Annotated in this window: 47 protein-coding genes; 20 read left to right on the forward strand and 27 right to left on the reverse strand. The window is 45.8% G+C overall.

Annotation, left to right across the window (positions count from 1 at the left end; all coding sequences use genetic code 11):
• Nucleotides 1-857: 857 nt before the first annotated feature.
• Nucleotides 858-3,455: a bifunctional aconitate hydratase 2/2-methylisocitrate dehydratase gene (gene acnB / locus Q4Q46_RS16070; protein ID WP_311906460.1), complete on the reverse strand. Its 2,598-nt coding sequence runs from the start codon at nucleotides 3,453-3,455 to the stop codon at nucleotides 858-860.
• A 434-nt stretch (nucleotides 3,456-3,889) separates the two neighbouring features.
• Here acnB and hxpB point away from each other — a divergent pair, with 434 nt between their 5' ends.
• Both hxpB and Q4Q46_RS16080 read left to right on the forward strand, forming a co-directional pair.
• The gene (gene hxpB / locus Q4Q46_RS16075) at nucleotides 3,890-4,549 is read left to right on the forward strand and encodes a hexitol phosphatase HxpB (RefSeq protein ID WP_311906461.1); all 660 of its coding nucleotides are present in this window, start codon (nucleotides 3,890-3,892) and stop codon (nucleotides 4,547-4,549) included.
• A 115-nt stretch (nucleotides 4,550-4,664) separates the two neighbouring features.
• Entirely contained in the window at nucleotides 4,665-5,018 is a 354-nt protein-coding gene (locus tag Q4Q46_RS16080; protein WP_311906462.1) for a DUF2845 domain-containing protein, read from the forward strand.
• An 80-nt stretch (nucleotides 5,019-5,098) separates the two neighbouring features.
• Here Q4Q46_RS16080 and Q4Q46_RS16085 read toward each other — a convergent pair whose 3' ends face one another.
• The 9 genes from Q4Q46_RS16085 to ampD all read right to left on the reverse strand — a co-directional run bounded on the left by Q4Q46_RS16085 (nucleotide 5,099) and on the right by ampD (nucleotide 23,646).
• Nucleotides 5,099-7,141 carry a M13 family metallopeptidase gene (locus Q4Q46_RS16085; protein ID WP_311906463.1) on the reverse strand — a complete coding sequence of 681 codons (2,043 nt, stop codon included), beginning with the start codon at nucleotides 7,139-7,141 and terminating at the stop codon, nucleotides 5,099-5,101.
• A gap of 219 nt (nucleotides 7,142-7,360) precedes the next feature.
• Nucleotides 7,361-9,577, reverse strand: coding sequence for a patatin-like phospholipase family protein (locus Q4Q46_RS16090; RefSeq protein WP_014615289.1), 2,217 nt, complete (start codon nucleotides 9,575-9,577; stop codon nucleotides 7,361-7,363).
• A 297-nt stretch (nucleotides 9,578-9,874) separates the two neighbouring features.
• On the reverse strand, nucleotides 9,875-14,368 hold the full coding sequence (locus Q4Q46_RS16095) for an EAL domain-containing protein (RefSeq protein ID WP_311906464.1): 4,494 nt from the start codon (nucleotides 14,366-14,368) through the stop codon (nucleotides 9,875-9,877).
• Nucleotides 14,369-14,824: 456 nt separating this feature from the next.
• Nucleotides 14,825-16,252 carry a dihydrolipoyl dehydrogenase gene (lpdA, locus tag Q4Q46_RS16100; RefSeq protein WP_006084361.1) on the reverse strand — a complete coding sequence of 476 codons (1,428 nt, stop codon included), beginning with the start codon at nucleotides 16,250-16,252 and terminating at the stop codon, nucleotides 14,825-14,827.
• Nucleotides 16,253-16,399: 147 nt separating this feature from the next.
• The gene (gene aceF / locus Q4Q46_RS16105; RefSeq protein WP_311906465.1) at nucleotides 16,400-18,409 is read right to left on the reverse strand and encodes a dihydrolipoyllysine-residue acetyltransferase; all 2,010 of its coding nucleotides are present in this window, start codon (nucleotides 18,407-18,409) and stop codon (nucleotides 16,400-16,402) included.
• A gap of 12 nt (nucleotides 18,410-18,421) precedes the next feature.
• Nucleotides 18,422-21,088: a pyruvate dehydrogenase (acetyl-transferring), homodimeric type gene (gene aceE, locus Q4Q46_RS16110; protein WP_006083344.1), complete on the reverse strand. Its 2,667-nt coding sequence runs from the start codon at nucleotides 21,086-21,088 to the stop codon at nucleotides 18,422-18,424.
• An 81-nt stretch (nucleotides 21,089-21,169) separates the two neighbouring features.
• Entirely contained in the window at nucleotides 21,170-21,922 is a 753-nt protein-coding gene (gene pdhR, locus Q4Q46_RS16115) for a pyruvate dehydrogenase complex transcriptional repressor PdhR (protein ID WP_006083345.1), read from the reverse strand.
• Nucleotides 21,923-22,161: 239 nt separating this feature from the next.
• Entirely contained in the window at nucleotides 22,162-23,013 is an 852-nt protein-coding gene (gene ampE, locus Q4Q46_RS16120; RefSeq protein WP_311906466.1) for a beta-lactamase regulator AmpE, read from the reverse strand.
• A gap of 69 nt (nucleotides 23,014-23,082) precedes the next feature.
• Nucleotides 23,083-23,646 carry a 1,6-anhydro-N-acetylmuramyl-L-alanine amidase AmpD gene (gene ampD / locus Q4Q46_RS16125; RefSeq protein WP_311906467.1) on the reverse strand — a complete coding sequence of 188 codons (564 nt, stop codon included), beginning with the start codon at nucleotides 23,644-23,646 and terminating at the stop codon, nucleotides 23,083-23,085.
• A 270-nt stretch (nucleotides 23,647-23,916) separates the two neighbouring features.
• Here ampD and nadC point away from each other — a divergent pair, with 270 nt between their 5' ends.
• The 10 genes from nadC to Q4Q46_RS16175 all read left to right on the forward strand — a co-directional run bounded on the left by nadC (nucleotide 23,917) and on the right by Q4Q46_RS16175 (nucleotide 33,157).
• Nucleotides 23,917-24,804, forward strand: a complete 888-nt coding sequence (gene nadC, locus Q4Q46_RS16130; RefSeq protein ID WP_311906468.1) for a carboxylating nicotinate-nucleotide diphosphorylase — start codon at nucleotides 23,917-23,919, stop codon at nucleotides 24,802-24,804.
• 744 nt (nucleotides 24,805-25,548) lie between these two features.
• A complete protein-coding gene (locus Q4Q46_RS16135; RefSeq protein ID WP_311906469.1) occupies nucleotides 25,549-25,998 on the forward strand; it encodes a pilin in 450 nt (149 codons plus the stop codon).
• Nucleotides 25,999-26,073: 75 nt separating this feature from the next.
• On the forward strand, nucleotides 26,074-27,786 hold the full coding sequence (gene pilB / locus Q4Q46_RS16140; RefSeq protein WP_311906470.1) for a type IV-A pilus assembly ATPase PilB: 1,713 nt from the start codon (nucleotides 26,074-26,076) through the stop codon (nucleotides 27,784-27,786).
• 123 nt (nucleotides 27,787-27,909) lie between these two features.
• On the forward strand, nucleotides 27,910-29,175 hold the full coding sequence (locus Q4Q46_RS16145; protein WP_311906471.1) for a type II secretion system F family protein: 1,266 nt from the start codon (nucleotides 27,910-27,912) through the stop codon (nucleotides 29,173-29,175).
• 43 nt (nucleotides 29,176-29,218) lie between these two features.
• Complete coding sequence (locus tag Q4Q46_RS16150) at nucleotides 29,219-30,145, forward strand: prepilin peptidase (RefSeq protein WP_311906472.1); 927 nt, start codon at nucleotides 29,219-29,221, stop codon at nucleotides 30,143-30,145.
• A 148-nt stretch (nucleotides 30,146-30,293) separates the two neighbouring features.
• Nucleotides 30,294-30,911 (forward strand): dephospho-CoA kinase, encoded by a 618-nt coding sequence (gene coaE / locus Q4Q46_RS16155; RefSeq protein WP_311906473.1) that lies wholly within the window; start codon nucleotides 30,294-30,296, stop codon nucleotides 30,909-30,911.
• Nucleotides 30,904-31,638 (forward strand): cell division protein ZapD, encoded by a 735-nt coding sequence (gene zapD, locus Q4Q46_RS16160; protein ID WP_311906474.1) that lies wholly within the window; start codon nucleotides 30,904-30,906, stop codon nucleotides 31,636-31,638. The genes coaE and zapD overlap by 8 nt, the downstream gene beginning before the upstream one ends.
• Before the next feature lie 73 nt (nucleotides 31,639-31,711).
• Nucleotides 31,712-31,921: a DNA gyrase inhibitor YacG gene (gene yacG, locus Q4Q46_RS16165; protein ID WP_006083355.1), complete on the forward strand. Its 210-nt coding sequence runs from the start codon at nucleotides 31,712-31,714 to the stop codon at nucleotides 31,919-31,921.
• Between the two features lie 76 nt (nucleotides 31,922-31,997).
• Nucleotides 31,998-32,390, forward strand: coding sequence for an 8-oxo-dGTP diphosphatase MutT (gene mutT / locus Q4Q46_RS16170; protein WP_107402786.1), 393 nt, complete (start codon nucleotides 31,998-32,000; stop codon nucleotides 32,388-32,390).
• A 230-nt stretch (nucleotides 32,391-32,620) separates the two neighbouring features.
• Nucleotides 32,621-33,157, forward strand: a complete 537-nt coding sequence (locus Q4Q46_RS16175; RefSeq protein ID WP_311906475.1) for a thioredoxin family protein — start codon at nucleotides 32,621-32,623, stop codon at nucleotides 33,155-33,157.
• Nucleotides 33,158-33,221: 64 nt separating this feature from the next.
• On the opposite strand, the gene Q4Q46_RS16180 is transcribed toward Q4Q46_RS16175, so the two are convergent.
• Together Q4Q46_RS16180 and rhlB are read right to left on the reverse strand one after the other, a co-directional pair.
• Nucleotides 33,222-34,148, reverse strand: a complete 927-nt coding sequence (locus Q4Q46_RS16180; protein ID WP_006084375.1) for a Ppx/GppA phosphatase family protein — start codon at nucleotides 34,146-34,148, stop codon at nucleotides 33,222-33,224.
• Nucleotides 34,149-35,465 carry an ATP-dependent RNA helicase RhlB gene (gene rhlB / locus Q4Q46_RS16185; protein ID WP_006083359.1) on the reverse strand — a complete coding sequence of 439 codons (1,317 nt, stop codon included), beginning with the start codon at nucleotides 35,463-35,465 and terminating at the stop codon, nucleotides 34,149-34,151.
• Nucleotides 35,466-35,617: 152 nt separating this feature from the next.
• On the opposite strand from rhlB, the gene trxA reads away from it, so the two are divergent.
• Entirely contained in the window at nucleotides 35,618-35,944 is a 327-nt protein-coding gene (gene trxA, locus Q4Q46_RS16190) for a thioredoxin TrxA (protein ID WP_006083360.1), read from the forward strand.
• Between the two features lie 209 nt (nucleotides 35,945-36,153).
• The gene (gene rho, locus Q4Q46_RS16195) at nucleotides 36,154-37,419 is read left to right on the forward strand and encodes a transcription termination factor Rho (RefSeq protein ID WP_006083361.1); all 1,266 of its coding nucleotides are present in this window, start codon (nucleotides 36,154-36,156) and stop codon (nucleotides 37,417-37,419) included.
• A gap of 47 nt (nucleotides 37,420-37,466) precedes the next feature.
• Here rho and Q4Q46_RS16200 read toward each other — a convergent pair whose 3' ends face one another.
• On the reverse strand, nucleotides 37,467-38,399 hold the full coding sequence (locus tag Q4Q46_RS16200; protein ID WP_311906476.1) for a LysR family transcriptional regulator: 933 nt from the start codon (nucleotides 38,397-38,399) through the stop codon (nucleotides 37,467-37,469).
• A 134-nt stretch (nucleotides 38,400-38,533) separates the two neighbouring features.
• On the opposite strand from Q4Q46_RS16200, the gene Q4Q46_RS16205 reads away from it, so the two are divergent.
• Both Q4Q46_RS16205 and Q4Q46_RS16210 read left to right on the forward strand, forming a co-directional pair.
• On the forward strand, nucleotides 38,534-39,556 hold the full coding sequence (locus Q4Q46_RS16205; protein ID WP_311906477.1) for a zinc-binding alcohol dehydrogenase family protein: 1,023 nt from the start codon (nucleotides 38,534-38,536) through the stop codon (nucleotides 39,554-39,556).
• Nucleotides 39,553-39,837: a putative quinol monooxygenase gene (locus Q4Q46_RS16210; protein ID WP_006084381.1), complete on the forward strand. Its 285-nt coding sequence runs from the start codon at nucleotides 39,553-39,555 to the stop codon at nucleotides 39,835-39,837. The genes Q4Q46_RS16205 and Q4Q46_RS16210 overlap by 4 nt, the downstream gene beginning before the upstream one ends.
• Nucleotides 39,838-39,886: 49 nt before the next feature.
• Here the strand turns inward: Q4Q46_RS16210 and Q4Q46_RS16215 are convergent, their stop codons facing one another.
• The 4 genes from Q4Q46_RS16215 to Q4Q46_RS16230 all read right to left on the reverse strand — a co-directional run bounded on the left by Q4Q46_RS16215 (nucleotide 39,887) and on the right by Q4Q46_RS16230 (nucleotide 44,283).
• A complete protein-coding gene (locus tag Q4Q46_RS16215) occupies nucleotides 39,887-40,618 on the reverse strand; it encodes a fumarate reductase iron-sulfur subunit (protein ID WP_311906478.1) in 732 nt (243 codons plus the stop codon).
• Entirely contained in the window at nucleotides 40,618-42,624 is a 2,007-nt protein-coding gene (locus tag Q4Q46_RS16220; RefSeq protein ID WP_311906479.1) for a fumarate reductase flavoprotein subunit, read from the reverse strand. The genes Q4Q46_RS16215 and Q4Q46_RS16220 overlap by 1 nt, the downstream gene beginning before the upstream one ends.
• A 92-nt stretch (nucleotides 42,625-42,716) precedes the next feature.
• Nucleotides 42,717-43,388, reverse strand: a complete 672-nt coding sequence (locus tag Q4Q46_RS16225) for a fumarate reductase cytochrome b subunit (protein WP_311906480.1) — start codon at nucleotides 43,386-43,388, stop codon at nucleotides 42,717-42,719.
• Between the two features lie 172 nt (nucleotides 43,389-43,560).
• Nucleotides 43,561-44,283, reverse strand: coding sequence for a fumarate reductase cytochrome b subunit (locus tag Q4Q46_RS16230; protein ID WP_311906481.1), 723 nt, complete (start codon nucleotides 44,281-44,283; stop codon nucleotides 43,561-43,563).
• Nucleotides 44,284-44,667: 384 nt separating this feature from the next.
• Between Q4Q46_RS16230 and prmA the strand changes: the two genes are divergently transcribed.
• The 4 genes from prmA (at nucleotide 44,668) to Q4Q46_RS16250 (ending at nucleotide 50,356) form a co-directional block, all read left to right on the forward strand.
• Nucleotides 44,668-45,549, forward strand: a complete 882-nt coding sequence (gene prmA / locus Q4Q46_RS16235) for a 50S ribosomal protein L11 methyltransferase (protein WP_006083369.1) — start codon at nucleotides 44,668-44,670, stop codon at nucleotides 45,547-45,549.
• A 174-nt stretch (nucleotides 45,550-45,723) separates the two neighbouring features.
• Nucleotides 45,724-46,692 carry a tRNA dihydrouridine synthase DusB gene (dusB, locus tag Q4Q46_RS16240; protein ID WP_006083370.1) on the forward strand — a complete coding sequence of 323 codons (969 nt, stop codon included), beginning with the start codon at nucleotides 45,724-45,726 and terminating at the stop codon, nucleotides 46,690-46,692.
• 16 nt (nucleotides 46,693-46,708) lie between these two features.
• Entirely contained in the window at nucleotides 46,709-47,014 is a 306-nt protein-coding gene (fis, locus tag Q4Q46_RS16245; protein ID WP_006083371.1) for a DNA-binding transcriptional regulator Fis, read from the forward strand.
• A gap of 342 nt (nucleotides 47,015-47,356) precedes the next feature.
• On the forward strand, nucleotides 47,357-50,356 hold the full coding sequence (locus tag Q4Q46_RS16250) for a UvrD-helicase domain-containing protein (RefSeq protein ID WP_311906482.1): 3,000 nt from the start codon (nucleotides 47,357-47,359) through the stop codon (nucleotides 50,354-50,356).
• 77 nt (nucleotides 50,357-50,433) lie between these two features.
• Here the strand turns inward: Q4Q46_RS16250 and Q4Q46_RS16255 are convergent, their stop codons facing one another.
• The 10 genes from Q4Q46_RS16255 to fliD are packed head-to-tail and all read right to left on the reverse strand — an operon-like array spanning nucleotide 50,434 to nucleotide 57,445.
• Nucleotides 50,434-50,721: a hypothetical protein gene (locus Q4Q46_RS16255; protein ID WP_311906483.1), complete on the reverse strand. Its 288-nt coding sequence runs from the start codon at nucleotides 50,719-50,721 to the stop codon at nucleotides 50,434-50,436.
• Nucleotides 50,722-50,729: 8 nt separating this feature from the next.
• Nucleotides 50,730-51,164 (reverse strand): PilZ domain-containing protein, encoded by a 435-nt coding sequence (locus tag Q4Q46_RS16260; protein ID WP_311906484.1) that lies wholly within the window; start codon nucleotides 51,162-51,164, stop codon nucleotides 50,730-50,732.
• A 34-nt stretch (nucleotides 51,165-51,198) separates the two neighbouring features.
• Nucleotides 51,199-52,119, reverse strand: coding sequence for a flagellar motor protein MotB (locus tag Q4Q46_RS16265; RefSeq protein ID WP_311906485.1), 921 nt, complete (start codon nucleotides 52,117-52,119; stop codon nucleotides 51,199-51,201).
• Complete coding sequence (motA, locus tag Q4Q46_RS16270) at nucleotides 52,119-52,976, reverse strand: flagellar motor stator protein MotA (protein WP_261272814.1); 858 nt, start codon at nucleotides 52,974-52,976, stop codon at nucleotides 52,119-52,121. The genes Q4Q46_RS16265 and motA overlap by 1 nt, the downstream gene beginning before the upstream one ends.
• A gap of 23 nt (nucleotides 52,977-52,999) precedes the next feature.
• The gene (locus Q4Q46_RS16275; protein ID WP_261272815.1) at nucleotides 53,000-53,716 is read right to left on the reverse strand and encodes an RNA polymerase sigma factor FliA; all 717 of its coding nucleotides are present in this window, start codon (nucleotides 53,714-53,716) and stop codon (nucleotides 53,000-53,002) included.
• Between the two features lie 11 nt (nucleotides 53,717-53,727).
• The gene (locus Q4Q46_RS16280) at nucleotides 53,728-54,195 is read right to left on the reverse strand and encodes a flagellar basal body-associated FliL family protein (protein ID WP_261272816.1); all 468 of its coding nucleotides are present in this window, start codon (nucleotides 54,193-54,195) and stop codon (nucleotides 53,728-53,730) included.
• Between the two features lie 16 nt (nucleotides 54,196-54,211).
• On the reverse strand, nucleotides 54,212-55,420 hold the full coding sequence (locus tag Q4Q46_RS16285; protein WP_311906486.1) for a flagellar hook-length control protein FliK: 1,209 nt from the start codon (nucleotides 55,418-55,420) through the stop codon (nucleotides 54,212-54,214).
• Nucleotides 55,410-55,736: a hypothetical protein gene (locus tag Q4Q46_RS16290; protein WP_261272818.1), complete on the reverse strand. Its 327-nt coding sequence runs from the start codon at nucleotides 55,734-55,736 to the stop codon at nucleotides 55,410-55,412. The genes Q4Q46_RS16285 and Q4Q46_RS16290 overlap by 11 nt, the downstream gene beginning before the upstream one ends.
• The gene (fliS, locus tag Q4Q46_RS16295; protein WP_006083381.1) at nucleotides 55,705-56,085 is read right to left on the reverse strand and encodes a flagellar export chaperone FliS; all 381 of its coding nucleotides are present in this window, start codon (nucleotides 56,083-56,085) and stop codon (nucleotides 55,705-55,707) included. Before fliS ends, Q4Q46_RS16290 begins: the two co-directional genes overlap by 32 nt.
• 13 nt (nucleotides 56,086-56,098) lie before the next feature.
• Nucleotides 56,099-57,445 (reverse strand): flagellar filament capping protein FliD, encoded by a 1,347-nt coding sequence (gene fliD, locus Q4Q46_RS16300; protein ID WP_311906487.1) that lies wholly within the window; start codon nucleotides 57,443-57,445, stop codon nucleotides 56,099-56,101.
• Nucleotides 57,446-57,671: the final 226 nt, after the last annotated feature.

Raw genomic sequence — 57,671 nt, forward strand, 5'->3', positions numbered from 1 at the left:
CTATTTATCCGAAAATAAGTAGTAAGTCTTTGTACATATTGCTATGAACACTCATCACTCTCGTGAAAGAATTGGTTGATTTAAATTTTTGACTGCCAACCCGAAGGTTAAGCAGTTTCGATTAACTCAACACCTGTGAGTGTCCACACAGATTTCTTGTTTTATCTTGTTAAAGAGCAACTCAATATCCGTAAGAGGACTTGAGTACCACACTGAGCGTCGAACGCTTCCAGTTGGCTAGGGCTGCGTATTCTACGCATTTCCCGTTTCGCGTCAAGGAGTTTTTTCAACTTCTTGCTGCGATTGAATTAAGTGCTTAAAAGCGACTCAATTCAACCTAACTCGTCAGCTGGCTTTCGCTGTCTGCCGTGTCAGTGGATGCGCATTATAGGGAGATTGAGAAAGTGCGCAACCCCTATTTCAAGGAAATTTGCAGTTAATTCTAATTATCTAATCTAACCACACCATACCCACCACTTACCCCCAAAGTTATCCACATTTTAGTCAAAACAATGCCTTTACTCTGCATTTTTCATAGCAAAAGCCCATGGAATGATCTGTTGGTAAATATGAAAATAGAAGGTTCAGTCTTTCAAAAACTAGATTCAGTGAGGTGAAGCCGGACACTGATTGGGATAGCGCCTTTAGTTAACAACCTAAAGACAGATGCACTTGGCTATTTATGCTTATTTATTAATGCTTCGTTATTTATGGAATCCTAGCCTGTTATATGGAAGAGACGAAGCATCACTATTTAGATGAGCTATTTGTACATATATATGCGCAGAGAGAAACTTACCCACAAAAAAGCCAGCTCATGCTGGCTTTTGACATCAAGTTACCTTAACGGTAATCGATTATACGGCTGACTGGAAGATCACTTCTGAGGCTTTCTTAGTGTAAGACTCGATTTGATCGAAGTTCAAGTAACGGTAAGTGTCAGCCGCTGTCGCGTCCAACTCTTTGGCGTATTCTTGATATTCTTCAGGTGATGGCAGACGACCCAACAGTGCAGCTACCGCAGCCAGTTCAGCAGAGGCTAAGTATACATTAGCACCTGTACCTAAACGGTTAGGGAAGTTACGAGTCGACGTCGATACCACAGTCGAACCTTCAGCCACACGTGCTTGGTTACCCATACACAGTGAACAACCTGGGATCTCGATACGCGCACCTACACGACCGAAAATCGCGTAGTAGCCTTCTTCAGTCAACTGATCTCTATCCATCTTAGTCGGTGGTGCAATCCACAGACGAGTTGGAAGAGTTTTAGCGAACTTGTCTAGCATCTTACCGGTTGCGCGGAAGTGACCAATGTTGGTCATACAAGAACCGACGAACACTTCGTCAATCTTAGTTTGCGCAACAGATGACAGCAGTACTGCATCATCAGGATCGTTTGGCGCACACAGGATTGGCTCTTTGATGTCGTTTAAATCGATTTCGATCACTGCAGCGTACTCAGCATCTTTATCGGCGCTCATCAGTTCAGGATTCGCTAACCACTCTTCCATGCCTTTGATACGACGTTCAATGGTACGACGATCGCCGTAACCTTCAGCGATCATCCACTTCAGCATGATGATGTTTGAGTTCAGGTATTCGATGATAGGTTCTTTGTCTAACTTGATAGTACAACCGGCCGCTGAGCGCTCAGCTGATGCATCAGACAGTTCGAAAGCTTGTTCAACTTTCAAAGTTTCAAGACCTTCGATTTCCAGTACGCGACCAGAGAAGATGTTAACTTTACCTTTCTTCTCAACAGTCAACAGACCCAGCTCGATAGCTTTTAATGGGATAGCATGGACCAGATCACGCAGTGTGATGCCGGGTTGCATTTTGCCTTTAAAGCGCACTAATACTGATTCAGGCATATCGAGTGGCATAACGCCAGTCGCCGCAGCAAACGCCACTAAGCCAGAACCTGCTGGGAATGAAATACCAATTGGGAAACGCGTATGCGAGTCACCACCGGTACCAACGGTATCAGGCAGCAGCATACGGTTTAACCATGAATGGATAACACCGTCACCTGGACGCAGTGATACACCGCCGCGATTCATAATGAAATCTGGCAGAGTATGATGTGTATTCACATCCACTGGCTTTGGATAAGCCGCAGTGTGACAGAATGACTGCATAGTCAAATCGGCACTGAAACCTAAACAGGCTAAATCTTTCAGCTCGTCACGGGTCATAGGACCTGTGGTGTCTTGTGAACCGACAGACGTCATTTTAGGTTCGCAGTATTGGCCAGGACGCACGCCAGCTACGCCGCATGCTTTACCGACCATTTTCTGGGCAAGGGTATAACCTTTACCCGTATCTGCCACGTCTTGTGAACGTACGAATACGTCAGATACACCTAAGCCTAGTACTTCACGGGCTTTGTCAGTTAAACCACGACCGATGATCAGTGGAATACGACCACCAGCACGCACTTCGTCTAACAGCACGTCAGTTTTTAAGCTGAATTCTGAAATTACTTCGTCGCTATCGTGACGCTTAACCACACCGGCGTATGGGTAGATGTCAATCACATCGCCCATTTCCATTTTGTTTACGTCAAGCTCGATTGGCAGTGCGCCCGCATCTTCCATAGTGTTGAAGAAAATCGGTGCAATTTTACCGCCAAGGCAGAAACCGCCAGCGCGCTTGTTAGGGACAAATGGAATGTCATCGCCCATAAACCACAGTACTGAGTTAGTCGCAGATTTACGTGATGAACCCGTACCGACAACGTCACCCACATACACTAATGGGAAACCTTGTGCTTTTAACGCTTCGATTTTTTCCACTGGGCCAACGGCGCCAGCAACGTCAGGCTCGATACCATCACGGGCGTTTTTCAACATAGCTAACGCGTGCAATGGGATATCAGGACGTGACCATGCATCGGGTGCTGGCGACAAGTCATCGGTGTTGGTTTCACCAGAAACTTTAAATACTGTCAGAGTGACTTTGTCGGCCAGTTTAGGACGGCTTAAATACCAATCTGCATTTGCCCATGCTTCAACTACTTGCTTAGCAAACTCATTGCCCGCTTCCATCTTCTCAACCACATCGTGGAAAGAATCGAACATCAGCAAAGTGTGAGATAAGGCTTTAACAGCTAAAGGTGCTAACGCTGGGTTATCCAGCTGCGCGATCAGAGGTTCGATGTTGTAGCCGCCTTGCATTGTGCCTAACAACTCAGTAGCACGCTCAGCAGATAGAATCGGTGATTTTTCAGTGCCTTTGGCAACCGCATCTAAGAAAGCAGCTTTAACATAAGCGGCTTCATCAACACCTGGGGGAATTCGATTTTCAAGCAGGTCGAGAACGAAAGCCTCTTCACCTGCGGGTGGATTTTGAACTAACTTAACCAGTTCAGCCACTTGATGTGCATCTAATGGCTTAGGGACTACGCCCTCTGCAGCACGTTCTGCGACGTGTTTACGATATGCTTCTAGCACGGCAACATTCCTCTTTGTTTGGCGCTCTAACAACGAAACTGCACGTCTTCTTAATTGAAGCTGACAGTCCGACATGATCGACCCGTATTTCCGGCCTGCAGTATACTACAGCTTTGCAAAAGTATGAATCAGGTCACACTCGGCAAAAAGCGAAATAAGGACTAAATCCGGCGGCGAATGCCAACTTACGGGAATATTAAAACAAGTGAAATTAGACAATAGTTTGAAAACAGACAAAAAACCATACACTACAAATAGTTAACAATGTTTCATTAATTTTAAATCGAACAGGCAATTTTCAGCGCCCTAGATCAAATATGTGTAAATTTTTCTCATCTTGCGCCATTTTGGCTTTTAAGATGCGGTGCGAGAACTTACACTCAGGCTTAATTTACTGCATATCTCAGTTATTTCCCCAGTCCATCGGAGTACCAATGACATCCCTTAGCATTCAAGCCGTTATTTTTGATATGGATGGCGTTTTAATCGATTCAGAACCCCTATGGCAAAGGGTCGAGTATGAAGTGTTATCCGCACTTGGCGTGCCAGTAACGATAGAGACGATTCAACAAACCACAGGTTTACGTATCGATCAGTGCGTCGATTATTGGTACCACAAAGCTCCTTGGCCTCACTACGATAATGCCAAGGTCAGCCAAGCGATTGTCGATAAGGTCGCCAGTGAAATTCTGGTTAGCGGCGAAGCTATGCTGGGCGTTCACGAAGCGATTGATCACTGCCAAGCACTGGGTCTTAAAATCGGCTTAGCCACCTCTTCGTTTTACACTATTATCGAGGCGGTGCTCTCTAAGTTAGGGCTCAGCGATAAATTTATGGCAGTGCAATCGGCCGAGGGCCTCACCTACGGCAAGCCCCACCCTGAAGTGTATTTGAATTGCGCTAAGGCATTAGATGTCGATCCCCGCTATTGTCTTGCGATCGAAGATTCTTTTAACGGCTTAATTGCCGCACGAGCGGCCAATATGCAAACGCTTGCGATCCCCGCACCGGAGCAAAGAGGCGATGTTAAGTGGGTTATCGCCCACCATCAAGCTGAGAACTTATTGGCCTTGCCGACACTCTTAACACAATAACGCCATAACACGCCTAGCCTTAGCTGGGCGGATAAGCTGAATTTTGGCCATATGGATAATGAGTTTTTACCATATGGATGAATAGCAGAATGCTGTATGTACGAGAGGGGAGCCAATGAAGTACCTGTCTTTATTATCACCCGTATTATTACCCATGGGCTTAATACTCATGTCCGTTAGCTTGTCCGCTAATGCGGGGGGTGCTATGCACTGCAAGCAACAAGTGGTCAACACTGGCGATACCTTAACCACTGTGCTGGAGAAGTGCGGCTCACCCAGCGATATTCGCGAATTTAGTTTGCCAGCGACTTATCTCAACTCAGACGGCGACCAAGTGATCGATCCCAGCAAGTTGCCGACTGAGTATCAAGAATGGACCTATGACTTTGGACCGACACGCTTAATGCGCCGGCTTTATGCCACGGACAATAAAGTCACTAAAATCGAATCCTTAGGTTACGGACATTAATCAGCAGCATCCTAGATTATGGTCATCAATAAAAAAGCCAGACATTGTCTGGCTTTTCTTATTTCAATCAACTGAATGTATTACCAAATTTTTACACGTTCATCTGGTGTTAAATACATTTTATCGCCTTCTTTCATCTCGAAAGCTTTATAAAAGGCTTCCACGTTACGCGGCGTCCCCATAGCGCGGTAGTGACTCGGTGAATGCGGATCTGTCAGCAAACGACGGCTCAACTCTTCATCACGATAGTTACGACGCCATACTTGCGACCAACCCACAAAGAAGCGTTGCTCACCCGTTAATCCATCAAGCACTGGCGCGGGTTTGCCGTTAAGGCTCATTAGATACGAGCGTGCCGCTACGGTTAAACCACCTAAGTCGCCGATGTTTTCCCCTAAGGTCAAATCACCGTTAACAAACTTGCCGGGCAGCGCTTCATAACCAGAGTATTGCGCTGACAGTTGTTTACCGCGTTTTTGGAATTCTTCGCGATCTTTATCCGACCACCAATCACGTAGGTTGCCATCACCATCGTACTTAGCGCCTTGGTCATCGAAACCATGGCTGATTTCATGGCCTATCACTGCACCAATACCACCGTAGTTCACTGCATCATCGGCATCCATATTGAAGAATGGTGGTTGCAGAATCGCAGCTGGGAATACGATTTCGTTTTTCACTGGGCTGTAATAAGCGTTTACCGTTTGTGGTGTCATGCCCCATTCGGTACGATCGATTGGCTTGCCAAGCTTGTTGATCATGTCTTGATATTCAAACTGAGCGTAACGCATGTAGTTACCCACTAACTCGTCAGCCTTGATATCTAAACCTGAGTAATCTTTCCACTTATCTGGATAACCGATTTTATAGGTGAATTTAGCCAGTTTTTCTTGGGCGGCGACTTTGGTTTCTGGCGTCATCCACTCAAGTTCATTGATGCTAACCTCAAAACCTTTGATCAAGTTTTTGATCATAGTTTCCATACGCGCTTTAGCTTCTGGCTTGAAGTATTGCTTAACATACTCTTCGCCTACTAACTCACCAATCACTTGGTCGGCGCCATCAACCGCTTTTTTCCAGCGTGGTTGTTGCTCTTCGATACCCATTAAGGTTTTGCTCTTAAAGGCGAAGTTCAAATCAACAAAGTTTTTGCTCAGTAACTCGGCGTAGCTATCTACTAAGTGGAACGTGAGATAATCCTGCCAAGCCGATACCGGGAAGGTCTCGAAACCGGCACCAAGTTTTTCGAAGTAAGAGGGCTGGCGCACTATGATGTCAGTGACTTTGTCGCCTAAACCTGCGCTGGACGCGAAGGCATTGAAATCAAATTGACCCGTTAACTTTTGCAATTCAGCGCGATCTAACTTGTTGTAAGCCTTATTGGCGTCGCGAGATTCCACTCGGCTCCACTGGCTTTTGGCGATCATCATTTCAATATCGGCAACGTTTTTAGCCGCGCGTTTAGCATCCTTGTAACCCGCTTCGGTCAGTATGTCTGTCACATACTTGGCCATGGCTTGGCGATTAGCGGCAAACTTAGGATCATCTTTCAGATAATAGTCTCGGTCCGGCAGCGTAAGGCCCGACTGGCTTAGATACACGGCGTACTGAGTTGAGTTTTTGGCGTCATTATTGACGTAAAAACCAAAGGGAATACCAGAGCCGGTCGTCAGCAATTTACCCATAACGGCAGGTAAGTCAGCGTGTGTTTTTGCGCCAGCAATATCGGCCAGCAATGGCTTAAGCGGAGTAACACCTAAGGTTTCAAGCAAATCGGTATTCATAAAGCTAGCGTTGAAATCACCAATCTTCTGCTCATTAGAACCTGCCGCTGGATTCTTTTTAGCAGCCGCTTCGTCGATGATCTTTTTCAATGCATCTTGGCTTTGATCGTACAGCACAGAAAATGCGCCGTAGTTAGACTTGTCGGCTGGAATAGGCGTATTAGCCAACCATTTACCGTTAACGCTGTAATAGAAATCGTCTTGATGGCGAACTGAGGCATCAAAGTTTTGTAATTCAATGCCAGAAATCGCGGCGACTTCAGTTTTAGGCTCAGTACTACAAGCGGCTAAACCTAAACTCAGGGCGATACCCAGTGCCAGTGTGCTTATCTTCTTCATTGTTTTCCCCAGCTTCCTTAAGAGTTATTATTTTTCCCGCAAAACCTTAGCATCTTGCTACGCCCCACAGTAGCAAGATTTTGTAAAAGGATATGACACTTTAGCGACGCGCGAACTGATTTAGATAAGATGGCATCAAAGTCGTTTAGGATTTTTATCGCACAAAAAATAAGGGCACAACCTCAGTCATGCCCTTAAGATTTTCATATGCATCACTCGCTAGAAGTTTTTACCCACAAATAAATAGAAGGACTTATCGCCAAGATCTGTGATCCCAAAGCCGATTGCCGCAGGTCCCATGGAAGTATCAGTACCAATGTAGAGACTCGATGCATAAATCAGATCAGTGAGAGTGACTTCAGAGCGCTCATCCCAGACATTCCCCGCTTCCAAACTCCAACCTAGATACAAAGGATAATCTGTCATTCCGAGCGCATCACGCCCGAGATCATATTGATAAACAAAGGCGCCAAAGACTTTATGCGCGCCTGTCAGTGAGTCTTTATGGTAGCCAGATAGATTTAAAAATCCACCCAGCTCAGATAGATGCAGCGTATTCATCCCATCATTATCGTTGGTTGAAATCGATGCCTTACCCACAAAAGCATGATTGCCGACACTCAAGGCGCCCTTCCAGTCGGCCTCTATCTGCACACTGTATTGGTTTTGGTTATCGTCGATAATGTCATCGAAATCTTCATTGCGCACATAGACGTTTAAGGTCACGCGATTACCCGACGTCGGAAAACTAATACTGTCTAAGCTGTCGTAGCCGAATCTAAAGTAAGCTCCATAGGAGCTAAAATCCAAGTCCCTTGACAGCCAAGCATCATTAATTATCGCGCCCTTCTCCGCCACTAAACCCAGCTCAATCATGCCCTGTGAGGTGTAGTTGTAGCCGATACCCAGTTCTATGGTGTGGGTTTTCTTGTCGAAGGTGAGCAGACGATTGTTGTTATCGTATAAGTCCCAATTACGGGTATCGTATTGATAACGGGCGCGGCTAAAGAATTGTTGGTCTCTGTCTAATGGCTGATAGAACTCAGTCGCAAACAACTTTTCCATACCGAGTTTGATTTCATTGCGCCATTCGCCGCCATTGAAGGTCAAATCCGTCATGGTATAGGCCATGTCAAAACTGATGGCAGATTCAGAGTTAAAATCATCCTCCCAGTTAAAGCCCAATTGAAAATAATTTGGCCCCCAAGACTTAGCTTTAGTGGTCACAGTCAGTACACGGCCGTCTTCACCCTCGACAAACTCAGCATCGACACGCTCAAACTTATTGAGGGAATAAATACGCTTTAACGCCTCATTAAGCTCGTCCTTAGACACAGCTTGCCCAGGTTTAATGTTCAAAGTTTCCGTTAAGAGATTCAGACTCACCTTAGATTGGTTATCGAAGACAATTTCATTAACAGAATGACGCACATCCGCCATTAACAACTTACCTTTGGCTTTTTTGGCCTCGACATAGGCGGCATACTCCTCAGGGCTCACGCTCATGCTGCTCAGCTTATCAAGCTGTCCATTAGCGGCTTCTTTGCCGAGGGTTAATGCCAAGGGCATGATAGTGAAATCTGTGGTGCTCAAGGCGTCGATCGCGGGACGGATCAATACATCTTTATCAGTCAGCAGCAGTTTTTGTTTTTCGGTGCTGGCATTGGTCAAAAAGTTGGAGAGCTGATCGAGCACGGCAATAGTGCTGTCTAATTTATCTTTTTTGACTAGAGGTGAGCCAATATCGACGGCAATAATAATATCGGCGCCCATGGCCTTAACAACATCGACGGGCATATTGTTAGCAATACCGCCATCGACCAATAACTTACCGTCAATTTGAGCTGGCTGCAGCGCACCGGGAACTGTTGCAGACGCTTGCATGGCTTTGACCATACTGCCGTGACTGATCACCACAGGTAAGCTGGTTTCTAAATCGGTCGCCACTGCACGGTAGGGAATGGCTAAATCATCGAAATTACCAAATTGCTGTACTAGATCGGTAGACTGACGCAGAAGTTGCGACATAGTCTGACCACGCAGCAACCCACTTGGCGCCCTTACTTGGCCTTCGTTATAACCAATGTTCAGCGGAATATTGTAGCGATCGCGTAACTGTTTATCCCTATAACTCAAAATATTACGCGGGATAGTATCCGAGTAGCCACTGTCCCAATCAACACCCATCATGATCGCTTCGACTTCGCTGGCGCTGTAACCCAAGGAGTACATGCCTGCGACATAGGCACCGATACTGGTGCCCGCGATGTAATCGACCGGGATGTTATGTTCTTCTAATATTTTGAGCACCCCCACATGGGCAGCGCCTTTAGCGCCGCCGCCACTGAGTACGACACCAATTTTAAGGCGCTCTGCCGCCATCGACGGAGTCATGCACAAACACAAAATAATAGAAGCGAGTAGTTGACGCATCATGGTGAGGTTACTTTTTTATGGGATAAAAATCCGAGTTATATTACCAAACTTATCGATTTAACCGTCAGTCATATTTTATCTGGACCGACTAGTGATAAGACTGTGTACTATTTACACAAACAGATGCAGTTTAATTGAATAAATGACGAAACAAAATATCAATCGTGGCTGAATATTTTGTCATTTAAATCTCAGGACGTAAGTTTATATCTTGCTGATTACCGCCAATAATCAGCACAAATATCAAGGACGCATGATCAAACATAAGCGAGCCGATAATTGGCTATGTGATCTTACTTAATGCTCAATAGCGACGATTCTGTTATCTGTTTCTAAATAGCGTTCAAAATCAGCCACGCACATAGGCTTAGCAAAATAATACCCTTGAATAATATAACAGCCGCGGCTAAATACTTGCTCTAACTGCTCAACCGTCTCAATCCCTTCGGCAACCACATTTAATTTAAGGTTACGGGCTAATTCAATAATACTGCTTACAATCGCCTGATCGGCTGTATTGGTGGCGATATCAATCAAGAAGGAGCGATCGATTTTTAAGGTATTCACCTCAAAATGGCGTAAATAAGCCAGAGAAGAATAACCCGTCCCAAAGTCATCAATGGCAACTTCAATCCCCAAGGATTTCAATCGCGTGAGATGATCTTTAGCGACGTGCAGCTCTTTCATCAATACGCCTTCAGTGATTTCTAAGCCTAAAGACGCTGTCGGCATTTGGGTTTCATGCAGAATGCTTTGTATGTCTTCAATAAAATCTGGCTGTCTGAAATGCACCGCCGAAATATTAACCGACAACTTAAAGGTAGCGCCATAACGTTTCGCCCAATGGGCTCCCTGCACACAGGCCTGCCTTAACACCCAGCGGTCAATATCGACAATTAAGCCGCAGGCCTCGGCAACTTTAATGAAAATATCGGGACGAATAAAACCGTCCTGCGGATGTTTCCAGCGGATTAATGCTTCCATTCCTATGGGTTTATCGTTACGTAAAATATCAATTTGCGGCTGGTAATAAAGCTCAAACTCTTGCCGCTCTATGGCTTTACGTAAATCGGCCTCAAGCCGTAAATGATAGAGGGCTTGGGCATTACGTTCAGAGGAATAATATTGGAAATTCCCCCGTCCTTCTTCTTTGGCGTGATACATAGCAAGATCGGCATTCTTGATAAAGGCCTCGGGCTGCATTGCATCATCGGGCCAAATACTGATGCCAATACTGGTCGAAATATAAAACTCACGGCCATATAACTTAAAAGGCGCCACAATTTGTTCCAGCAGCCGCTCGGCAATGTGATTGATCTCGTCAATGCTATTGGCATTTCTGAGTAAAATCACAAATTCATCGCCGCCAAAGCGGCAGAGCATATGCTCGCTAGCAATACAGGATTGCAGTCGGCTTGAGGCTTCGACCAGCAAGGCATCGCCCATGCTATGTCCATAGGAGTCATTAACATGCTTAAATCTATCGAGATCTAAGAAGAGTAACGCTAATTTCTCACCCGTTTGCTGCGCGGCCTGAATCGACTGTAATAGGCGACTAGAAAATAAGGAGCGGTTTGGCAATCCCGTAAGCACATCGTAATTGGCTAGGCGGCGTAAATCGGCTTCGGCTTGTTTACGTTCGGTAATATCCGAGAATACCACCACATAATGGGTCACTTTACCGTTGGCACTTTGCATCACAGATACGTTTAGCCACACAGGACAAGGTTGCTGACTGGCGTTAATTAACTCACGCTCGCCCGTCCAAGACTGGCTATCACTGAGGAGTTGCTTGATTTCCGATGCCAAACCGTCATTCATCTGTACAAATTGGGTAAAGGATTGGCCTACTAAGTCAGCAGAATCGATGCCGATAATTTGCTGTGCCGCGTAATTCGCCACGCGAATACTACCTTCGACATCTAAAATCAGTACACCTTCAGAGGTGTTACCAAAGGCTTTTGCCAGCAAATTCACTTCATCTTCTAACTGGCGTTGCACGGTAATATCACTATAAATACCCGCGACCCGCTCAACCTCATTGGAGTGTTTATTGCGTGCGACGGGTCGCCCTTTTACCCTTAACCAGCCCCAATTACCCTCCTTGCGCTGATAACGATATTCGGCTTCGAATCTATCGTTCTCCCCCGCCATCATGCTATTCCACTGATCGATCACTTTTTCCCTATCCTGTGGATGCACGGGCAAATCCTCTAAACTCACCACAATCTCATTGGCATGGGTACCAAGCACAGAACCGCGATTATCGAGGTGAAATGCCTGCGTATTCTTATGCCATTCCCAGAGATCTGAGTCACTGCCGCGTAAAGATTGCCTTAGTCTGTCATCACTCTCAGTTAATGCTTGATTCATTTGTTTAAAGGTATTGATCTGACGTTGTCGGTACCAAGCAAGACTTAAGGCAATAATGGAAAATAACAGCAGTAAAATGCCCTTAAAACCTTGGGATAACCACCAATGCTGCTCAACATAAAAGGGATAGGTAAAAGGTTTGTCTGACCATATGCCATTCACCTGACTCAAAATATCTAATACATAACCACCCGCAGCTAAACCTGCGAGGTTAATCTGCGCCTCCCCCTGAAGCAGCACATAACGACTCTCTTCATCTTGATGACGTAAGCGATATTTAAATTGGATGGGCGAATCATCGAGATAATCTAAGTTAGTGATTTGAAAACTAACCATATTGGCTTCGGGTTTGATGGTCATCAGGTTACGCGGCAACAAGGACACTTCTGTCGTGTTGTTATAGTAAACAGAGACAGATTCAAGCATCACATGGTCATCGGTAATGCGGTTAGCCAGCCTATCGACATCCAGTCGCATCACGCCCTCGGGCGTGCCTAAGTAAAAGCCTGTTTTAGGTGAGTAAAAATAGGCGCCTTCGTTCATCTCATCGGAAATTAAACCATCGAGTTGATTAAACATTGCAATATTGCCCGTTTGAATATCCTGACGAATCAAAGAATCCGAGCAGCCCACAAGATTAGACTTAGGCGTTTTTTGAATAAAAAACACTGAGCTACAATTTAATTGCCATTCGGAAGTCAGTGAAATTAACGATCCCGTTTGCTGATGGTATTCGAATAAACCTTTTTCATAGGAGCCAAACCAGATCACCCCAGGTGACATTTCTTCAATATGACTGACCGTTGGCTGTGCCGCAAAGGCGTTAAATAACTTCCGCTGATCATGAAACTCGTTTTGGCTGTCGATATAGCCAAAGACTTTTTTACCGCTAACCCACAGACGACCGTCAGAAGTACGATAAATCGTGCGGATAACGGGTCGCTTGGGGCCATCAAATTTGTCCGATGATTTATCAATATCAAAGGGCTGAGGTTCGTACAGTCCCATTTCCCAAAAATACAGCCCTGATGTGGTCGCAATCCAAATGCGTCCTTTCAGTTTAGGGTCACGATAGGTTTTATAAATGAGCTTATTTTTAAAGCCATCATTACCGTGGGTCCACTTAGCAAAACTGCTGCCTTGCAAAGTGTCTTTATCGACAACAAAGAGACCGCTAGTTGTCGATAGCAGTAAATAATGTCCCTCAAACTCACTGATATCATAAATGCTTTCATGGGGATTAAATCCCTCAATCGGCACGTTAAATGCCTTACTACTGCCTTTAGCAATAAAATCCAAATTGGAAGAACCTAGCCAAACGCCTTCATCACTGGCATGCACTGACCAAGTCATGGCATCACTCAATTGATAGGGTTCATCGCCGGTATAAGTGTCGAGGATAAAATCAGGCTGTGACGCTAACAATGCCAATCCATCACCAGAGCCTCCAACCCACATCAAGCCTGCATCATCAAACAACATGGCTTTCAGCGTTTCCATGTTGGCCTCAGCCTTCAACTCTTGCTGATAATTCTCAATCAACCGCGTCTCAGGCGACCATTTTAACAAGCCAATACGACTGGCAAACCACAAATACCCTTTAGCATCTTCAATGATCGCTGTGCTCCAATCGGGTAATTCTGGCACAGGTGTAATTTGATGAGCAATTTGATCTAATTGATAAACACCGCGCCCTGTCGCAATCCAGATCCTATGTTGAGTATCCTCCAACATATCGAGAATACTGCCCATAGATTCGGTCCAAGGGTATTGGAACAGCCGTTCGCCCTTGTTATCGAGGAGCTCTAGTTGCAACTGCCCCGCAACCAACATGTGTCCATTGGGCATAAGTAATAACTTGCGCCAAGGAAGGTCGCGATTAACAGCTAATTGGGTGATAAGGCGCAGTTCTGACTTTGAAGGGGAAAACTCATAGATCTGACCATTATCAATTAATAATCGCCATGTTTTGCTATTCTTGCGGGCTGCCGATATCAGCGCACCACCTGGAAACTGCGGGAATAGATAGGGAGAACCAAACGCGGTAAATTGATTTTGTACTATATCGTAAAGGTAAATCGCGGCATTGGTACTGACCAATAACTTGTCTCGGTCGATGTTTACCACTGTCGTTAAAAAGTCATCCGCAAGCCGTGATTCCGTGCCAATTTTATCAATGCGCCGCACCTTAGAATTACTGACCCGATACAAGCCCTGCTCAGTCGCGGCCCATACAAAACCGTAATCATCTAAGGCCAGGCCTCGGATACTGGTGACCGCTAAACCATCCCTATCAGTAAACACTCGCTGCACAAAACCGCCCGCCCAAGCCGAGTGGACGCTAATCAGTGAAAGGATGAAACATGTCAGAATTGTTCTAATTATTTTTGTTTGCATGTGACAACTTACTTCATACATATACCCAAACCACCTCAAAATGCAGAATTCAGCGGCTGATGTTAACGGCATGGTAACGCACTTTCAGCAAGGCTATTTATTGCTCCTGCATAAATGGCATTCACGACATATATGGCGATTGCGGCTATTTATAGGCCTAGTGGGCTAAGTCAAAAATAGCCAACACGGCATAAAGTGCGTTACCCCGTGGTTAACATCAGCCACCGGGACGGAGCACCCAGGGCACTCCACTTCCGTGTTGCATCAATTCAAAAGGTGGCCGACATTTTTTCATTGATGCGCCTTGAATTGAAGCACCCTGGGCGCTCTGAAACTCGTATTTTGAGGTCGCTTGGGTATAACTGTACTGTAGCAGCTCAATCCTATCAATTCATCCGCTTGTTTACATAAAATTTACAAAAAAATACAGGCAATAAAAAAGCGCTCAAATGAGCGCTTTTTTAATCGACAGCTAAATTACTTTTTCTTTGCCTTTGGGTTTGGCAAATCAGTAATAGAACCTTCGTACATTTCAGCCGCTAAGCCCACTGATTCGTGCAGTGTTGGGTGAGCGTGAATGGTTAATGCTAAATCTTCAGCATCACAACCCATTTCAATCGCTAAACCGATTTCGCCTAACAGCTCGCCACCGTTAACGCCAACAATCGCACCACCGATTACGCGATGAGTGTCTTTGTCGAAAATCAGCTTAGTCATGCCTTCGCTCGCATCAGATGCGATAGCGCGGCCACTTGCTGCCCATGGGAAAGTTGCGGTTTCGTAAGCAATACCTTGCTCTTTCGCTTCTTTCTCAGTTAAACCAACCCAAGCTACTTCTGGGTCAGTGTAAGCAATTGATGGGATCACTTTTGGATCGAAGTAGTGCTTCATGCCAGCGATAACTTCAGCCGCTACGTGGCCTTCGTGCACGCCTTTGTGAGCCAACATAGGTTGACCAACGATGTCACCAATTGCATAGATGTGCGGTACGTTAGTACGCAGTTGCTTATCAACCTTGATAAAGCCACGCTCATCAACGTTAACACCTGCTTTTTCAGCATCTAACGACTTACCATTAGGTGCACGGCCAATTGCTACCAATACGGCATCGTAACGGACTGCTTCAGTTGGTGCGCTCTTACCTTCCATAGAAACATAAATACCGTCTTCACGGGCTTCTACCGCTGTGACTTTAGTTTCAAGGATCAGGTTGAATTTCTTCTTGATTTGCTTAGTGAATACGCGAACAACGTCTTTATCAGCCGCTGGGATCACTTGGTCGAACATTTCAACCACGTCGATCTCGCTGCCTAAAGAAGCGTACACAGTACCCATTTCTAGGCCGATAATACCGCCGCCCATTACTAACAACTTGCCTGGAACTTCTTTCAGTTCTAATGCGTCAGTCGAATCCCAAATACGGGGATCTTCATGCGGAATGAATGGCAGTTTGATTGGGCGAGAACCCGCAGCAATGATCGCTTGCTCGAATTGAACCACTTTGACAGTGCCATCTTCAGCAGTCACTTCTAGCGTGTTAGGGCCAGTGAATTTACCAAAACCGTTAACCACGTTAACTTTACGCATTTTGGACATACCGCCCAATCCGCCAGTTAATTGGCCAATAACTTTTTCTTTAAAGCCACGTAACTTATCTAAATCGATAGTTGGCTCGCCGAAAACCACACCGTGAGCAGCAACGGCTTTGGCTTCTTCGATAACTTTAGCAACATGTAATAGGGCTTTAGATGGGATACAACCCACGTTAAGACACACGCCGCCTAAAGTGCTAAAACGTTCAACGATAATGGTTTCAAGACCTAAGTCCGCTGCACGGAAAGCCGCAGAATAACCTGCAGGACCTGCACCTAATACCACTACCTGAGTTTTGATTTCGTTACTCATGTTTTCCTCTAATTCTCATTCAATCCGTTGGAGGAGCTATCCTGCCAACCGAAAATGCGCCAGCGCGTAAGGTGGGCGCATTTTAACCTGTGTTTGATACTGATCACAATAAACAAAAGGCCACTCAAGATGAGCAGCCTTATATGCTTACAGAACCAAAGTACGAATATCGGACAGAATTCCTGACAGCGTCACACTAAAGCGTGCAGCCATAGCACCATCGATCACACGGTGATCGTATGACAGCGACAGTGGCAACATCAATTTAGGTTCGAACTCTTTACCATTCCACTTAGGCTTAATTTCAGATTTAGACACACCTAAAATCGCCACGTCTGGGTAGTTAACGATAGGCGTAAACGCTGTACCGCCAATGCCACCTAAACTAGAAATAGTAAAACAGCTACCTTGCATGTCAGCAGATTTCAGCTTGCCATCACGGGCACGGATAGAGATATCAGCCAGTTCACGAGATAACTCGATAATGCCTTTCTTATCCACGTCACGCACGACTGGCACAACCAAACCGTTTGGCGTATCAACCGCCACACCGATGTGGAAATACTTCTTCTGGATCAGTGATTCGCCATCGCTACTTAAGCTTGAGTTGAACACTGGGAACTGTTGCAACGTTTTAGCCACAGCTTTTAGCATAAACACTAAAGGCGTGATCTTGTAATCGGCTTTTTTCTTCGCCGCTACATCGTTTTGCTGCTTACGGAACTCTTCCATTTCAGTGATATCAGCTTCATCGAACTGAGTCACGTGCGGGATAGTTACCCAGTTGCGGTGTAAGTTAGGGCCAGAAATCTTCTGGATACGGCTTAATGGAATCTCTTCCACTTCACCAAACTTACTGAAATCAACTTTAGGTGCTGCAATCACTTGCAGACCGCCGCCGTTACCTGAACCCACAGAGGTTGCCGCAGTGGCTTTCGGACGAGACAGTTCGTATTTCACATACGCCTGAACGTCTTCTTTCATGATGCGACCTTTACGGCCAGAACCTGTCACTTGGGTCAAATCGACACCAAATTCACGGGCTAAACGACGTACCGCAGGAGACGCATGTACCGCACCGGTAGACACAGGTGTACCTGCGCTTGGATGGTGTGGCACTGGAGGACGGCTTGCAGGTGTTGGGGCTGCAACGGGCGCCGCGCTCACTGGAGCAGGAGCAGGAGCAGGAGCTGCCGCTTGAGCAACAGGTGCAGGAGCTGCACCCACTGTCAAAGTTTCAATCGTCGCAATAACGCTACCTTGAGAAACCTTGTCACCCACTTTAACAGTCAAAGACAGCAGTTTACCGGCGAATGGCGCAGGCACTTCCATGGTGGCTTTGTCAGTTTCAAGGGTAATCAAACCTTGGTCAGCAGTGATTTCATCACCGACAGACACGAGCACTTCGATCACATCGACATTGCTGGCATCGCCAATATCCGGCACTTGAATTTCTTTTACCGCAACCACACTTGCCGCTGGTGCAGCAGGTGCTGCGGCCACTGGCGCTACCATAGCGGCAGGAGCCGCTTGGGCAGCAACAGTTGGCGCGACTGCAGCTGCAGCGCCGCCAACTTCAAGCATGATGACTAAAGAGCCTTGCGACACTTTATCGCCAACTGCGACTTTAACGTCTTTAACCACACCAGCGAAAGGTGATGGTACGTCCATCGTCGCTTTGTCTGTTTCTAGGGTAATTAAACCGCTATCAACTTCAATCTTGTCACCGACAGCAACCAGGACTTCGATAACCGATACATCTGTGTCGCCACCGATATCAGGTACAGTCACTTCAACCACTTTGGTTGCGCCCGTCGCAGGAGCTGCAGCCACTGGGGCTGGAGCCGCTTGAACTGGTGCAGATGCTGGTGCCGCCTGAGCGGGTGCTGCAACTGGAGCCGGAGCGGCAGCTGCCGCGCCCGCTGCTTGCATCATAGCAATCAAAGTACCTTCAGATACTTTATCGCCCACAGCCACTTTCAATTCGGCTAAAACACCGGCGAAAGGCGCTGGAATATCCATAGTCGCCTTGTCGCTTTCGACGGTAAGAATCGATTCTTCTGCCGCTAGGGTATCACCCACAGCCACACAAATTTCGATCACTTGCACTTCATCGCCGCCGATATCAGGAACAAAAACTTCTTTTAATTCAGCCATTTTTATTGCCTCTTACGCGTACTGTGGATTGATCTTGTCAGCGTCGATACCATATTCTTTAATGGCTTTTGCTAACACATCGACAGGCAGCTCTTTGCGATCAACCAGTGATTTCAGTGCCGCAATAACGATGAACTTAGCGTCCACTTCGAAGTGGTGACGTAGATTCTCGCGGCTGTCTGAACGACCGAAACCGTCAGTACCTAACACTTTGTAATCGGTAGGAATATAAGCACGTAACTGTTCGCCGTAAATCTTCATATAGTCAGTCGCTACGATTGCAGGTGCATCACTTGAAATCACTTGGCTGATATAGGCTTGTTTTGGCGTTTCGGTTGGGTGCAGCATGTTCCAACGTTCAGCGGCTTGACCATCGCGAGTCAATTCGTTGAAGCTAGTTACGCTAAATACGTCGGCAGTAATACCGAAGTCTTTCGCCAGTGCTTGCGCCGCTTTACGGGTTTGTTCAAGGATAGTGCCACAGCTCATTAACTGAACTTTGCCTTTACCTGAGCCCGCAACCGTTTCTAATTTGTAGATACCTTTCACTATGCCCACTTCCGCGCCTTCTGGCATGGCTGGTTGCTCATAGTTTTCGTTCATTGTGGTCAAGTAGTAGAAGATATCTTCTTGATTCTCGCCGTACATACGACGGATACCATCTTGTACCACAACGGCAATTTCGTAGCCGTAGGTTGGATCGTAAGAAATACAGTTAGGGATAGTGTTCGCCAATACGTGGCTGTGACCATCTTGATGCTGTAAACCTTCGCCGTTAAGCGTTGTACGACCTGAAGTACCACCGACTAAGAAACCACGAGCACGCATATCACCCGCTGCCCAAGCCATGTCGCCAATACGTTGGAAACCGAACATTGAGTAGTAGATGTAGAACGGGATCATAGGTGTATCGTTGACAGAGTAGCTTGTCGCTGCCGATACCCATGAAGACATAGCACCGAGTTCGTTAATCCCTTCTTGCAATACTTGACCGGTTTTATCTTCACGATAATAAGCCACTTGGTCAGAGTCTTGCGGTACGTATTTTTGGCCTTCGTGAGCATAAATACCCACTTGACGGAACAGACCTTCCATACCGAAAGTACGGGCTTCGTCAGGAATAATTGGCACAATGTTTTTGCCAATTTTCTTGTCTTTCAGCAATGCTGTCAGCACGCGAACGAATGCCATAGTCGATGAAATTTCACGGCCGTTTGAGCCCTGTAAAATCGAATCAAAAATCTTCAGTGACGGCACTTCCATCTCTTCAGTGAACTTTTGACGACGTTGTGGCACGCTACCATGCAGCGCTTCACGACGGCTCATCATGTACTTCACTTCTTCAGAATCTGGACCTGGGTGATAGAAAGGCAGATCTTCTAACTGGTCATCTGGGATCGGGATATTGAAACGATCGCGGAAGTAACGGATAGACTCAACGCCCATCTTCTTCACGTTGTGAGCGATGTTTTTACCTTCACCCGCATCACCTAAGCCGTAACCTTTAACGGTTTTAGCGAGGATAACCGTTGGACGGCCTTTGGTTTTTTGTGCATGTTCCAGTGCAGCGTAAACTTTAACTGGATCATGACCACCACGGTTTAAGCGCCAAATGTCATCATCTGACATGTTAGCGACCATTTCGGCCGTTTCAGGATACTTACCAAAGAAGTGTTCGCGCGTATAAGCGCCACCTTTGGCTTTACAGTTTTGGTATTCACCGTCAACGGTTTCTTCCATTAACTGCAGTAGTTTACCGCTGGTGTCACGGGCCAATAATGGATCCCAGTAACGACCCCAAATCACTTTCACCACTTCCCAGCCTGCGCCGCGGAATTCGCCTTCAAGTTCTTGGATGATCTTACCGTTACCACGTACAGGGCCATCAAGACGCTGTAAGTTACAGTTAACGATGAAGACTAAGTTATCTAATTCTTCACGGGCTGCTAAACCGATCGCACCTAAGGCTTCTGGCTCGTCACACTCACCGTCACCTAAGAAACAGTAAACAGTTTGTGCTGAACAATCTTTCAGACCACGGTCAGTCAGATATTTCAGGAAACGAGCTTGATAGATGGCTTGAATTGGACCTAAGCCCATAGAAACCGTTGGGAACTGCCAGTAATCCGGCATCAATTTTGGATGTGGGTATGAAGACAGACCCTTGCCATCCACTTCTTGACGGAAGTTAGCCAGTTGCTCTTCGCTTAAACGACCTTCTAGGAATGAACGCGCATAAATACCAGGGGCGATATGGCCTTGGAAATACACGAGATCGCCACCGTCTTTCTCATTCGGTGCACGGAAGAAGTGGTTAAAACATACGTCATAGATAGTCGCGCTTGAAGCGAAACTTGAGATATGGCCGCCCAACTCTAAATCTTTCTTAGAACCACGCAGAACCATAGCCAAAGCGTTCCAACGGATGATGGCGCGAATGCGACGTTCCATCTCTTGGTTGCCAGGCATGTGAGGCTCTTGACCCGCTGGGATAGTGTTCAAGTAAGCCGTTGTGGCATTGTAAGGCAAGTGAGTGCCATTACGACGCGCTTTATCGATCAGCTTCTCTAGTAAAAAATGCGCGCGCTCTGGGCCTTCCTGTTCCAACACGGCTTGCAGGGCATCAACCCATTCCTGAGTCTCTAATGGATCTACGTCTTGTAGCATATCTTCAGACATGACACTGTCCTTCTCTATATACATGATAATGAATGGTGTTTGCGGCATATTCCGATTTAGCAGGCAGCTAAACTACAGAACTTAAGCGCCACTCTTTAAACGGCGCAAGCTTCGCTGCAACCGGCTATCTTCTTCCCGCACAGATAACATCACCTCTTCGATGTAACTTAAGTGTTCATTCGAGGCTTCTCTGGCGGCTTCGGGATCACGACGAACGATGGCAGCGAGCAAGGCCCGTCTGTGATCGTTAGCCATAGTAGAAGCTTCTTCGCGGCGGCTTAAAAGCTCCAAGTTTTGCGCCACATTTTGATGCAGCACAGGGGTTAAACTGAGAACGAGGTGTAACATAGCCACGTTATGTGACGCTTCGGCAACGGCACGATAAAAGCGCACAATGGCGGCGGCTTGTTTTTCGATATCTGTGGCGGCTTCCACCTCGAGGATCATACGTTTGATATTTTGCATATCGGCATCAGTACCACGCAGCGCCGCAAAATAAGCCATCATACCTTCGGTAGCATGACGGAACTCCAGCAAGTCGTATTGACTCTCTGGATCAGAATTCATAAGTTCAACGATAGGATCGGCAAGACTCTGCCAGAGTTGCTCTTTGACATAAGTACCACCGCCTTGGCGGCGCATTAACAGTCCTTTTGCCTCAAGCTTTTGGATAGCTTCACGCAAAGAAGGTCGAGACACTTCAAACTGGATCGCCAGTTCGCGTTCAGGCGGTAACTTCTGACCGGGCTGCAAACTACCCTCTAAGATCATCTGCTCTAATTGAGCCATAATCACATCAGAAATTTTTGGCTGATTAATTTTACTATAGGCCATCAGGCGCTCAGCTCCGTTGTAAATTGGTCTTACCAATTTTTTTGAGTGAGCGCACTTTATCAAATCAGCGTTTTGATGTCCAGATTGAAGATCACTCCTTAAAAGCGATCTCGATCGAAAGCACTCACGAAGAGAGAGCATAGCGGAAAAAAATGTCTATGGGGTCAGACCATTTGACAGCGCTGAGCTATCTCAGCTCAGACTGCCAAATTCAGCTATCGCTGTGACGCTGATATTGCTTAACTCACCAATCCCAAAATGGTCAGCAGTGATAGTACCGCGACGATAAGTGTAAAGTTGCGTTTACTCAGTACTAATAATGCTAAGGTTGACTGTACACATATAGGTGCACTTGCGACCTCAGGTAAAGGTTGCGCTGCTAATGCCGTCTCAACAACGACAGTGCGAGCACTGGTTTTTATGGTCAAACCATGATGGCGCCATGCGGCTAACCCTTCGCTAAATTGGCCACTTAACGCATAACCAAAGGCAAAGATGCGGCTAGGTAACCAATCCAACACGCTAATCACTTCGCTGACTAATGGCAGTTCAAGGGATTTACGGGCATTTTCTTCGGCATAAAAACGCACTGTGCAATACAACACAGCACCGACTGGCCCCAGAAAAATGAAGAACAAAGCAACGGCGCCGTAATAACGATAGTTAATCCAAGCGACACTTTGACCCACTTTGGCACCAAGGTCTTTCTCGGATACCGCATCCAAACACTCGCTACAATCAAGCTCGGCGGCATAATGGTAACAAGCTTGGACGTCAGAACGACAAGCCGCTTGCATATATTTCTTGAAAATATCACGCTGTTTCTGATGGTTAAAACAAACCACCGCTACGACAATCCATAGCGCTAAACTTAATAAGCCCCAAAACATCCCCGCCACTAACCAAGACAACACATACACCAACAGGGCTGGCAGCACTAACGCCAGCGCCATCATAACGCTCGTCAGTGAGGCTTTATCACCAAAAAACGTCGTTTGGTAGGACTGCAGTAAACGATCAAATTGCCATGATGAAGGAAGAAATTTAAGTCGCTCCACTAAAATGGCGACCAAGAGTGAAAATAATGCCATGGGCTGTACCTCTATAATTTGTCCATAAATAGTCTAGGTTTGTGTGAAATACGTCTAAAATCCAAAAACCTAAGAGCGCAACGCCTGAGTATATTCCTTTAGCTTCCCTAAATATCTTTCCCAATCAAAACTTTGTCCAGGGTCTGTTTTGCGCATTGGCGCAATATCACAATGACCCACAATTCGTTCGGTACTCAGCGATGGATACTCAGCCAACAGTGCTTGCGTCAACGCTGTCAGTGACTGATATTGCTCAGGTGTGTAAGGCTCAGTATCTGTGCCTTCCAGTTCAATACCAATGGAAAAATCATTACAATTCTCTCTCTCGCCATAACGAGAAAGCCCTGCATGCCAAGCCCTGTCGTTACAACTCACGTACTGCACACGCTCGCCATTACGGCGGATCAAAAAGTGCGCCGATACTTCCAAGCCCAGCAGCTGTGCAAAACTGGCATCGGCATTGGTATCTAAGCACCCTTGAAATAATTGATCAATATAAGGTAATCCAAAGCAACCTGCTGGCAGGCTAATATTGTGGATCACCAACAAACTCACTTCACCCAAGGGACGTTGATTAAAATGTGGTGACTCACAACGCCTTGCACCCTCACACCAACCCAATTCAAACCGCATTATGAGCTTATCCTCTATGCCACATAAACTGAGTTACTCTAACAGTATTCAGCCAAGCAAAGAAGAAACCCAGCACACGGAACTGACTGACCTCATCATCTTTTAATATTGAGATCATGGAGCAAGCCATTCACTCCCAAATTAAATAAGCCAGAGGTTGAGTCCTGCCGCACATTCCTCCACGTTGTTCCGTGAGACCTAAGGCCGTGGTAATCTTAACCTAAGATGCAAGTAGGTCGTCAGTAATTAAAGAATGCAAGGACCCCGCTCATGTTAGAAAACGATATTCGCCAGTCAGTAAAATCCGCCCTAAGTGAAGACTTAGGTGGCACCGAAATCAACGATCAAACCAAGGCTATTGCTTATGGTGATATCACAGCAATGTTGATCCCTGCTGATAAGTACGCTGAAGCCACTCTTATTACCCGTGAAGAAGGCGTTTTTTGTGGAAAAGCATGGGCAGAGCAGGTTTTTAATCAACTCGGTGGGGAAGTCGCACTGCATTGGCATGTGGATGATGGCGATTTGGTATTACCCAACCAGTTACTGTGTGAATTATCAGGTCCTGCGCGTGCTATTCTCACTGGCGAACGCACGGCAATGAATTTCATCCAAACCCTGTCTGGCGTTGCGACCTTAACTAAGCATTATGTCGATAAACTGGTGGGCACGCACACTCACCTATTAGATACTCGCAAAACCATTCCAGGTCTGCGCACTGCCCAGAAATATGCCGTCACCTGCGGTGGCGGCAAAAACCATCGTATTGGTTTATATGATGCTTTTTTGATTAAAGAAAACCACATTATGGCCTGTGGCGGTATTCGCCAAGCCGTAGATACCGCCCGCAGCTTGTACCCGAATAAACCCGTTGAAGTCGAAGTTGAGTCACTCGAAGAGCTCGCCTTAGCACTCGACTCTGGCACAGATATCATCATGTTAGATAACTTTGATATCACTATGATGGTCGAAGCCGTAGAGATGAATAATCAATATCGAGCTAAAGACAAAGCAAAGGGCGCTAAGCTTGAAGTCTCCGGCAATGTCACCTTAGATACTCTAGCCGAATTCGCCAAAACCGGTGTCGACTATATCTCAGTTGGTGCACTCACTAAGCATGTTCGCGCCCTAGACTTATCGCTTAGATTGAAAGCCTAAACACTCATTCCCTAGAAGGTGAAACGTTCGCTGAAAACACCTCAGAACGTTTCACTTTTAACCTATTCTAGATCCGATACATTTCTTCTGAGTTCCCGAGGCTAGCCTCTAAGTTATGCCTGTTACTATACAAGCGCACCATCACGCACCATCACCATCAACCCCAGACTCATCACGCTAACATGCCAGCAATTTGACTCGGCCAGTTTAGGTGCCAGCCAAACTGATAATGTCAAAAGTTTGTTATAACCTAACATACCAACAAGCCAAGTTTTTATACAAAAATAACACTTTATTAGTACTTTATACTTAAAAGTTGTTTCTTTTATCTTAACTTTGTACTAACTTTTACCAAGGCGAGATGGCCGTTTGGTCAACCTCACCTAAGGTCAGCACTGGAATGTTTGTCAAAGCACTCTAATTTGCGTTTTTGAGGAGCACATTTTGAGGGACATTAGCCTAAGGTGCGGTTACCGAAAGGATTTATTCAAAAAATCATTAGCTTCGTAAAATGAACGTGACTTTGAATAAATCAGCATGAGTCATTACACATGGGTCATTCAAGATCATCGGTGTACTGTTAATGTTATCAAGATCATGCAAGTGATTTTATTAACATAAATGAGTAAATAGAGTTTAACGGAACAAAATAATTTATAGGGTAGAACAGTGATTAGGTTAAACACTCTATTCAACCCTTACTGCAACCATAGCAAGTCACTAAATAGTTAGCTGGAGAGAAAAATGAAGGCCATGAATTTAAACAAAGCATTAAATAAAAAAGCTCAGGGTTTTACTCTGATCGAACTGATGATCGTAGTTGCCATTATCGGTATTTTGGCAGCAATTGCACTGCCAGCATACAAAACATATACGGACAAAGCTAAGTTTACTGAAGTAATTCAAGCTGCTACGATTTTTAAGACATCAGCAGAAGTTGCGGTTCAAACTAAAGACAATGCAGGGGCTGCACTCACAGTTGATGATTTAGATGCTGGAGCATTTGGAATTCCAGTAGCAGTTGTTGACTCTAATGGAGATCATGTTGCAGGCGTCAACATGGCAGATGGTGTAATAACAGCTACATCTTCAGTGGGATTAGGAAGTGTCACCTATACATTGACTGCTACGGTAGCGAATGGAGCAGTTACATGGGATCAAGGTGGTACTTGCGAAGCTGCTGGACTTTGTTAATCATTTAATTTGTTTTTTAAATGTAAGGTAGATTGTATGACTTAATACTACCTTACATTTTTCTAAGGTCATGTAATGCCAACATCAGGTCTTCATCTAGGTTTATCTACCCTCTTTATCCGTAAGGGCCTGCTAAATGAAGAGCAAATGGCAAATGCCATCACAAAATCCCGTCAGAATAAACATGGACTAGTGAGCACCTTAGTCCAAGAGAAACTAATCTCTGCTCGCGCTATTGCGGAACTATGTTATGAAGAATACGGCACACCGTTATTGGATTTGAATGAATTTGATCTCGCCTCCATTCCAGAAGATTTCCTCAATAAAAAACTGATTGAAAAACATCGCTGCTTACCCTTATTTAAACGTGGGAATCGCCTCTATATCGGCACATCCGATCCGACCAATATTGCCGCCCTCGAAGATTTCCAATTTAGCGCAGGCCTGCATGCCGAAGCCATTCTGGTTGAAGAAGATAAACTCGCTAAGGCGCTTGAAAAAATCCTTGAAGAAGATATCAGCGGGCTCGATATCAGTAGCATGGATGAGGCGGCGCTAGCGGGGATTGAAATTACCGATACAGATAGGCGCCATGAAGAGCCTACAGGCGATAGTAGCGATGATGCGCCTATCGTTATCTATATCAATAAAATTTTAACCGATGCCATCCGTAAGGGTGCTTCGGATTTACACTTCGAACCCTACGAGAAGCGCTACCGTATTCGTTTTCGCATTGACGGTATTCTGCACGAAGTATCAGAACCCCCAGTTAGCCTTGCCAGCCGTTTATCAGCGCGGCTAAAAGTGATGTCGAAACTCGATATTGCCGAACGCCGCGTACCACAAGACGGCCGTATTAAGATGAAACTTTCCCGCACTAAGTCCATTGACTTTCGGGTAAGCACTTTGCCAACCCTGTGGGGCGAAAAAATTGTAATGCGGATTTTGGACTCATCCTCCGCACAATTAGGCATTGAAAAGCTCGGCTACGAGCCCGACCAAGAAAAACTTTACCTTGAAATGTTAGCAAAACCTCAAGGCATGATTTTAGTGACCGGTCCTACAGGTTCAGGTAAAACCGTCTCTCTCTATACTGGGTTAAATATTCTCAATACCGAAGAGCGCAATATTTCTACCGCAGAAGATCCGGTTGAGATTAACCTTGAAGGCGTGAACCAAGTCCACATTAATTTAAAAGCAGGTCTCACTTTCGCCTCTGCTTTACGTTCATTCCTACGCCAAGACCCCGATGTGGTGATGGTGGGTGAAATCCGCGATCTTGAAACCGCCGAAATTGCCATTAAAGCGGCGCAAACAGGACACTTAGTCTTATCGACCTTACACACAAACTCGGCAGCCGAAACCTTAACCCGTTTAATCAACATGGGTGTACCTGGCTACAACATAGCTAGCTCTGTGAATCTGATTATTGCCCAGCGTTTAGCCCGTCGTCTATGCCCCGAATGTAAACAAGCGGAAGTAATCCCAGAGCATGAATTACTGCGCCTAGGCTTTGCCCAAGCACAAATTACTCAAGGCTTTACCACCTTTAAACCTGTTGGTTGCGAACATTGTTCAGGCGGCTACAAAGGCCGAGTCGGTATTTACGAAGTAATGAAGATGTCCGATGAGATAGCGCGTACTATCATGGAGGGTGGTAATTCTTTGCAAATTGCCTCCCAAGCTAAAGCCCAAGGAATGCGAGATTTACGGCAATCAGGATTATTAAAGGTACTCCATGGCGTAACGAGTATTGCTGAAGTCAACCGAGTCACGAGTTTCGACTAAACTCCATATCCATACAAAAGAATGGGCAATAAAACTACCACTTTCAATATTTATGCTTAATACTTAACGTCTGTATTAATAATCTTATCCCCTTAATTTAATAAGAATTATCTAGGAAACATTATGGCTACGGCAACCACAGTAAAAAAGCCTCGCGCCAATAAGAACGACAAAAAGAGCCAACCTAAAATTTATACCTTCGAATGGAAGGGGCTCAATCGTGATGGCAAAAAAACTGGCGGAGAGTTAAAGGGGACTACCGTAGCCGAAATAAAAAGTCAGCTTAAACAGCAAGGTGTCAACCCAAAGGTTGTCCGCAAAAAAGCCTCACCATTATTCTCACGCAATCCTGATATCAAGGCCATGGACATCGCCATGGTGACTCGGCAAATCGCCACTATGTTAGCCGCAGGCGTTCCTTTAGTGACCACCATAGAAATGCTTGGTCGGGGTCACGAAAAGCAAAAAATGCGCGAACTACTCGGCACTGTGCTATCAGAAATTCAATCGGGCATTCCACTTTCAGACTCGCTACGTCCTCATAGACGTTACTTCGATGACTTATATGTCGACCTTGTCGCGGCAGGAGAGCATTCAGGCTCGCTCGATGCGGTATTCGATCGTATTGCCACTTATAGGGAAAAAGCCGAGCAGCTGAAATCTAAAATTAAAAAAGCCATGTTTTATCCCGCAGCCGTAGTCGTGGTGGCCATTTTAGTGACCACACTGCTACTACTCTTTGTGGTGCCGCAATTCGAAGAGATTTTTAATAGCTTTGGTGCTGAACTCCCTGCATTTACCCAGTTCATTATTGGCATATCACGTTTTTTACAAAGTTCTTGGTATATATTCTTTGCCGCCATTGTCATCAGTATTTGGTTGTTTATACGCGCCCACCGTAACTCACAAGTCGTTCGGGATAGAGTCGATGAGTTGGTGCTCAAAATTCCCGTTATCGGTAATATTTTGCATAAAGCTGCCATGGCACGTTTTTCCCGCACCTTAGCCACGACATTTGCCGCTGGCGTCCCCTTAATCGATGGTATGGAATCTGCCGCTGGCGCATCGGGTAATGCGGTTTATCGTAAAGCCTTACTCAAAGTACGCCAAGAAGTGATGGCAGGCATGCAAATGAACGTGGCTATGCGCACCACTGGACTATTTCCCGATATGTTGATCCAAATGGTGATGATAGGTGAAGAGTCTGGATCACTGGATAATATGCTCAATAAAGTCGCCAATATTTATGAAATGCAAGTGGATGATGCCGTTGATGGCTTATCAAGCCTGATAGAGCCTATTATGATGGTGGTTATCGGGACACTTGTAGGTGGTTTGATTGTAGGCATGTACCTACCTATCTTCCAAATGGGAAATGTCGTAGGCTAACGCTTCACTTCAATAATAGAAAAGTTAATAACAAGAACAGCTAATGAATGAATTTATCTCTCTTTTGAGCCAGTCTCTAAACCAGAGTCCTTGGCTCTTTATTACTTTAAGCTTTATTTTTTCCGCTACCATTGGTAGTTTTTTAAATGTGGTGATCCACAGATTTCCTGTGATGATGAAACGGGAATGGCAGCAAGAATGCAATCAGTATTTGCAGGAATACCACGAAGACATAGTCAAAAAAATAGGGATTGACCAACTCAATAAACCTATTGATGACTTCCCTGAAAAGTATAATCTTGTTGTCCCAGGCTCAGCCTGCCCTAAGTGCAAAACGTCGATTAAACCTTGGCATAATTTACCCCTATTAGGCTGGTTAATGCTCAAGGGAAAATGCGCCGCTTGTCACGCCCCTATTTCTGCCCGCTACCCCATTATTGAATTCGTCACAGGGCTACTTATCGCGACTTTAGCTTGGCATTTTGGTCCAAGCTGGCAGTTTGTTTTTGCGAGCATACTCACCTTTGTGCTTGTAGCACTGACAGGTATCGATCTTGATGAGATGTTGCTCCCCGACCAAATGACGCTACCGTTGCTTTGGCTCGGCTTGATAATCAATCTAAATCATACCTTTGCGAGCCCAACCGATGCCATTATCGGCGCGGCGGCAGGCTATTTGAGTCTATGGTCCATTTTCTGGTTGTTTAAAATCCTCACAGGTAAAGAAGGCATGGGTTATGGCGACTTTAAATTACTCGCCGTGTTCGGTGCTTGGCTTGGCTGGCAAATGCTGCCGCTGGTGATTTTACTTTCGTCCCTCGTTGGCGCAGTCGTTGGCATCACTATGATTGTCAGTAAACGCCTGAAACAAGGGAATCCAATCCCATTTGGCCCCTATATTGCCGCAGCTGGCTGGATAGCCCTAATATGGGGTCAACCTATAGTGGATTGGTACTTAAGTACGTTATAGAACAAGCTTCACTTAAGGATAACGGAACGTTCGCAAGCTCACTCACTGAACGCTTCGCTTACCGTAAGGGCGAAGCCCGTTCCGTAGACTGTAAGGACGAAGTCCGTCCTAGCAGCGTAGCGCCCTTCATAGCTTTTAAGAGAGTTTTATGTCCAAATTTGTCGTTGGCCTTACAGGCGGCATCGGCAGCGGTAAAACGACTGTTGCCAATTTGTTCGCCGCCGAAGGGGTTGCCTTAGTCGACGCCGATATCGTTGCCCGCGAGGTAGTCGCTCCGGGTTCAAAAGGACTGGAAGCGATCGTAACTCATTTTGGTGCTGAGATATTAACACCAGAGGGTGAACTCGATCGCGCCAAGTTGCGGCAGCGGATATTTAGCCATCCAGAAGAGCGCGAATGGCTAAACCAACGATTACACCCCATGATCCGCCAAGAAATGCTAGCGCAGGTAGAAAAAGCGACCTCTGCCTATGTAATTATGGTCGTACCCTTGCTATTTGAGAACGGGTTAGATAGTTTAGTCAATCGGACTTTAGTGGTGGATATTTCGCCTGAGTTGCAAGTAAATCGCACCGTAAAACGTGACAATGTTGATGCATCTCAAGTTAATAACATCATTAGTAGCCAATGTAGTCGCAGCGAAAAACTCGCTAGAGCCGACGACATTATTGATAATCAAGGAGAGATATCAACCTTAAAACGAGAGGTGCTAGCATTGCACCAGCGATATTTACAACTTTCTGGTACTGATAACGCCCATGACTGAATTAGTTTACGAACAGCCCCTAAACGAGAAAATTCGCAGCTACTTGCGGCTCGAATACCTCGATAAACAGCTGCAAAGTAACCTAAATCATGACCACCACCATAGATGTTTTTATCCGCTGTTTTCCCTCTGTGAATTGTCCGAACGCTGTGATTATCGTAATGAAGTATTAAAAGATATTGAGCGGCACTTGCTGCAACTGAGCAAATGGCAAGAATTAGATCACGTCGACCACCAGCAAATCGACCTTTATATCAACGCCCTCACCCGAGCCCGCGAACCGTTGCAAAAGCCCGACCGCTTCGGCAGCCAACTAAAACAAGACAGATTCATTTCCGCACTAAGACAACGCTTTGGCATGCCGGGCGCCTGCTGCAACTTCGATCTGCCGCAATTGCATTATTGGCTAGCAAAGCCTTGGGAAGAAAAACAGCAAGACTATCGCACTTGGATAGCGCATTTCGAACCTTTACTCACCCCCATCACACTATTACTCCAACTTACCCGCAGCACAGCCCATTACGACAATGCCGTTGCCCATGCAGGTTTTTATCAGGGCGACAGTGCTCAAGCACTTGCTTTGGTGCGAGTCAAAGTCGATGTCTCCCACGGGTGTTATCCTACGATTAGCGGCCATAAAAACCGTTTTGCAATCCATTTTGTGCAGTTTGAACAACAACGCCACTCCGACCGTTCGATTGATTTCTTACTGGCTACCTGTGCATGAAGCCTTTACACTAATGGCCTGAAAGACATTAGTATTGGCGGCCGCTGTATCGCCGTTAACCAAGAGAACAATTATGCCATTGACCGTTAACTGCCCTATCTGCAAAGCCCCTGTCGAATGGGTGCCACAATCTGCATTTAAACCTTTTTGCAGCGAGCGCTGTAAGCTCATCGACCTCGGCGATTGGGCATCAGAAAAGCATGTCATTCCGGTTAAAGCCGAATTTGATCCCGAAGCTTTTGATGAATTTGATCTCGATGAAGGCGATTTTTTTAAAGAATAATGCGAAGCGCTAACAGCTCAGCTTACGCCATCACAGCGATTGATTTGCCCAACTCTCTACTCAATAGATAAATATTATGACTAAACGCATCCATGTTGCCGTCGGCATTATTACTAACTCGGCCGGTGAAATTCTGTTGGCAAAACGCCCAGACCATTTACATCAAGGTGGGAAATGGGAATTTCCTGGCGGCAAAGTTGAGGCGGGCGAAACGGTCACTCAAGCGCTGATCCGTGAACTCAAAGAGGAAGTTGCACTCGATGTCACCGATAGTCAGCCATTTATGGCGCTGAGTTTCGATTATCCCGATAAACAAGTGCTACTCGATATCCATTCGGTCACTGAGTTTAACGGCACAGCCCAAGGCCTCGAAGGTCAGCTTATCGCTTGGGTCACTAAAGCCGATTTAATTAATTATGACTTCCCCGAGGCTAACAAGCCTATTTTAGAAAAAATTCTCGCTCAGTAATCGAGCCATTTACCTCATTATTTCAATGCGCTCTATCCCCGAATCGCAATTCGGGGATGTGCTTTTTCAATGTCTTAACTCCGCAAACCATGCAATCCTGTGATCGTTAAGCTTATAGATATTAGCAATGCGTGATCTAGCTTGCAGCAAATCAATGATCCGCTTTAATCGCATCAAGAATAATGTTTGAATCAAGCTTCATTCTTTCTCTTCGATTTTAAGGGCGCATCATGCACAATAACGTTAAGGCATTAATAGCCACTACTGCCTTATTTTTTAGTTGTCAGGTACTAGCCAATGGTGGCTGTGGATTTGAAGAACAACAACAGGGCTTAATTGCGACCTGCAGCGAGGAGAAACAAGAAGTGATTTTAACTGGCATAGTCGAAGCACAACATTTAGTCACAGATCTCAATGAGTTTGCCGAAGGGTATAAAAGCTACCAGGTCGACACTGCGGCAATCACTCCGCTTAAAAGCGTCACCGAACCAACTGAAATTATTGTGATCATTGGTACTTGGTGTCCAGATTGTCACCGTGAAACACCGCGCTTTATCCGTATCATGGAAGAAGTCGCCAATCCCAATATCAAAGTGACCTATATTGGTGTCGACCGGACGAAGAAAGATCCCGAAGGCTTAGCTGCCAAATACGACTTTACCCGTATTCCAACCTTTATTGTGCTACAGCAAGGTAAAGAAGTTGGCCGTATCGTAGAGCGCCCAACCGTTTCCTTAGAGAAAGATCTCGCCGATTTATTGAAATAAGCGACGCAGTACACAATAAAGGCCGCATAGCGGCCTTTGGTTTTTATCATGTTTCAATAAAATATTAGCTCGCTTCGTCAATAATTCGCTGCGCGAGCATCACTAAAACACCTTCACGTAATGCGCCGCCAGATAAGGCTAAATGCTCTATCCCCAGCAACTCAAACAAAGCCAATAAAATAGCGACACCCGCTGCAAAAGTCGGTGCTCGCTCGCTACAAAGCCCAGCGATCCCCGTTAAGCCAATGTCTTCTTGTGCGAGAATTTCAGCCTTCAGCAGAGTGAGCACATCGAGCGTTATCGTTTCAGATAAGCCACGGTGAAGCAGGACTTCAACCACAGATTGCACCGCGCCAGAGGCGCCAACAACACAATGCCAGCCTAGATCGCGCAGTGTTTGTCTATGCTCAGCTAATGCGGTTAGCACTTGCTGCTTAGCATCATCAAAATCTAACTGCTGCAGCGGTAAGCTACTAAAAAATTGGCGATTATAAGTCACGCTACCAAAGGGCAAACTGGTTTTGAACAACACTTGATGCCCATCACCGATAATAAACTCAGTACTCGCCCCGCCGATATCTATCACTAAACGGCGCCCTTGACCACAGGTGGTTGCCACCATGCCTTGATAGATAAGCTCAGCTTCACGCATGCCTGAGATGATTTCAATTGGATGACCAAGGAGTGGCAATGCACGCCGATTAAACTCATCGGCATTACTGATACTGCGAAGGGTTGCAGTAGCAATCACAGCAACATGATTTGCTTCAATCTTATGTTGCACCAACATTTGGGCAAACATACTCAAACAGTCGAGGCCGCGCTGCATCACGTCATGGCTTAAGTTGCCATCGTCGCCTATACCTTCGGCGAGCCTCACCTTGCGTTTATATTTCGCAATAATATGCGGCTGACCACCACGAGTTTTGGCGATCAGCATATTAAAACTGTTTGAGCCTAATGTTATAGCGGCATAAGCGGGTGTTGGCATTTACGAATGTCTACGTGTCCTATCATGACGAGGAGGGCGAGCACCACTGCGTTGCGCACCTGGACGACTTGTCCCAGAACGATCACGCAGGTTTCGAGTGCCGCTCGGGTGTTTACGGTGGATCTTCGCTGGCGTTGGAATATCGGCCAATAAAGCTTCACTGTCGTAATTACTCACTGGAATTGAATGATTAATATAGCTTTCGATTGCTGGCAAGTTCAACGCGTACTCTTCACAGGCAAAGCTTATCGACATGCCCTTATTACCCGCACGACCCGTACGACCGATTCGGTGCACATAGTCTTCACAATCATCAGGTAAATCATAGTTATACACGTGTGAAACGTCAGAAATATGTAAACCGCGAGCCGCAACATCGGTAGCAACCAATATATCTAATTGACCACTGGTAAACTGCTCAAGAATACGAATACGTTTTTTCTGTGGCACATCACCCGTTAACAAACCCACGCGATGTCCATCACCTTCAAGCCAAGACCAAAGCGTTTCACAGCTGTGCTTAGTGTTAGAGAAAACGATGGCCTTTTCTGGCCAATCTTCTTCAATCAAGGTCAGCAACAAACGCATCTTCTCTTCTTGCGAAGGATAGAAGATTTCTTCTTTGATGTTTTTAGAGGTTTTTTCTTCAGGGGCGATTTCGACTTTAACTGGCTCGTTCATATGATCGTAAGCCAGCTCTTGCACTTTCATCGACAAGGTTGCCGAAAATAGCATATTAAGACGTTGATTTGCCTCAGGCATACGTCTAAACAAGAAGCGGATATCTTTGATAAAACCTAGATCGAACATACGATCGGCTTCATCTAATACTACAGCCTGAATCGAATTCAGACCGATAATGCCTTGGCGAACGTAGTCGATAATTCGACCCGTAGTACCAATCAAGATATCAACACCTTGATCTAATACTTTACGCTGTACATCGTAACTTTCGCCGCCATAAACAATACCCACCTTTAAGTGAGTGTGTTTAGCGAGTAAAATCGCATCTTTAGCAATCTGAATCGCCAGTTCGCGAGTCGGAGCCATAATGATGGCGCGGGGCTGATTAATCAGTCGACCTTCAGGTACGGGAGTCGATAATAAGTGATTAAAAGTGGCGACCAAAAAGGCCATTGTCTTGCCAGTGCCCGTTTGTGCTTGACCAGCGATATCTTTTGATTGAAGTAATACAGGCAGTGATAACGCCTGGATCGGCGTACAAAATTCGAAGCCATTCTCGGCAAGGGCCTGTTTAACCTCAGGATGTAGAGGTAGGTCGGCAAACCTTTGGGTAGATAGATGTGTTTCGCTCATAGCGCAAGCTTACCTGTTGAGGTTGCAATAAGATACTCGATCGTTTGAAATAGCCACATTGTAAAAAGGTAACTTGAAAAGCTATTTTTCAGCCCCAATATACATGGTAAGCCATTAACAAACCAGCAATGGCACCCAAACTGGAGAACATCATGAGCGATAAAATTATATACCTGAGTGACGACAGCTTCGAAAACGACGTATTAAAGTCTGATTTGCCAGTATTGGTAGACTTCTGGGCCGAGTGGTGTGGTCCTTGTAAAATGATCGCTCCAATTTTAGACGATGTGTCTGAAGAATATGCAGGCCGCGTGACTATCGCAAAATTAAACGTTGACCAAAACAATGTTTCTCCAGCGAAATATGGCGTTCGTGGCATCCCAACTTTACTGTTATTCAAGAACGGCGAATTAGCCGCAACTAAAGTTGGTGCGCTATCAAAAACGCAATTAAAAGAGTTTATCGACGCGCAAATCTAATTTGATGTGGTAATGAGTGACCTCCGGCACAAGCTATAAATTAATTGTGCCGGAATTTCCCTAAATTTCTGGACGCCCCGCTTTGTTAGTGCTACTTTAATAACCAGATTCTTTCTAATAACCTCTTCTCGCTCGTCAATCACTATCCTGAATTACATCCTTACTGATTGATCGCGGTAAGCTTTGTCGCGTAACACAAGACCCCCAAAATGAACTTAACTGAATTAAAAGACACGCCGATTTCTGACCTAGTCTCGCTAGCTGAAAATATGAAGCTCGAAAATATGGCCCGCGCTCGCAAGCAGGACATTATTTTCTCAATCCTTAAAGCCCACGCAAAAAGTGGAGAAGACATTTTCGGTGGTGGGGTATTAGAAATACTCCAAGACGGTTTCGGCTTCTTACGCAGCTCAGACGGTTCTTATTTAGCTGGTCCAGATGACATCTATGTCTCACCAAGCCAAATTCGCCGCTTTAACATGCGAACGGGTGATACCATTTTTGGTAAAATTCGCCCACCGAAAGAAGGCGAGCGTTATTTTGCCCTATTGAAAGTCAACGAAGTTAACTTCGATAAACCAGAAAACTCCCGTAATAAAATCCTCTTTGAAAACTTAACCCCACTCCACGCAGAAGAACGTATGCGTATGGAGCGTGGCAACGGCTCAACTGAAGATATTACCGCACGTATTCTGGATTTATGCTCACCGATTGGTAAAGGTCAACGTGGTTTGATCGTTGCACCACCAAAAGCCGGTAAAACGCTATTACTTCAAGGTATTGCTCAAAGCATCAGCTACAACAACCCAGAAGTGGTGTTGATGGTATTGTTGATCGACGAACGTCCAGAAGAAGTAACCGAGATGCAACGCCTCGTTAAAGGTGAAGTAATCGCATCAACCTTCGATGAGCCAGCCAGCCGTCACGTTCAAGTTGCCGAAATGGTGATTGAAAAAGCCAAACGCTTGGTTGAACACAAGAAAGACGTGGTTATCCTACTCGATTCTATTACTCGTCTAGCCCGTGCCTATAACACTGTTATCCCGTCATCGGGCAAAGTGTTAACCGGTGGTGTGGATGCAAACGCCCTGCACCGTCCAAAACGCTTCTTCGGTGCGGCACGTAACATCGAACACGGCGGCAGCTTGACCATTATCGCCACTGCTTTGGTTGATACTGGTTCTAAGATGGACGAAGTGATCTACGAAGAATTTAAAGGTACAGGTAACCAAGAGCTGCATCTGTCACGTAAAGCGGCAGAAAAGCGTGTGTTCCCAGCCATTGACTTCAATCGCAGTGGTACGCGTCGTGAAGAAAAACTCACGACTCAAGAAGAACTGCAAAAAATGTGGATCCTGCGTAAGATTTTAAATCCTATGGATGAAGTCAGCGCAATGGAATTCTTAATCGACAAATTGGCTATGACCAAGACTAACGAAGAATTCTTTACCGCCATGAAACGCGCTAAGTCTTAATCTTCGCGAGTCGCTAAAAAAGCCGCATCATGCGGCTTTTTTGTTTCTTAAATCCTAAGATTTTTTACTGCCAGTATTTGACCTAAGCTTTTACTCAAAGCCTGTGTGCGCTGCCGCAGCATTTCCCGCAGCAACAAGACAACAGGCGTCACATGCTCGCGTCCTGGGCACACTAAGTACAAATCGACTGGCTCACCTTGATACTCAGGCAACAATCGTACTAACCGCCCTGAAATTAAGTCATCCGCCAGATCTAGACTCGACTTAAATACCAATCCTTTACCCGCCACAGCCCAACGACGAGCTATTTCCGCATCGTTAGCACTACGGTTGCCCGTGACACGCACTTTATATTCTTGGCCGTCACGCCTAAATTGCCATTGGTCGTGAGTTCGCTCATCTAACTTATAAAACAAACAATTATGCTCTATCAGCTGTTCTAATGAATCTGGTACACCAAACTCGGCCAAATATTCTGGCGAGGCGCACAAGACACGATCAACACTGCAGAGCGGAAATGCCACTTGGTTTGAGTCCTGCGGTTTGCCGTAACGCACCGCGACATCAATTTTATCGTGATAAAAGCTGCTGATATTATCGCCAAGATGCAAACGCACTTGCAGCTGTGGGAAATCGAGCAAGAACTCATCGAGCCAAGGCACAAACAGATTACGGCCAAAATCCGAAGAAACCGACAGGCTTAAGGTGCCGGATATCTTACCTTTGTCACTGGCGATGGCTTGCTCGCCGAGCGCTAAATCGCTTAAAGCACGACGACAATGAATAAGATAACGCTCACCTTGTACTGTCAAACGTAAGCTGCGAGTTGTACGGATAAATAAGCTAGTATCGAGCTGTTTTTCAAGCCGTTTTATTGCGGCACTGGCAGAAGCGGCGGAGATATCCATCTCGGCCGCAGCGGCAGAAATGTTGCCACAATCGGCGACCCGCACGAACAAAGCTAAATCATTAATCAACATGATTATCAAAAATCCTTTGAAAAAATTACAAACTTTACCCTGTTTATCTCTTAGCTAATATTCCACACAATGGCAACAGGATACAAGTACACTCAAACAGATCGACTCCAGCCAGTACACCCAGAGGAATAGACATGAAAGCCATTGGTTACCAAACTGCAGGTGCAATCACAGCACCCAATGCATTAGAAGACATCACGTTAGCCGAACCGGCGGCAACAGGTTTTGACCTCTTGGTGGAAGTCAAAGCTATTTCCGTCAATCCGGTCGACACTAAAATCCGCGCATCCAGCTCGGCACCTGTGGGCGAATATAAGATCATCGGCTGGGATGCCGTCGGCGTCGTCAAAGCAGTTGGCGAAAACGTCAGTCTTTTCAACGTCGGCGATGAAGTGTGGTACGCGGGCGATATTAGCCGCAGCGGCAGTTATGCCCAATATCAATTGGTTGATGAGCGAATTGTCGGCCATAAACCTAAGAGTTTAACTTATGCCCAAGCGGCGGCATTACCCTTAACCGGAATTACAGCATGGGAGATTCTATTCGACCGCTTAGGTCTACCCCAAGATGGTTCGGCAACTGACGCCCGTATTTTAATTATCGGCGCGGCAGGCGGCGTTGGCTCTATCATCACTCAGCTGGCGGTAAAACTCACAGGGGCAGAGGTGATTGGCACTGCTTCTCGCCCAGAATCCACCGCTTGGGTGCAAAAACTCGGCGCCGATGCGGTCATAGACCACACTCAATCACTCTCGGGCGAACTTGCCAATATTGGCATTGCTGATGTGACCCATGTGATTAGCTTGACCCAAACCGATCAACACTTCGATGAGATCGTACAAGTGCTTAAGCCACAAGGGAAACTGGCGTTAATCGATGATCCTAAAGGGCCATTAGATGTGATGAAACTCAAGCGTAAGAGCCTGTCACTACATTGGGAGCTGATGTTTACCCGTAGCCTGTATCAAACCGAGGATATGGTAGCCCAGCATCACTTGCTCAACCGCTTAAGCGCCCTTATCGATACAGGCGAGTTAGAGAGTACGTTCGGCGAGCACTACGGCACAATTAATGCTCAGAACTTAATCAAGGCCCACACTCAGATTGAGTCAGGCAAAGCCATAGGTAAAATTGTTTTGGAAGGTTTTAACCAATGAAAATAACGGTATTTGCCCAAATCATAGCGAATCAAGGCCAAAGCGACGCGCTATTTAAGATACTCAAGCAACTCGTGACAGACACTCATACCGAGGCTGGCTGCATCGAATACAAACTGCATCACTCATTAGATGATGAAAATATCTTCTGGATGTATGAAATTTGGCAATCCCAAGCGGCATTGGATGAACATATGGCGAGTGCGCATTTCCAAGCATTTGTCGCCCAAACGGCAGACTTAATCAGTCGAGCTGACATCCATAAAAGCTACGCCTGTTAATCAATAAAAAGCGCCAAACACGTTGGCGCTTTTCATTTTTCATAATGAATTAAATCAAAGTCATGGCCATCTTGCGGCGTAAATAGGCGATTTGCTGCATGTGTGGCAAATCCTTAGGACAGTTGTCTTGGCAGCCGAGTAAAGTCATACAACCAAACACCCCATCCTGATTACCAATCACATGGTAAAAATCCTCGGCACTGCGCGCATCACGGCTATCCATCTCGAAACGGGCTATTTTCATCATGCCTACGGCGCCGACAAAGGTTTCACGCATTTGTTTGGTCGCACAGGCTGAAACACACACGCCGCACTCAACGCAGCGCTCTAGCTCATACAGGCGCGCAGCTTCGTCTGGAACCATTGGATCTTCGAGGCGATGCACGCTGATGTCATTGGCCTTAGGGTGTAACCACAGCTTTAAGCGTTCGGCCAATTCCCGCATAAACTTACCGGTATTGACTGATAGGTCGCCAATCAACTCAAAGCCTGGCAGCGGCATTAGAGTGATTTCGCCCTTAGGATATTTGGCGGTTAAGGTACGACACGCTAACGTCGGGAAACCGTTAATCACCATAGCGCAACTGCCACAAATACCCGCACGACAAACAAAGTCGAACTGCATCGAGGTATCTTGTTCTTCCCTGAGTTTATTGAGGGCAATAAAGACCGTCATCCCCGGCGTTTCAGTGAGCTGATATCGCACCATTTTCGGCTTATCGTTTGGCTCCTGCGGATCATAACGAAAGATATTAAAGGTTAACTGACGACCTTGGCTCATTATGATTTTTCTCCTAACGCATTGGCAGATGGACTTTTTAAAGTATCACTTAAACGTTCATTATTGGGTTGTAAGCTCTCGGGTAATTCAAAGGGCATAAGCGCCCGCTGGCGTTGATAACGATCAGCATCGTCACCTAGCTCGGCTAGAATATTGGCAATCTGTTGCTCACGTTTTTCGGTATCGGGATGCACTATGGCGTTGTTGATGCCATAACCACGATAACCCGGCGGGAGCTCCATCTTCATTACATCCAGCGCTTCGTAATTAAGCACAGGTTCGAGCGCATCGGGATCGGGCCAACTGGCTAAGGTGCGATTTAGCCAATCGCGATCATTACGCTGTGGATAATCTTCTCGAGCATGGGCACCACGGCTCTCTGTTCGTGCCGCTGCGCCGCAGGCCACAGTCAGCGCGACTTTTAGCATGCGCTTGACCCGCAGGGCTTCGACCAGCTCAGGATTGGCGTGACGCTTTTTACACTTAAGCCCAAGTTTACGCGAACGTTCGAGCAGCACTTTAAGTTCAGCGACGGCTTTATCAAGCTCAGGGCCATTACGGAAAATCCCCACATAATCCATCATGATGCGCTGCATTTCGCGTTTGAGTGCAAAGGCGCTCTCGTGACCATCACCCTCGATCAGCAGATCTATTTCACTCTGCACTTGCTGCATAAACCGTTCAGCAAGCTGAGTGTCGATCTCAAGGCTATTGTTCTCACAAAAATCGGCGACATATTTACCAATAATCATGCCGCCAACCACTGTTTCGGCCAGCGAATTACCGCCTAAACGGTTAAAACCATGCATGTCCCAACACGCCGCTTCGCCGACGCTAAACAAGCCTTTAAGCTGCGGGCTTTCACCCGTAGCATTGGTTCGAATGCCGCCCATGGAATAATGCTGCGTTGGCCGTACTGGGATCCAATCCTTAGCGGGATCGATACCGAGGAAGTTCTCACAAATTTCCTGCACTTCCCTAAGGTTAGTTTCGATGTGCTTGCGACCCAGAAGGGTAATATCCAGCCACAAATGCGGTCCATAGGGGCTATCAACGCCCTTCCCTTTCCGTATGTGTTCTGTCATGCGGCGCGATACCACATCCCGCGATGCCAACTCTTTTTTATCGGGCTCATAGTCTGGCATAAAGCGGTAACCGTCTTTATCCCGCAGCAAGCCACCGTCACCGCGGCAGCCTTCTGTGGTTAAAATGCCCACGGGCACGATAGCAGTGGGATGGAATTGTACCGCTTCCATATTGCCAAGGGTGGCAACGCCGGTTTCTAGCGCGAGCGCTTGGCCAATACCTTCGCAGATAATCGCATTGGTCGACACTTCATAAATTCGGCCATATCCGCCAGTGGCGATGGTGGTGGACTTAGCCACATAAGCCCTGAGTTCACCCGTAATCAAACAGCGAGCGATTACCCCATGGCAGCGCTTACCATCGTGAATAAGTGCCAACACTTCGATACGTTCATGGACGGGAATATCCATAGAAATTGCTTTATTATCCATGGCATACAACAGCGAGTGACCCGTACCGTCGGCGGTATAACAAGTGCGCCATTTTTTTGTGCCGCCAAAGTCACGGGCGTTAATTAGTCCATGGGCTTCCTGCGCCTCATGCAAGGTCACTTTTTGCGCGTTAACGATCACATCTCTTGGGCCAGCACTCACCCTCGACCAAGGCACGCCCCACGTCGCCAATTCACGCACCGCCTTAGGTGCACAGTGAGCAAACATCCGCGCGACATCTTGATCGCAGCCCCAATCAGAACCTTTTACCGTATCTTGAAAATGCACGTCTTCATCATCGCCCATGCCTTTTACGGTATTGCCTAAGCTCGCCTGCATGCCGCCTTGGGCAGCTGCAGAGTGGGAACGTTTTGCAGGAATGAGTGACAGAACTAAGGTATCGAGTCCACGTTCTTTGGACGCGATGGCGACCCTTAAGCCAGCAAGTCCGGCACCTACCACCAATGAATCGGTATAAATCAGTTTCACGCCTGCTCCTTAATCGGGTCATTTATTCTTATGTAGTTTGCGGTGTTCGACATTCTATTCACGATTAACTTATTCATTAATTGCCGGCGGAATTAACTCGCATGGGGTAAAAATGCCAGCAGTGAAGCTATGCCTACTGTGATAAATAGCACGCTCACAATGGTTTTGATCTTACGTAATCGACTGCGGCTATTGAGATCCCGCGCCGCGCCCCATTTCAAAGCCACACGGTAAATACCAATCGCCGCATGTAACTCCACAGTAAGCAGCAAAGGCAGGTAAACCATCCACACACCTTGGTTCCAAATACGGTCGGCGCTCCCTTGGGGGCCAATGGTTTCGGGAGCCGAGCCAATAAGCCACAGATGTACTGGCAACAGCAGTAAAATCACCACACCGGTAATAGCTTGCCAACGCCATAGACGCGTATCACTGTGGTTGATCACTTGCATTTGCTGCTGCAATGCCCTTTGCTGGCGCAAACTCATGGGTAACTTTTGCAGCGCAACTAATACATGCACTAACGCAAGAGCCGCGATGCCCATTGCAATACCCGTCACCACCCAGGGATAACCGTGACCATCATCAGAAAGAAAGCTCAGCTCCATAGTGCGCGCTACCCAATTCATGGCATCGCTACCCAGTAAAATCGATGAGACTAAGACTAAGTGGGTCCACAGAAAAACCGCGAGGATGACGCCAGACAAGCTCTGACTTAAATCCAGCCAAGCACTCCATTTTTTAATAGTTAGTTTGATCGCCATCCTCTCGCCTCATACCGTTGACCTTATCGAGCCAATCTCATTAAGTCTTACTGCAAATTAATATCGCTCACATATCCACACGAAAACGTGAGCCAGATCAATTGAGTGCTGAATAATTAACCTAACGCTTAAATAATAGCAGTGAAACAAAATCCTGCTGCCGGCTCAAAACCTACTCAGGCACGAAAGGCTGTACAGGAATACCCAGCTCACTGCCGATAAATAGATATGAAACTAGGCTCGCAGTACCAAGGCATAGCAAGTAAATAATCAGCACCTTGGCGAATTTTCGCAGGCCTGAGCGTTTGGTGGTTATGCCCCACTTTACCGCGACGCGATACAGGCCAATCATGGCGTGCACAACCACAGCAGGCAGCAACAGCACATACAGCAACCAAGCATTATCGTGATACACCCGCTCAGCCGATAAATGCGGGCCAATTTCAGGATTCAAAATCATAGTGAAGAGGTGAACTGGGACGAGGAAAAATAAAATAAAGCCGGTGATCAGTTGCCAAAACCACGCATGGGTATCCTTGTGGTTGATGCTACCCATGTGCAAGCGCAGGGCGCGCCATTGCCCGAGCTGCGCCGGAAAACGCCGCAGTGCCACCGCCGCATGCACTATCACCACCAATAACATAAACACCGAAAACACTTTAGTGACTATGGGGAAACCGTGTCCTGTGCTGCTGAACATGCCACCTTCAAGCAACTGCACTACACGATAAAAGGCCTCTTTTCCCAGCAAAATGCTCGACTCAAAATGCATATGCAGCAATAAAAAGCTGCCGAGCATAATCCCTGTCGCGCTCTGTAGCCTGTCAGCCTTTGCTGACCAAGGATGACCTTGCGATGTACTCACCCTATTGTGAACTCGAGTTATGCTTGTCATCTTGGATTCACCTATGTCGTTTGTCGTTGGCACCTCTTGGCAAACTACACCATAGCAGTAACGCAGATCCGGCTTCAGCATCACAGATTTAAAGCGTGAGCCAACTCACCTGATTGAGTGCAACTCTTAGAAGAAGATCACAAAAAACGCACAAAACCAAACAAAGGTAAAACCAATTAACCAATATATTTCATGGTGTTATACAAAAAATTAAAACTGACAATTCGCTTTCCAGCACCAATCGATGCGTGTTCGCTAACACTTTGTCTACGCAGACAAAAACGCTACACCGCGATAGTCAGTCGCAGAACCTTAAGCCATGGTTTACAATAGCGCGATATTTTGAACCCTTAGCTTTTGCACACTCTGCCACAGGATGCCCCCATGCCTTGGATCCAACTCCGTATAAACACCAATAGCGATGACGCTGAAACCATCAGCGACTTGCTCATGGAAGAAGGCTCAGTCTCTATCACCTTCGAAGACGGTAAAGACACCCCTATTTTTGAACCTAAACTGGGCGAAACCCCACTGTGGCGCGATACCGTTGTCGTTGCCCTATTCGATGCAGAAACCGATCTGACACCGACCATCGCCATGTTGAAAACCTTGCCTTTCCTCGGCGAGAACTTCAGCCATAAGGTCGAACAAATTGAAGATAAAGACTGGGTGCGCGAATGGATGGATAACTTCCACCCCATTCAATTCGGCACACGTCTGTGGATTTGCCCAAGCTGGCGCGAGATCCCCGATCCAACCGCAGTCAATGTGATCCTCGATCCAGGTCTTGCCTTCGGCACAGGCACTCACCCTACGACAGCACTGTGTTTAGAGTGGCTAGACAGCTTAGATTTAAGCGATGAAGAAGTGATCGACTTTGGCTGTGGCTCTGGCATCTTAGCCGTAGCGGCACTGAAACTGGGCGCGAAAAACGTCACAGGTATCGATATCGACTATCAAGCCATCGACGCTTCACGTGCTAATGCCGAGCGCAATGATGTCGCCGACAAGCTGGCGTTGTACTTACCAGAAGACCAACCCGCCGATCTCAAAGCCGACGTACTGGTCGCTAACATTCTTGCAGGCCCACTGCGTGAATTAGCACCTTTGATCGCAGAACGCGTAAAAACCGGTGGCAAACTTGCCCTTTCCGGTCTCCTCAAAGAACAAGCCCAAGAAATCTCTGACTTTTATAGCCAATGGTTCGATATGGACGCAGCGGCTCACAAAGAAGATTGGAGCCGCTTGACAGGTAAGCGTAAATAGCGCTAAAGGGTGGCGCAACATGCGCCACCGCTGGCTTCCAACAATTTGGCCTCTGACTTCTCGTCGATTAAAAGTCAAGAAAAAAAATTACCTCTAGGTCATTTATTGACCTTTTCACGGCCAACAAAAAGGGCTACTATAGCGCCCCTTTGAAGAGCTAAGGTGAAACATAAAATGCAGATTGGACCCTATCAACTGAACAATCAGCTGATCGTGGCACCAATGGCAGGTGTCACCGATCAAGCTTTCCGTAATCTTTGTCTTCGTTATGGCGCAGCCCTAGCGGTTTCCGAGATGCTTTCATCCAATCCCGAGGTTTGGGATACAGATAAAAGCCGCCAGCGCATGACGCATTCTGGCGAGGAAGGCATCCGCTCAGTGCAAATTGCAGGAGCCGATCCTGATTTAATGGCGCAAGCCGCCTTGTTCAATGTCGAACAAGGTGCTCACATCATTGATATCAATATGGGTTGCCCGGCGAAAAAAGTGAATAAAAAGCTGGCTGGCTCAGCGCTGATGCAAAATCCACCGCTGGTAAAAGAGATTTTACAAGCCGTGGTCGCCGCAGTGAATGTGCCCGTCACGTTAAAGATTCGCACCGGCTGGGAGCCAGAACACAAGAATGGTGTTCAAATCGCCCAGATTGCCCAAGATTGTGGCATCGCCTCGCTCGCCGTTCACGGTCGCACGAGACAATGTATGTACAGAGGCGACGCTGAGTACGACACGATCAAAGCAATCAAACAGAATGTCTCGATTCCTGTCGTCGCGAATGGGGATATCGACAGTCCGGAGAAAGCCCGCTTTGTGCTGGAATACACCGGTGCCGATGCCTTGATGATAGGACGGGGTGCTCAAGGACGGCCTTGGATTTTCAGAGAAATCCAGCACTACTTGGAAACGGGTAATAAGCTAGCGCCCATTGAGGTTGCCGAACAGCGTCAAGTGATGCTGGAACACCTCACCAAACTGTATGATTTGTATGGTGAATACAAGGGTATCCGCTTCGCCAGAAAACATATGGGATGGTACCTAGACCAAGAAGCTCAGCGCCAATTTAGGGCTGACTTTAATCGGCTGGAAACCGCTGCAGAACAGTATTCCCTCGTGGAATGTTATTTTGATGAATTAGTACAGAATTAATAAAGAGCAGAATAGAATGTTTGATCAGACAACTAACACAGAAGTTCACCAGCTTACCGTTGGCAAAATCGAAACCGCAAACGGCACTATCAAGCCCCAGTTATTACGTGACGCAGTAAAGCGTGCCGTAACTAACTTCTTCGCACAGTTGGACGGTCAGGAAGCACAAGAAGTTTATGAAATGGTGCTAAGCGAAGTTGAAGCGCCTCTGCTTGACATCATCATGCAACACACTCGTGGCAACCAAACCCGCGCAGCAAACATGCTAGGTATCAACCGTGGTACTCTGCGTAAAAAATTGAAAAAATACGGCATGAACTAATCCGCAATGATTAAGTTGTTGTATTAAAAAGAAAAAGCCTGAAGAAATTCAGGCTTTTTTGCTTTCTGATACACCACTTTCTAATGTACGCCTTTCTAATGCGCGCCCTTCTTATGCATATAGTTACACAGTCACCATCATGCTTGGTTTGCCACGCCTCTCACGCCAACTAAGACATCATTCACCAACACTATGAGCTTGGCTGCGTTTGATGACCAAAACCAATAGACAATCCATACAGAGCTATAGCATAACCTTGACACGAGCCATCGGGTTTTAAGTTATAATGCATTTAAAAATCAGCCTGTTAATTCTAAAACTTTTTTAGCCGTAGGTTTTACATTGTCATTGACTCACTCTGAACAAGATATCAAGCACAGTTGGTTTGGCCATTTCTTTATTGGCAAAGCTGATGCGGTAAAATTCAGCGCCAGTGGTATTAGCATTAATCGCACTAAAGGCGGCTTTTTTGCTCACTCTCGCCGCGCTAACAAAGTAGCCGCTGACGAATGCTTTACCTGGCAGCAACTGGACTCTCCGCCAGTTTTTACCTTAAGTCCGCTTGGATATTTACTCAGTTTCACAGTATCTGGCAAAGCCTATCAACTGCCGTTTCTAAGCTATTTTGCACAGCATCAATTTGGCAACGAAATCGCACTGCTTTGGGCGAATGCCAACGGGGCGCGCATTGCTGAGTTAGTGGCGAAAGTCGATAAAATACTGGCACACACTTATTTACGTGAATCACGTTTAGCAATGATACAAGCCAGAGTCGCGCGCGAATACCAGCGCTGGTTCCCTTGGTGTGAAAACCTGCCATTGTCTGCACATTTACACACAGTGTTAGCGAGGCTTAAGCAAATCCACCGCTGGACTCGCGCCGATATAAAGCAGTTGCGTGAAGATTACATTCAGTCTCAGCTCGTTAAATTTGCTGACTATTTTGAGCATGTAGAATCTAATCCCTTAACCGAAAAACAGCGTCGAGCTTGTATTATCGATGATAACAATAACTTGTTATTGGCAGGTGCTGGCACGGGCAAAACCAGTGTGATGGTTGGTCGAGCAGGATATTTGCTTAAGAGTGGTCAAGCAAAAGCCGATGAAATATTGCTATTAGCCTATGGCCGTAAAGCGGCTGACGAGATGGATGAGCGGATTAAAAACAGGCTCGGTACGGATGATATCAAGGCGAACACCTTCCACAGTTTAGGCTCAAAAATTATCGCCGACGTTGAGCGAGCGAAACCGAGTTTGTCCCCTTTAGCGGAGGATGACAAAGCCAAAGAGCTGTGGGTGCACAATACCCTTGAGACTTTGATTGAAGATGCAGCTTACCGTAAGCAGCTTTTCGAGTACTTCAGTCGTTTCTATTATGTTGAAAAAAGCCCATTCGAGTTCGAGGTGGAAGGTGAGTATTTTCAATACTTGAATGATAACGATATTCGCAGTCTTAAAGGTGAGCGAGTCAAAAGCTTTGGTGAGCTCTACATTGCCAACTGGCTATTTAGTAATGGCATCGAATATGTCTATGAAGCTAAGTATGAGCATGATGTGCGCAGTATTGATTTTCGTCAGTATCAACCCGATTTCTATCTGCCTGAATACCAAATTTATCTTGAATACTATGGTATTGATGAACACCAGCATACCGCTCCTTATATCGATAACCAGAAATACTTGGAATCGATGGTATGGAAACGCCAGCTACATCAACAGCATGGCACTAAGTGTGTTGAGCTATTTTATTACCAACATAAAAAAGGGTTGTTAATCAGTAAGCTTGAGCAAGCTTTACAGGTCTTTAAAGTACAATATGCGCCCTTACCCGATGAAGCCATACTAGCAACCCTACATGAACTTGGCCGCGTGACCGAATTGGCAAAAATGTTTAGTCAGCTGATAGGGCTGTATAAAGCGGCTTGCCTTGATGAACATGGACTTGAGGGGGTATTTGCTAGCGCCGCCGATGCTCAGCAGACCCGCAAGGCATTCGAACTGCTTGAGCCCATAATCACGCGCTATGAGCAGCATTTAGCGATAAATGGCGACATTGATTTTGAGGACATGATTGGCAAAGCGTTGACGTATCTACAACGCGGGCAATTCATTAGCCCGTGGCGTTTTATTATGGTGGATGAGTTCCAAGATATTTCAGAACCACGTGCCCGCTTAGTCCGCGCCTTGAGGGATTCCTGTGCACCCCATTCTAAAGCGTTGGCGTCTTTATTTTGTGTTGGGGATGACTGGCAGGCAATTTATCGTTTTAGCGGTGCAGATGTAAGTTTAACCACGCAATTTAGCCAATATTTTGGCCCAACAGCCCAAAGCGACTTAGATCTGACTTTTAGGTTTAACAGTAGTATTGGGCAAGTTGCCACTCAATTTGTCACCCAGAATCCCACGCAATTGAGCAAGGACATTCGCTCCCTCATGCAGGTCGCCTACCCTGCAGTCTCAATATTACGCCGCGGAGAAAACGAACCGCCCAGTAAAGATGAGCCAAGCCCAAATGCATTGGAACAAGCATTAACGGCGATAAGTGCAAGGATAAACGCCGGAAGTGACAAACTTAACAGCGTAGCAAGCGTCTATTTACTGGCACGTTTTTGGTTTCAGCTACCCGATAAAACCCAAGTAAACCAACTCGAAGCTAAGTACCCTAACTTGAAAATTGAGTGCCAATCTTTTCATGCTTCGAAAGGAAAAGAAGCCGATTATGTGGTGATCATGGGGATGAAAACGGGAATGCATGGCTTCCCTTCAATGAAAATCACTCCTCCGATACTAGATGCATTTTTACCAAAAACGGAAGCGTTTGAATTTGCAGAAGAACGTCGACTGTTTTATGTCGCGTTAACGCGGGCAAAACACCGCGCCTATGTGATTGCCGATATGACAGACGTGAGTCCTTTCGTCACTGAACTGCTTACAAAAGACTACCCAATTGAACAAGATGAGTTCAACACCTCTTTAGTACAAAGGTTATTTGAAGAAGTAAAATGCGTGCGTTGTAGCACGGGAACGCTTAAGCCTAGAACAGGGAATTTTAAATCGTTTTATTCTTGCTCACATTTTCCCTTGTGCGATCACAAGGAGCAAGGCTGTGAACTTTGCGCTAGCCCAATGACGCGTAACCGTTTTGCAGGCTTTAAGGTGTGCCTAAATGAGGCTTGTGGACATATATCACCACTTTGTAACCTCTGCGGTGGCGATATGCTGTTAAAGGATGGTCGATTCGGCCCCTTTTGGGCCTGTCGCAATTACCGCAGGCAAAACCTACCCAGTTGTAAAAATACGCTAAATAAGGCGAAGATATTACTCCCAAACGAACGCCCCTAAAAGCATGTGAGCTAAATGCAAAATACTTGACCAAAAGCCTATAATAAGTCGCAACTCATTTTTTATAAGCTGGAAATTTAGAGTAAAAAGAAGAAATAAACCACGAGGAAAAAGGAACTGAGAGCACCAATCACAACTGGATAAATGAGGTAAGCATCTTGCGCTCTGGCTGCACGAATAAAGCATAAATGAGCAAGAAAATAATTATAGATAAAAATCATAACTGAAATCATAACGCCATGACCGAAACGTAATGTATTCATATTAAACGCAACAATAATAAGCAATAGCCAATTCAGCAAGATGAGGTAAAGAAAGACCTTCTGCAGCTTATCTGAGCCGTTTCGATGAAAAGATGCAGCCATTGCATATCCTATATTTTCGCCCGCAATCTAATTGCGTCAATCAAATTCTGAACTTCATCCTTATCACGATAAATCCAGCGTGCACCTAAGAACTTCAATCGACCTTTAATAGTGTGTACTCGAGTGACTTCACATAAAACACGTATTTGCTCAAGTTCAATATAGAACTTCATCCCTATCGACAAGGGTTCATTGCATAAAATTCCAACACCACTAATGCTAATGTCTTTTATGTTGGCGGTACCTATTGGCGTAATAACAAACCAACGAGTTGTTGATAAATTTACCGTCAGACCGTCGCAAGCCAATGCAAGTGGTGCACTTTTATTACGTCTCAGGCTAAATCTTTGATGAGTTCGACGATTATCAAATTCAATAATCTGATACTCAGGACCTGCTTCAACGTCATCTTCAGAATGTACAAACTCTTCATACAGATTCATAGTCATCCCTAAAAAATGAGAACAGGTATTAACACTATTGAGTGATTGCTTGGCGCTTTATTTCGTTAATGGTCACGCCTTTTGGGGCTGTATCGCTAGGAGCACCAATCATACCTCTTAATAACTGTTCAGCAGAGGAGGTTAAAATAAGCGCCTCAATCCGACGATTAGCCGCTGCAGCAGTGTCAGTCGTAATATAAGGGATCTGATCAGCCATGCCCGTAACTTGGATAACTTGGTCACGTTTAACCCCACCACGCTCTAAAACTCTACGCGCGAGAAGCGCCCTCTCGCTGGATAACTCCCAATTGGTGAATAGATTGCCAGCATAGGGAGTTGAATCCGTATGACCCGAAATGACCATGCTGTTGGTGACATTTTTTAAAATTGGCCCTAAAGATAAAAGTAACTCTTCAAAATAGGGTTGCATCTGCGCACTGCCTCGCGTGAACATAAATTGATTCACATTATCATGAATTAAGATGCGTATACCCTGAGGCACAATAGTCACGGCAATATTCTCAGCCATGCTTGAATTTTGCACGACTCGATTTAGTTCTCGAGCTAATACAGTTAACTGTGCTTGTGTATCAAATTGCCCAGGGATCAATGCCCCTTCTTCTAGACCTTCCGACTCACCGCCTCTGCTCATTGGACTCGTCGGTATAATTGAAGGTGCAATAGACATATTACCTTCTAAATCAATAATCGAAGATGACTGACTTAACTCAAATGGATTAATTGGACCAGTTGGGTTCATATCCCCACGTAAATACTGCACTATCATGGTTCGCTCTTTCTGATCTGCAATTTGCATGATCCACAGCACCATAAAGAGCGCCATCATAGCAAGCGTAAAATCAGCAAAAGCAACTTTCCAAGCCCCTCCGTGCCCATGATTACGCTTTCCTCGCTTTCGCCGCTTGATAATAATCGGCTCATTTTTATGGAGCATTAGCTTCTCTGCCCTTCCATCCAACGTTCTAATTCTATAAATGAAGGGCGATTTTCACTTTGAATTTGTTTCCGTCCCGCATCAATAGCCATCATTGGTGGCTTACCTTTTGAAAAGGTCACTAAAATAGCGGCGATGCACCGAAGCTGTGCCGATTTACGATCAACCAGATGCTCTAATGCTTTAGACATAGGATCGAAGAAACAATAACACGCAAAAATACCGATAAATGTACCCACTAATGCTGCAGCAACTTTGACACCAATCATAGTAATTGGCCCGTCAATATTTGACATAGTAATAATAATACCGAGAACCGCAGCTAAAATACCAAAGCCTGGCATAGCCTCGCCTACCTTACTAAAGGCTTCTGATGGCCGTAATCTATCCTCCTCTATTCGATGAATCTCTTCTTCTAAAATGTGTTCTAAGTCATGGGGAGATATCTTCCCAATAGACTGAACGCGTAAATTATCGATTAAGAACTGTAAAACATTTGGATGATTAAGTACGGCTGGATACATTAGAAAAATAGAACTTTGCTGAGGATTTTCTAAATGCTCATCGAGTACTTTTAAGCCTTGTGATTGGATCTGAGCCATTAAAGTGCCCATTAAGGGAAATAACTGAGGATATAATTCAGGATCTTCTTTTCCCTTATTAAATAACTCTTTTAACTGTTCAAACATCTCTTTTAATACTGATTGCGGGTTAGCAATAATAAGCGCCCCTATTCCCGCACCCATAATGATCAAAATTTCAGCAGGCTGCCACAATGCAGACAAAGCGCCACCCGCCCAAACATAACCGCCAAATACAGAGGCTAAAATGATTAACAGCCCAACTAGTTTACTCATTACGATCTTCTCACTTTTAAACTTTAGCGCTGCAATATTGTTTTTAACTGTGAAATAGCTGATTTATGCAGCTGGCAAATACGCGTTTCAGTCAATCCCAATGCCAAAGCTATCTCTTTTAAATTCAGCTCATGATGATAGTAAAGCGACAGAATTAGCTGTTCTCTTTCATTTAATTTTGAAATAACTTTTATCAAGGTTTGCTTCAGCATCAATCGCTCGACATCATTGCTTCTGTCTACTGGTTGCTCACCTCCTAATAGCAACTCATCTAGGCTCTTCATCGACTCCGCTTGTGTTGAATATAAGCGTTCCCGATAATCTTCTGCACTCAAACCAAGCGCACTGGCCACTTCAAGATCGCTTGGTTCACGTCCCATCTCTCGACTCAAGCGCCTGACTACGTCATTCAGCTCATGGGCCTGCTGCCGAACAGGTCTAGGACGCCAATCTTGCCGCCTCAGCTCGTCGAGTATGGCACCGCGAATACGTTGCCCAGCGAAGGAAATAAATCCGTTATCCAGTTCACCAGGATACCGACGTGATGACTCAAGCAAGGCCATCATGCCAATTTGCTCCATATCCTCGAGAGATAACATCACGCCGCAGTGACTGCGCATCTGCGACACGATACGTTTAATTAATGGCAGGTATTGCCGAATAATCTGCTGTTCAGATTGGCGCTCTTCGACTGGATAGTCACAGGTTTGTTGATATGCGAGTTGGCCCGCTGTTGTCATGATAGGGCCTCTTACTGGATCACCATGCGAGTAAAGAGCACTTCATCAATATCCGACGGTAATTGATTATCAGACAGCACTTTTACCATCAATATCAGCGCCTCTGACTGTAAGCTGTCGAGCTGGTCTAAATGATTCAACTGCTCAAATGTTTTACGTGAAAACATCTTCATCATAGCGTTACGTATGAGTGGGTCAGACTCTAGCAAAACCGTTTTCATATTGGGATTACGGCTTTTTAATGACATTTCAAGCAGCATGTAATGGGGGTATTTATCCCCTGGAATCGATATAACAAACTTTTCTAATGGATAGAACTTTGCCACAGGTACAGGTTTGACTTCGGGTTCCGATGCAAAAAGCTCTGCTAGCTTCCAATCTCCACTACTTGTTCCAATCCAAAATGCACCTGCGGTCGAACTAATGAGCACAAGTAACGCTAAAATAATCTTTACTAAACGAGATTTTAAAATTGCCATTAAACGACTCCGGCACTTAAGCCAATAAATCTAATTGAGATTTTTCTCTCGCCATAACATCGACAGCATTATCCGTCGCAGCTTCAGCCGTTATTGTCGAGGAAAATAATGCCGTTTCCTGCTGGTGCTGTGACGATCCACCTTGACCAATATCGACATCAATTTGACCGCCATGATCCATTGCCAAATCCACTCTCAAACGATCTAAACCATTGAGCAATGCATCTCGAATTGCCGGATTCACCGCATGCATTTGCACCTGTAAACGATCGCCCTCTAAACGAATATTAAGCTCAATCTTGCCCAGCTCTGGCGGATCTAACCTCAATTCGGCTTTCTTAATATGTTGATCGACTTGGAAACGAAGGTGCTCTCTTAAGGGAGTGAGGATCTCTTGAGATTGCTGCGCTAAAGAAGCCATTGGAGTGAGTGATACGGGTCCCCATTGAGTGGCACTGGCAGCCTGCGAGCCCGCAACTTGCTGAGCTCCAATCGCATTAATATCTTTAGCTTCATGCCCCCTGAGCTCAGCTAACACACGCTGAAACACTGACGAGTCAGATTTCAAATGGTCAAGATTCCCAGAGAAAGGTGCCAGCGTTGAATCCTGCATAAATGCGCCGCTCATTTTCAAGGGTTCACCACTCATACCCGTAGGCTGAGTGCTACTTCCTGCAAGAGCCATAGATGAGGTCATCCCTGAGCTAAATAGGCTTCCTCTTTGATCTGTGGCTGAGAGCCCAATTAAAGATGCAGGAGTTCGACCTACCGGATCCGCTTTAACAGTTTCAGCAGACAAAATCACAGGAACAAACGGCGCAACAGCAGTCGGTGAAACGAGACTGTTCTGAGGCGTAGCGGCTAAACCGTCTTGACTAATAGGCGCTGAGTTAACCTCAGTATTTAACAGTGACGGAGGCACTCCAGGTACAGCAGGAGCAGCAACTGATGCAACAGGAGCAGCAACGGGTACAAAAGGCACTGAGCCAGAAAAATCACTATTAATATATTGATTTAAAAAGGTATCAGCATCACTGTCTTGAGCTTGTTCAGTACTCGCAGTCAACCGCACCTCACCTAGAGGAAGAGATTCCACAGGCAATCCTATAGGTAACGCCAACAAGGTAAATGGCTCAGATTTATCTTGATCAACTGCACTGACCACCTTAGTCGTCAAGCTGGTACTTGTGCCCACTGGACGAATTGAAAGAAGATCAGAGATCATCCACAGCTCCACTCACTTGAGTTAATTGATAGGCGGCTAAACCTGGTTGTTGCAACTTAAATCGGCCCATTTCAACGGCTAATTCATCACGAGCCAAGATTAATTCTTGGAGCACTTGAGAATGAACCCGCTTTAATTCCGCACGGGCAGTTTTCTGTTCAATATCATGAGCCTTACCTGCCTGTTGCAGCGCCTTAATCAAAGCGATATTCACTTTTCGGACATTTTCCCAATCCCGGGCATCTGCATATTGGCGTAGAGCACTCGCAAAACGCGCCCATTGCTTAATTGAGATTTGCCCATCCTTCTCTGACATTGGTAATCACCTGAGTAATTGGAACCAGAGCTTCTGCACTGTTTTCGACACTGGCACTGACAAGCTGACGGCTACAGAAGTCATAGAGACGATGTAAACTCACGGCAACTTCACCACCATTTTCAAGGTCAAGCATAGAGTCCAAGCCGTGCACTATATTAAGGCACTTGTGGATACTCATGCCTTTCGCCTCATACCTTTGGTATTCCATATGGCCAGCGGTCCGCTCTAGTTCTTCCAATAAACCATCAAGTAGCATACGCACCATATCATGGGTTGTGGCTGCCGCTACTTGTGCGTCTAACGCGGTTTGCTTGTAGGCATTAAATGGATCGTACTCGTTTAACATTGGTTATAATTTCCTAGCTAAATAGCCCACTTGCAACGCTAAATTGATTAATCGTCGCTTCCATTGCAGTAAATTGCGTTAAATAAATCTGATACTTTTGATTCATTTGATAATCATGACGTGCCATGCTGTCATTCACGCTTTTGATCTGTTTATTAATCGCTTCCTGCTTTTGATCGATATAACCATTAAACTGTGTAAATGGTTTTAGGGTATTTTCGATGCTTTTGACATAGCTATCAGGGCCAGTAAACATGGCTTGTACTTTTTCTGGATCACTTTTAAAGCTATCGGTCAGCTTAGCATCATCAATTTTTAGCTTTCCGTCTCGACCAATCTCAATCCCAATATCAGACAAACGCATACCATTGGCGGCGGTTACAAATACAGAATCACGTAATTTAGACTGGAGTAGGCGAATAGAAGTATCCCCCTTCAACACACCAATTTGTGCTTCACTCACTGCTGTAGTTTTGTCTTCCTTATCTTTATCGGAAGAGCTTGAGTCAGAGGTTTGAACGCCCATTGAACGGGTTAATTGATTAATTTGCGTCATTATAGAATTAAATGAATCGACAAAATCCTTAACCGCTTTCTTGTTCGCTTCAAAATCGTCTGTTACTTTAATCATGCTGCTTTCACCAGCCGCATGCACCTTGACTAATTCAAGACTGACACCATCAACAACATTCTCTAGATAGTTACTACTGCTGGTAATATCGATACCGTTTAATGTGAGTTCCGCATCTTGTGCTGCACGACGTTCTGTCATGCCCCAATCAGCGCCATTAAACTCTACCTTCACTTGATTCGCGACACCCGATTCCTTTGAAGACAGCATAAATTCGATTTGGTTACCGGTGCGCACTAATGACGCTTGTACACCAGGATTACCCACTTGTTTATTGATCACATCGCGTAACTGAGACACAGAAATAGCCGCACCGCCATTAACCGTTGCCAAATCAATTTCCATACGCTTAGTCGGATCACTACCGACTTGAATACTCATTACACCTGTCGCTGGTAACAGTTCGTTTTCAGATGCATAAGTCTTAGTAAGCTGATGTGCTTGCGCAAGTTTATGCACGCTCAAATCATAGTTGCCCTTTGGCGCATCAGATTTAACTGTCGCGGTCGCATTCTCGCCCGTAACCGTAGCAATTTTGCCTTTAGTTGCATTGCCACCCATTTCACTCAACTTAGTGGCCATTTTCTTCATATTATTTTCAAGCAACGTATAGGCATCTAACTGTGTTTTACTGGCAGTTAACTTGCCTTTGTAAAGCGTATCTTTACCTGCGCGGTCTGCGCCAATCAGTTGCTGAGCAAATTGTGCTGCATTCATACCTGAAATCATGACTACCTCCACTCGTTCTAGAGCAAAACGCATGCCAAAAACAAGCTGCTGTTTTTAAAGATATTTAAATAATTAACTGGCCCGAACACAGCTAAAAACTTCCGCATAAACACTTAAACAGGAAAACTATCTTCCACTTTGTGTTATCGAAAATTCCCCACTAAAATATGAACCTTATAGGTTTCAATCTCGGGTTTAGCGACTACCGACCAATACATAAACCGTG

The organism is Shewanella vaxholmensis (assembly GCF_031932135.1).
Taxonomy (GTDB): Bacteria; Pseudomonadota; Gammaproteobacteria; order Enterobacterales; family Shewanellaceae; genus Shewanella; species Shewanella hafniensis.

Bases quoted from the DNA above. Each gene is read 5' to 3' on its own strand.
- hxpB (WP_311906461.1), top strand. From the start codon at position 3,890: ATGACATCCCTTAGCATTCAAGCCGTTATTTTTGATATGGATGGCGTT.
- Q4Q46_RS16080 (WP_311906462.1), top strand. From the start codon at position 4,665: ATGAAGTACCTGTCTTTATTATCACCCGTATTATTACCCATGGGCTTA.
- Q4Q46_RS16085 (WP_311906463.1), bottom strand. From the start codon at position 7,141: ATGAAGAAGATAAGCACACTGGCACTGGGTATCGCCCTGAGTTTAGGT.
- Q4Q46_RS16090 (WP_014615289.1), bottom strand. From the start codon at position 9,577: ATGATGCGTCAACTACTCGCTTCTATTATTTTGTGTTTGTGCATGACT.
- Q4Q46_RS16095 (WP_311906464.1), bottom strand. From the start codon at position 14,368: ATGTATGAAGTAAGTTGTCACATGCAAACAAAAATAATTAGAACAATT.
- lpdA (WP_006084361.1), bottom strand. From the start codon at position 16,252: ATGAGTAACGAAATCAAAACTCAGGTAGTGGTATTAGGTGCAGGTCCT.
- aceF (WP_311906465.1), bottom strand. From the start codon at position 18,409: ATGGCTGAATTAAAAGAAGTTTTTGTTCCTGATATCGGCGGCGATGAA.
- aceE (WP_006083344.1), bottom strand. From the start codon at position 21,088: ATGTCTGAAGATATGCTACAAGACGTAGATCCATTAGAGACTCAGGAA.
- pdhR (WP_006083345.1), bottom strand. From the start codon at position 21,922: ATGGCCTATAGTAAAATTAATCAGCCAAAAATTTCTGATGTGATTATG.
- ampE (WP_311906466.1), bottom strand. From the start codon at position 23,013: ATGGCATTATTTTCACTCTTGGTCGCCATTTTAGTGGAGCGACTTAAA.
- ampD (WP_311906467.1), bottom strand. From the start codon at position 23,646: ATGCGGTTTGAATTGGGTTGGTGTGAGGGTGCAAGGCGTTGTGAGTCA.
- nadC (WP_311906468.1), top strand. From the start codon at position 23,917: ATGTTAGAAAACGATATTCGCCAGTCAGTAAAATCCGCCCTAAGTGAA.
- Q4Q46_RS16135 (WP_311906469.1), top strand. From the start codon at position 25,549: ATGAAGGCCATGAATTTAAACAAAGCATTAAATAAAAAAGCTCAGGGT.
- pilB (WP_311906470.1), top strand. From the start codon at position 26,074: ATGCCAACATCAGGTCTTCATCTAGGTTTATCTACCCTCTTTATCCGT.
- Q4Q46_RS16145 (WP_311906471.1), top strand. From the start codon at position 27,910: ATGGCTACGGCAACCACAGTAAAAAAGCCTCGCGCCAATAAGAACGAC.
- Q4Q46_RS16150 (WP_311906472.1), top strand. From the start codon at position 29,219: ATGAATGAATTTATCTCTCTTTTGAGCCAGTCTCTAAACCAGAGTCCT.
- coaE (WP_311906473.1), top strand. From the start codon at position 30,294: ATGTCCAAATTTGTCGTTGGCCTTACAGGCGGCATCGGCAGCGGTAAA.
- zapD (WP_311906474.1), top strand. From the start codon at position 30,904: ATGACTGAATTAGTTTACGAACAGCCCCTAAACGAGAAAATTCGCAGC.
- yacG (WP_006083355.1), top strand. From the start codon at position 31,712: ATGCCATTGACCGTTAACTGCCCTATCTGCAAAGCCCCTGTCGAATGG.
- mutT (WP_107402786.1), top strand. From the start codon at position 31,998: ATGACTAAACGCATCCATGTTGCCGTCGGCATTATTACTAACTCGGCC.
- Q4Q46_RS16175 (WP_311906475.1), top strand. From the start codon at position 32,621: ATGCACAATAACGTTAAGGCATTAATAGCCACTACTGCCTTATTTTTT.
- Q4Q46_RS16180 (WP_006084375.1), bottom strand. From the start codon at position 34,148: ATGCCAACACCCGCTTATGCCGCTATAACATTAGGCTCAAACAGTTTT.
- rhlB (WP_006083359.1), bottom strand. From the start codon at position 35,465: ATGAGCGAAACACATCTATCTACCCAAAGGTTTGCCGACCTACCTCTA.
- trxA (WP_006083360.1), top strand. From the start codon at position 35,618: ATGAGCGATAAAATTATATACCTGAGTGACGACAGCTTCGAAAACGAC.
- rho (WP_006083361.1), top strand. From the start codon at position 36,154: ATGAACTTAACTGAATTAAAAGACACGCCGATTTCTGACCTAGTCTCG.
- Q4Q46_RS16200 (WP_311906476.1), bottom strand. From the start codon at position 38,399: ATGTTGATTAATGATTTAGCTTTGTTCGTGCGGGTCGCCGATTGTGGC.
- Q4Q46_RS16205 (WP_311906477.1), top strand. From the start codon at position 38,534: ATGAAAGCCATTGGTTACCAAACTGCAGGTGCAATCACAGCACCCAAT.
- Q4Q46_RS16210 (WP_006084381.1), top strand. From the start codon at position 39,553: ATGAAAATAACGGTATTTGCCCAAATCATAGCGAATCAAGGCCAAAGC.
- Q4Q46_RS16215 (WP_311906478.1), bottom strand. From the start codon at position 40,618: ATGAGCCAAGGTCGTCAGTTAACCTTTAATATCTTTCGTTATGATCCG.
- Q4Q46_RS16225 (WP_311906480.1), bottom strand. From the start codon at position 43,388: ATGGCGATCAAACTAACTATTAAAAAATGGAGTGCTTGGCTGGATTTA.
- Q4Q46_RS16230 (WP_311906481.1), bottom strand. From the start codon at position 44,283: ATGACAAGCATAACTCGAGTTCACAATAGGGTGAGTACATCGCAAGGT.
- prmA (WP_006083369.1), top strand. From the start codon at position 44,668: ATGCCTTGGATCCAACTCCGTATAAACACCAATAGCGATGACGCTGAA.
- dusB (WP_006083370.1), top strand. From the start codon at position 45,724: ATGCAGATTGGACCCTATCAACTGAACAATCAGCTGATCGTGGCACCA.
- fis (WP_006083371.1), top strand. From the start codon at position 46,709: ATGTTTGATCAGACAACTAACACAGAAGTTCACCAGCTTACCGTTGGC.
- Q4Q46_RS16255 (WP_311906483.1), bottom strand. From the start codon at position 50,721: ATGGCTGCATCTTTTCATCGAAACGGCTCAGATAAGCTGCAGAAGGTC.
- Q4Q46_RS16260 (WP_311906484.1), bottom strand. From the start codon at position 51,164: ATGAATCTGTATGAAGAGTTTGTACATTCTGAAGATGACGTTGAAGCA.
- Q4Q46_RS16265 (WP_311906485.1), bottom strand. From the start codon at position 52,119: ATGCTCCATAAAAATGAGCCGATTATTATCAAGCGGCGAAAGCGAGGA.
- motA (WP_261272814.1), bottom strand. From the start codon at position 52,976: ATGAGTAAACTAGTTGGGCTGTTAATCATTTTAGCCTCTGTATTTGGC.
- Q4Q46_RS16275 (WP_261272815.1), bottom strand. From the start codon at position 53,716: ATGACAACAGCGGGCCAACTCGCATATCAACAAACCTGTGACTATCCA.
- Q4Q46_RS16280 (WP_261272816.1), bottom strand. From the start codon at position 54,195: ATGGCAATTTTAAAATCTCGTTTAGTAAAGATTATTTTAGCGTTACTT.
- Q4Q46_RS16285 (WP_311906486.1), bottom strand. From the start codon at position 55,420: ATGATCTCTGATCTTCTTTCAATTCGTCCAGTGGGCACAAGTACCAGC.
- Q4Q46_RS16290 (WP_261272818.1), bottom strand. From the start codon at position 55,736: ATGTCAGAGAAGGATGGGCAAATCTCAATTAAGCAATGGGCGCGTTTT.
- fliS (WP_006083381.1), bottom strand. From the start codon at position 56,085: ATGTTAAACGAGTACGATCCATTTAATGCCTACAAGCAAACCGCGTTA.
- fliD (WP_311906487.1), bottom strand. From the start codon at position 57,445: ATGATTTCAGGTATGAATGCAGCACAATTTGCTCAGCAACTGATTGGC.